This window comes from Elioraea sp. (assembly GCF_051860475.1).
GTDB lineage: Bacteria > Pseudomonadota > Alphaproteobacteria > Acetobacterales > Acetobacteraceae > Elioraea.
Genome location: NZ_JBHYDW010000001.1, coordinates 24365 through 79997 on the forward strand (window position 1 = coordinate 24365; position 55633 = coordinate 79997).

Genomic DNA, 55633 nt, shown 5'->3' on the forward strand with positions numbered 1-55633 from the left:
CCCGCCGAGGCCGTACACGGTCTCGGTCGGAAAGGCGACCAGCCTTCCGGCCCGCAGCAGCCGCGCCGCCTCGGTGATCCCCGCCGCATCCGCGGGAAGTCGCTCGGTCACGCGACGCCCCGGCAGACGAAGTCGGGATTGGCGAAGCCCGGCTTGCCGTAGCCCAGCGGCGCGCCGTCGGCCGTGCGCACCGACCCGCCTGCCGCCTCCACCACGGCCTGAGGTCCGGCCGTGTCCCACTCCATGGTCCGGCCGAACCGCGGATAGAGGTCCGCCATGCCCTCGGCGACGCGGCAGAACTTCACCGCCGAGCCGGCATTGACGATCCGCGCGACCGGCCGCTCGGCCAGGTAGTCCGTCAGCCGGGGATCGTCGGCGAACTGGCGTGAGGCGAACACGGTCAGCCCCTCGGGCGGGACCGCGCGTGCAGCGATCGGCCGACGGCCCGCGCTGTCCTGCTTCCACGCGCCCTGGCCTGGGATGCCAAGGAACAGCTCCCCCGTGGCCGGCAGCGCCACCCCGCCGAGAACGGGGCGCCCGCGCTCAATCAGTCCGATGCAGACCGCGAACTCGTCGCGTCCGGCGGCGAACTCGCGCGTGCCGTCGAGCGGGTCGACCAGCCAGAACCGCTCGCCTGGCCGCTCGATCCGGCCGGCCGCCACCTCCTCCTCGGCGATCACGGGGATCGCCGGCGTGGCTGCGCGCAATCCGGTGACGATCCGTGCCTCCGCCGCGTGATCCGCCTCCGTCACCGGCGTGCGGTCGAGCTTGCGGGTGACCGTGATGCCGCTCTCGCGTACCGCCATGATGGCGTCCGCCGCGGCGAGGGCGAGTCGTGCGACAAGTTCCAGGCATTCTTGATCCGTCATGGATTGGTGTTAGCCCCGACGTCCGGGCATGGCAAAGCATGGCACGCTTGCTACAGTCCGTGGTCACGCACGAACCCCGGGGATCACCGCATGCTCGACATCACCTTCGCCAAGCCCGCCCTGCCGGAGAAGGGCGCGCTCGCGCTGCTGCTTGGCGAGGGTGAGAACCCGACGGGACTGGGCGCCGCAGCCGATGCGGCGACCGCCGGCGCGATCAGCCGCGCCCTCACCGCCGCCTCGTTCAAGGGCAAGAAGAACGAGACGGTGACGATCCTCGCTCCGGGTGCCGGGCTCTCGCGCGTGGTCGTGGTCGGGGTCGGCAAGCGCGAGGAGGCGGACGGGCGCGCCACCGAGGAGGCGGGCGGCACGGCGGCCGCGGCATTGTCGACCGAGGCTGCGGCCGTGCTCGAGGTCGGGCCCGCCGCCCCCGCGCGCGCCGCCGAGGCCGCACTCGGCGCGGTGCTGCGCGCCTGGCGCTTCGACAAGTACCGCACCACCGAGAAGGCCGAGGACAAGCCGAAGCTGGCGCGGCTCGTGGTCGCGCACGATGATGCGACGAAGGCGCGCGCGGCCTGGGTGCCGCTCAAGGGCGTCGCGGAAGGCGTCTTCCTCGCCCGCGAACTGGTCGCCGAGCCGCCGAACGTGCTGAACCCCGTCGAGATGGCCGAGCGCTGCCGCACGCTCGCGAAGCTTGGCCTCGAGGTCGAGATCCTCGGGCCGAAGGAGATGAAGAAGCTCGGCTTCGGCGCGCTGCTTGGCGTGGCCCAGGGCTCGGCGAACGAGCCGCGCATGGTGGTGATGCAGTGGCATGGCGCCTCCGGCGCCGGGGGGCACGGCGCGGGCGGCACGGCGGCCAAGGGCAAGCGCGCGGCCAAGGCCGCGAAGCCGGTCGCATTCATCGGCAAGGGCGTCACCTTCGACACCGGCGGCATCTCGCTCAAGCCGGCCGCCGGCATGGAGGACATGAAGTGGGACATGGCCGGTGCGGGCACGGTGGTCGGGCTGATGGCCGCGCTCGCCGGACGCAAGGCGAAGGTCGATGCGGTGGGGATCGTCGGGCTGGTCGAGAACATGCCCTCGGGCACGGCGCAGCGGCCCGGCGACGTGGTGAAGACCTATTCCGGCCAGACCGTCGAGGTGCTGAACACGGATGCCGAGGGCCGGCTCGTGCTGGCTGACGTGCTCTGGTACTGCCAGGAGCGGTTCGAACCGGCCTTCATGGTCGATCTCGCCACGCTGACCGGGGCGATCGTGATCAGCCTCGGCCACGAGAACGCCGGCCTCTTCGCGAACGACGACGATCTCGCGCAGAAGCTGATCGCCGCGGGTCAAGCGACCGGCGAGGGGGTGTGGCGCATGCCGCTCGGCGAGGCCTACGACAAGATGCTGAAATCCGACATCGCCGACATGAAGAACATCGGCGGACGGCCGGGCGGCGCGGTGACGGCGGCGCAGTTCCTCCAGCGCTTCGTCAACGGCAAGCCCTGGGCGCATCTTGACATCGCCGGCACGGCCTGGAGCAGCAAGGACAAGCCCTGCGTGCCCAAGGGTGCCACCGCGTTCGGGGTTCGGCTGCTCGACCGGCTGGTCGCCGAGCACCACGAGAAGGGCTGAGGCCCGCGGCGCGGCGGCGGCGATGCTGACGGTCCGCTTCCGCCACCGGCTGCGCCACGAGACCGCAGCGCGCGCGCGGCTGCTGACCGAGGCGGGGGCGCATGCCGACATTCTCGCTCCTGCGATCGGCTTTGCCGGCCGCGCGGACGAGGTGGCCACGGGCCGCGATGCCGACGGACGGCTGACCGTGCTCGCCGGCATGGGCAGCGAGGCGACGCCGCGTTCGGTGCGCCGCGCCGGCGGACGGGCGGCGGCCGCAGCGATCGCGTCGAAGCGGCTCGTGCTCGATGCGCGCGACCTCACGCCGGATCTGGCCGCCGAGGCCGCGGTCGGTGCCTGCCTGCGCGCCTGGCGGTTCGAGGCGCTGAAGACGCGCGAGGATGCGGACGAACCCAAGCACCTCGTCCATCTCGATGTGATCGTGCACGACAAGCGCGCGGCAGGGGCGATCTGGGAAACGCTCGCGCCGGGCGTCACCGGAACGCTGTTCGCGCGCAACCTGGTCGCCGAGCCATCCAATCGGCTGACGCCGACCACCTTCGCCGCGCGGCTGCGCGCGCTCGCGGAGGAGGGGTTGAAGGTCGAGATCCGTGATGGCGCCTGGCTGAAGCGGGAGGGCTTCGGCGCGCTGCTCGGCGTCGCCCGCGGCAGCGCCAACCCGCCCTGCCTCGCGGTGCTGCGCTGGAAGGGGACGATCGACGCGCCGCCGGTGGCGTTCATCGGCAAGGGCGTGACCTTCGACACCGGCGGCGTGGACATCAAGCCCGCCGACCGGATGTGGGAGATGCGCGCGGACATGGCCGGTGCCGCCGCCGCGGCGGGGGCGATGCTGGCGCTCGCGCGCCGCCGTTCGCCCGCGCCGGCCGTCGCCGTGCTGGGGCTGGTCGAGAACATGATCGGCGCGGAGGCGCAGCGCCCCTCCGATGTCGTGCGCGCGGTGAACGGCACGACGATCGAGGTGATCGACACGGATGCGGAAGGGCGGCTGGTGCTGGCCGACTGCCTCGCCTGGACGCGGCGCGCGCTCCGGCCGGCGGCGATGATCGACCTTGCAACACTGACGGGCTCGATCGTGGTCGCGTTGGGCAACCACCGCGCCGGACTGTTCGCCTCTGACGGCGCGCTCGCCGCGCAACTCGCGGCTGCGGGCGAGGCGGTGGACGAGAAGCTCTGGCCGATGCCGCTGGAGGAGGCCTATGGCGAGGCGCTGAGGAGCGACATCGCCGACGTGAAGAACTGCGTCGCCGAACGGTTCCAGCCCGATGCCTGCCACGCCGCCGCGTTCCTGCACCGTTTCGTCGGCGATACGCCCTGGGCGCATCTCGACATCGCCGGTGTGGAGCTGCGCCACGAAGCCGACGCGCTGGGGCCGGAGGGGGCGTCCGGCTTCGGTGTGCGCCTGCTCGACCGGCTCGTCTCGCTCCGCTTCGAGGCGGAGGATGGCTGAGATCGGCTTCTACCACCTGACGCGCACGAGCCTCGATGTCGCGCTGCCGAAACTGCTTGGCCGCGTGCTCGCGACCGGCGGGCGGGCGGTCGTGAAGGCAGCGAGCGAGGAGCGCGTGGCCGCGCTGGACACCGCGCTCTGGCTCTGCTCGGACCCCGACTGGCTGCCGCACGGCACGCGCTCGACCGGCGAGGCCGATCGTCAGCCGATCTGGCTCACCACAGACGACGAGGCGCCGAACGGGGCGCGGCACCTGTTCCTCGTCGAAGGGGCGCAGAGTGCGCGGCTCGACGCGTTCGAGCGCGTGTTCGACCTGTTCGACGGCCGCGACGAGGCGGCGGTGGCGGCAGCGCGGCAGCGCTGGGCGGCGGCGAAGGAAGCGGGCCACGCGCTCACCTACTGGCGCCAGACCGAGCGCGGCTGGGAGAAGGGGTAGCGCGCGACTTTGGCTTCGCGCCGTAGCGCTCGCCCCAAGCGCACATCGCGTCACACACCGGTCCGAGCGCCCAGCCACGCTCCGTCAACGCATACTCGACCTTCGGCGGCACGTGATCATGCACGGTGCGGCTGACGACCCCGGCGGCCTCCAGCGCGCGGAGCTGCAGCGTCAGCATCCGCTGGGTGATCTCCGGCACACGCCGGCGCAACTCGTTGAACCGCTTCGGCCCGCTGGTGAGCTGGAACAGGATGACCGCCTTCCACTTGCCGCCGATCACTGCGGCGGTTGCCTCGACGGGGCAGGCGGCGACGGCAAGCGATGCGGCGCGCAACGGTCTCGACATGCGAGGACGGTATAAACACTGTGCGTACTTGTCGATCAGGAACCGTCGGTCCACCTGCGCTCGACCAGAGCCTTGCAGCGGAGAGTGGAATGTACGCGATCATGGGTGCGACAGGTCAGACGGGCGGGGCAGCGATCGCCGCACTGCTGAGCGAGGGGCGGGATGCACGCGCGATCCTGCGCGATCCGGCGAAGGGGCAGCACCTCGCCGCGCGGGGCGCGGCGCTCGCGGTCGCGGCGACGGATGACGTCGCCGCGCTCGCCGCGTCCTTTACCGGCGCAGAGGCCGTGTTCGTGCTGAACCCGCCGCAGCCGCACGCGGCCGACTATCTGGGTGCCGCGCGGGCGGCATCCGAGTCGATCGCCACGGCGGTGCGCCGCTCGGGCGTGGCCCGCGTGGTCGCGCTCTCCTCGCAGGGCGCGCATCTTGCCGAGGGCACGGGCGCGGTGCGGACGCTCTACGACTTCGAGCATGCGCTGCGGCAGACAGGCGCGCAGGTGACCTTCCTCCGCGCGACCTACTTCATGGAGAACTGGGCCGAGGTGCTCGCTCCCGTGCGCGAGGCCGGCGTGCTGCCGAGCATGCTGCTGCCGCTCGACGCGGCGATCGACATGGTCTCGGTGCGCGACATCGGCCGTGTGGCCGCTTCCCTGCTGGTCGACCCCGGCCGGCACGCGCCGATCGTCAACCTGATCGGGCCGCGCGCCTATGCGCCGACGGATGCGGCGGCCGCCTTCGCGGAGCTGCTGGGCCGGCCTGTCGAGGCGGTGCCGGTGCCGCGCGACGCTTGGCACGCGGCCCTCACCGACGCAGGTCTCGGCGAGGACTACGCAGCCGCGATCGTCGCGCTGAACGACGCGATCAACGCCGGCACGATGCCCTATGAGCCGGGCGTGGGCGAGACCCTGCGCGGCACGGTGACACTGCGCGAGGCGCTCGCAGCCCTGCTCGCGGCCGAGGCCGCTACGCCGGCGTCAGCGTCGCCGTGATCGGCATGACGGGCGCGGCGGCGAGCGCCGCGCGCATCGTCGCCTCGTCGGTGAACCCGCCGTGCGGCAGGTGGCGCGCGAGGCAGGCGACCGTGACGCTCGCCTCCCTGAACGGCCACGGATCAACCGTGAGCCGATCCCAGTCGTCGCCGGGAAACGCGAGCGCAAGCCGGGCCATCTCGCCGGCGAGCGGCACGGGCGGCGTCCGGCGCGGGCTGCGTCCCATCGCGCCGCAGATCACCAGCGACATCAGGTCGAGCGCCAGCAGGATCGCGCGCTGATCGGCGATTTCCGCATCGCTCGCCGCGGTCTGCGGACGGAGATGCCCCTGCATCGTCTCCTGCTCCGCGCGGAAGCGTCGCACCGCGGCGAGATCCTCCGGCGTGCGCGTCTCGTCCGGGGTCAGCGCGTAGATCGCGAGCCCGTGCAGGGAGACGAGCAGTGCGACAAGCGGGCCGTAGGAGGCAGCGGCGGTCTCGACGCCGGCGGACCACAGCGCGGTGTGCTGATCGCGTGGCAGCGCAACGAAGTCGTAGGGACGTCCCGTCGTGGGATCACGCGTCGGCACGGCCTCCCACTTCAGCCAGCCGATGTCGTGCTGCTCGGCGGCGAGGATGAACAGCTCCGGCAGGCGATCGACACCCGCCACCGCCCCGCCCCAGGCGCGCGCGAGCTGGCCCGAGATCCAGGCGTGCGCGGGCTGGCTGATCGCGAGCGCCGATCCGTCCGGCAGCGGCCGGAACAGCACGCGCTCACTCCATGCGGATGCCGGTGAGCTGCACGAGCGCCTGCCAGCGCGCGACCTCCTCGCGCTGGAAGGCCGCGAACTCGGCCGGTCCGAGGGGCGCGGCGTTGAACCCCATGCCGCGCAGCCGCTCCTGCATCGGCGCCTCGTTGACGATCGCGACGAACGCCTCGGCGAGCTTGGCCACGATCGGCGCCGGCGTGCCGGCAGGGGCCCAGAAGCCGAACCAGGCATCGACCGAGACGCCCGGCGCGCCCGCCTCGTCGAAGGTCGGCACATCCGGCGCATCGGCGATGCGCGCGGGCGCGCCGATCGCGAGCGCCCGCAGCCGGCCGTCGCGCACGAGCGAAACGACCTGCGGCCAGGTGGAGATGAAGTAGTCCACCACGCCGGCCACCGTGTCGGTCACCGCCGGCGCGCCGCCGCGATAGGGCACATGCGTCGCGTCCATCCTGAACCGGCGCGCCAGGCTCTCGCCGATCACGTGGCTCGCACTGCCGACCGAGGTCGAGGCATAGGTCACGCGACCGCCATTCGTGCCCTTGGCGACCAGCTCCTGCAACGTCTTCGCGCCGTTCGCCGGCACGATCAGCGCATGGTGCACCGACGCCAGCCGCGCGATCGGCGTGAAGCTGTCGATCGCGTGATACGGCAGGGTGCGCGCCATCGCCTGGTTCGAGGCATGCGTCTGGTTGTTGCCGAGCGCCAGCGTGTAGCCGTCCGCGGCGGCCTGGGCGACCGCCTGGGTGCCGATGATCGCCGCGCCGCCCGCGCGGTTCTCCACCACCACCGGCGCGCCGTTCCACATCTCCGAGAGCCGCTGCGCGATCGCGCGGCCGAGCACATCCGTCGAGCCGCCGGGCGGATAGGCGATCACGATGCGGATCGGCCGCGACGGATAGGCGTCCTGTGCGCGGGCGGCGAGTGGCGCGAGCGCGGCGGCGGCAATGAGCGAGCGGCGAGCGAGCATCCTGATCCTCCCTGGGCCCGCTCTTGTCGGAGAGCCGCGGAGGCGGGTCAATAGACCTTGATCGGGTCCTGCTGCCGCGCCCCGACGGAGGGGCTCAGGCGCTCAGCGCCTCCTCGACCAGGGCGGCCTGTTCGGCATTGTGCACCTTGTAGAACCCGGTCGCCGGGCTCGCCGCCTCGCGCCGGCCGATGTAGCGCGGCCGCGCGCGCCGATCCGCCGCCGCCGCGGCCTCCTCGAGCCTGCGGTCGATGAAGGTCCAGGCGCCCATGTTCTGCGGCTCCTCCTGGCACCAGACGATCTCGGCGTTCGGGTAGCGCGCGATCACCTTCGGCAGGCTGACGGAGGGGAACGGATAGAGCTGCTCGACCCGCACCAGTGCCACGGTGTCGATCCTCTCCTCGCGCCGTGCGGCAAGCAGGTCGTAATAGACCTTGCCGGTGCAGAAGACGATGCGCTTGACCGCCTCGTCCTCGGCGATCGGGTCGATCTCGGGGATGACGTGGCGGAACGAGGCGCCGGGGCCGAACTCGTCGAGCGTCGAGACCGCGAGCTTGTGACGCAGCAGCGATTTCGGCGTCATCACGATCAGCGGCTTGCGGTAGTTGCGCTTGAGCTGGCGGCGCAGCGCGTGGAAGTAGTTCGCTGGCGTGGTGAAGTTGCAGACCTGCATGTTGCGCTCGGCGCAGAGCTGGAGGTAGCGCTCGAGCCGCGCCGAGGAATGTTCCGGCCCCTGGCCCTCATAGCCGTGCGGCAGCAGCATCACGAGCCCGCTCATGCGCAGCCACTTCGATTCGCCGGACGCGATGAACTGATCGATGATCACCTGCGCGCCGTTGGCGAAGTCGCCGAACTGCGCCTCCCACAGCACCAGTGTGGAGGGATCGGCGAGCGAGTAGCCGTAGTCGAAGCCGAGCACACCGGCTTCCGACAGCAGCGAGTTGAACGCCTCGAAGCGCGCCTGGCCCTCACGCAGATGATTGAGCGGGGTGTACTCGGCCTGCGTCGTCTGGTCGATCAGCACGGCGTGGCGGTGGCTGAAGGTGCCGCGCTGCACGTCCTCGCCCGAGAGCCGCACATTGTGGCCCTCGAGCATGAGCGTGCCGAAGGCGAGCGCCTCGCCCGTCGCCCAGTCGATCCCCTCGCCGCTGGCAATCGACTCGCGCTTCTGGTCGAGCTGGCGAGCGATCTTCGGGTTGACGTCGAACCCAACCGGCACGCGGCACAGCGCCTCGCCGACCTCGCGAAGCCGCTCCAGCGCCACACCCGTTCCGCAGTCCTTGGCCTCGTCCTCGATCCCGCCCGGCGCGAGCCCGGCCCACTTGCCCTCCAGCCAGTCGGCCTTGTTGGGCTTGTAGGTGCGCGACGCCTCGAACGCCTCGTCGAGGGCGGCGGTGAAGCGTGCCTGGATCGCCACGGCCTCCTCGGCGCTCAGCGCGCCCTCGGCCGCCAGCCGTTCGGCGTATCTGGCGCGCGTGGTCTTCTGCGCGCGGATCGCCTTGTACATCAGCGGCTGCGTGAAGGCCGGCTCGTCGGACTCGTTGTGGCCGTGGCGGCGGTAGCAGACGATGTCGAGCACCGCATCGACGCCGAAGGTCATGCGGAACTCGGTCGCCATGCGCGCGCAGAACACCACCGCCTCCGGGTCGTCGCCGTTCACGTGCAGGATCGGCGCCTGGATCGACTTGGCGATGTCGGTGCAGTAGAGGCCCGAATAGGCGTGCGCCGGCACCGTCGTGAAGCCGATCTGGTTGTTGACAATGAAGTGCACGGTGCCGCCGGTGCGGTAGCCGATCAGCTGGCTCATCGCCAGTGTCTCGGCCACGAGCCCCTGGCCGGCGAAGGCGGCGTCGCCGTGCATCAGGATCGCCATGGCGCGACGGCGCGTCTTGCGGTCCCCCATCATGTCCTGCTTGGCGCGGATCTTGCCGACCACGACCGGATCGACCGCCTCGAGATGCGAGGGGTTGGGCTGGAGCGAGAGATGCACCTGCCGGCCGGCGATCTCGACGTCAGCGCTGGTGCCGAGGTGGTACTTCACGTCGCCCGAGCCCTGCACGTCGTCGGGGCTGGAGAGATTGCCCTGGAACTCGCTGAACACCGCCGAGAACGGCTTCTTCATGATGTTGACCAGCGTGTTCAGCCGGCCGCGATGCGGCATGCCGATCGCGACCTCGACCACGCCGGCCTCGGCCGCAACCTCGATCGCGGTGCGCACGGCGGGGATCACGCTCTCGCCGCCTTCGAGCCCGAAGCGCTTCGTGCCGACGAACTTCTTCTGGCAGAACACCTCGAAGCCCTCGGCCTCGGTCAGCCGCTCGAGTATCTCGCGCCTGGCGTGCGCGTCGAAGGCGGACCGCCAGGGTGCGCCTTCGACCTTCTGCTGGATCCAGGCCTTCTGATCGGGGTCCTGGATGTGCATGAACTCGACGCCGACGGGTCCGCAATAGGTCTCGCGCAGCACCGAGAGGATCTGGCGGAGCGTCGCGCTCTCGTAGCCGAGCACGTGATCGATGAAGATCGGCCGGTCCATGTCGGCCGGACCAAAGCCGTAGGTGGCCGGGTCGAGCTCGGGATGCGCGCTCGGGATCTTCAGGGCCAGCGGGTCGAGCTGCGCCTCCAGATGGCCGCGCACGCGATAGGCGCGGATCAGCATCAGCGCGCGGATCGAGTCGAGGGTGGAGCTGCGCAGCTCCTCGAACGGGATCGCCGCCGCCGGCCGCGGCCGGGCCGCCAGCGCGGCGCCGTTCGCGCCGCCGATCCCGCCATTGGCGAGCGCACCGAACAGCGCCGCCCAGCCAGGCTCGACACTGCCGGGATCGGAGGTCCAGCGGTCATAGAGCCCGGCGACGTAGATCGAGTCGCCAGGCGGGATGCCGTCGAGGAACGCGTCGAGGTTCAGGCTTGCCATCGTCTTCTCCCGGCCCCGGGCCGGGCCGGGTCCCTGGGCCGCGCGCCGGGCGGCAGGCGCGGACACTACACCGCCGGGCGCGGCCTTCCGGCCGAGCCGCAGAGCGATGCCCTCCTACAATACGCAACAGCGCGTGAATGCGGCAGTCCGAACCGGGCTGTCAGGCCATGTGTCCGCGGCATAGCTGCCGCGGACACATGCAGGAGAGGCCGGTCAGGCGGCGCGGCGGCGCAGCGCGGCGAAGCCGAGCAGACCGGCCAGCAGCAGCGCGGCGCTCGCCGGCTCGGGCACGGTGGTCGAGATGCCGTCGGTCAGGGCGACGAAGGTGAGCGCGGGACCGGAGAGGTCGAACTGGAACCCGGCCTGGAGCCCGCCGACCGCGAAGGTGACGCCAGCGGCGACGGTCGGCGCGTTCGGACCGGAGAAGAAGTCGAAGGTCTGGCCGGCGGTGGGCGCGAAGCCGTCGATGAACTCGAACAGCACCGTGCCGCCGGCGATCATCGTCGTGCCGGTGATGTTGAGCACGTCGAACTGGCCCGCGCCGGTGCCGCCGATCTCGATCTTGAGGATGCCGTCGAGCACGGTCAGGTCGCCGACGATGTTCAGCGTGCCGGGCGAGGCGCCTGGGGCGAGGGTGCCGCCGTCGAGGACGACGTTGCCGATGATGGTGCCGCCCGACCCGCCGACCAGGCCGGAGGTGCCGATGCGCACCTCGCCCGCCTGCAGCGTGCCGCCGTTGGAGACGATCACCGTGCCGCCGTCGCTGGTCGAGCCCGCGAGGCTCACCGGCGCGCCGACGACGATGCGATCCGCCGAGACCAGGGAGCCGGCACCGCTGATGGTCAGCGAACCCATGCCGGCGGTGGCATTCGGCAGCAGCGTGCCGCCCGCCTCGATCGGCGCGCCCACCAGGACGCGTGCGAGCGGTCCGGAGAGAATCACCTGGCCGCCGGAGGCCACCTGGAGGCTTCCGGTCGCGCCGGCGAAGCGGCCCAAGAGGAGCGTCGACTCGGTCGTGCCCGAAAGCGTTACGGTCGCGCCGCTGTCCACCAGGATCGATCCGGACGAGCCCGCCTCCCGTCCGGCCTGAAGCACGGCGTTCCGGCCGCCGAGATCGAGCGTCGCGTTGTCGCGAACCGAGAGGTTGCCGTTCGAGCCGTCGAGCCGGCCGACCGTCGCCGTCGCAAGGCCCGATGCGTTGGTGTGGGCGACGCTGACCGAGGCGCCGTCGCGGATCACCATCGAGCCGTTCGAGCCGGCATTGCGGCCGACGATGATGTCAGCGAACTGCGCCGCGCCGATCTGCAGGGACGTCGCCGCGCCCTGCACGGTGATGGATCCGGTTCCGTCGCGCGCCGCCGTCACGAAGGCATCACCCAGGGTCGATTGGACCGACACCGTGGAGTTGCCGAATGTCAGCGTGCCGGTCGAGCCGGCGTCGCGGCCGACCTGAATCCCGGTCGCCCCGGCAGCACCCTGAAGCGACACCGTGGCGCCGGTCGTGACCATCGTGCCGATCGTTCCGGCCTCCCGGCCGACACTCAAGATCGAAAAATTGCTGTCTGATTGGATCGCCAGGGCGGAGTTGGTGATGGTGACGGTCCCGACGCTCGTGCCGGGCGCGGCGGTGACATTCCGGCCGACCACGAAACCCGCATCGCCGCCGCCGACCGTGGCCGCTCGGTCACGCAGCGTGATGGCCGAGCCGTTGGTTGCGGTGAGGACGCCCGTGCCGGCACCCTCGCCGAGGAAGATATAGGCGCCCGATCCGCTGTCGACCGTGAGCGTGCCGTTGTTGAGGCTGAGCGTGCCTGTGCCACCGTTCCGACCGACGAACACCGATTCGCCGGCCGTGGTGTGGGAGCCGGGCGCAGCCGTTGGATCGAGCACCCTGAGCGCGCCGCCGTTCTCGATGGTGATGCTGCCGGTGCCCTCGCGCCCGACCTGTGCCGAGGTGCCATGGTTGTTGCCGTTGAGCTGGATCGCCGAGCCCGCGCCCGAGATCACGGCGCTGCCGACCGCGCCCGGCTGCCGGCCGATCACCATGAACGGGCCGTTGTTCGCGCCCGGGGGTGCGGTGCTGTCGAGCTGGATCACCGCCCCGCCGGTGACGCTGATCGCGCCGGACTGGCCGGGAATGTGGCCCGCCCGCAGATCGTCGCCCGGCGGGCTTGGTGGGGGGCCGCCCGGCGTGCACTGGGCATCGCCCGTGAAGGTGATGTTCGGCGTGCCCGGCGCCGGACAGGCAGCCTGTGCGGATGGCGGCAAGGTGGCCGCGATCGCAAGCGTGGACGCGGCGCACAACCAATGGCGAATGCTCATGTCACCCCCCTTCCTGCGGCACAGCCCCCGCGCCGCTCGCAACACCAAGGATTCTTTGGGCAGTGAAACAGACAGGCGATGGATGATGCGTGGATGATTCATAAATCATACGACATTATTGGAGAAGTTGAGTTTGTCTACCAACGAGGGTGCCCACTGCCTCGTGACTCCGGCCGCCGTTGAGGCACACTCGCCGCATCAACCTGTCGGGGGAGTACGGATGACCATGCGGCTCGCGACCTACAGCACCGGGGGTGCGCCGTGCGTGGGTGTGGTCCTGGATGGCGGCTCGGTGCTCGACGGCGCAGCGGCGCTCCGCGCATCCGGCGGCGATCCGGCTCCGCTCGCCGACATGATCGCGACCATCGAGGCGTGGGACCGCGTCGGGCCGGTGCTGGCGAAGGCTGCGGCGTCTCCGCCCGTCGGCGCGGTCGTGGGGAGCGAGCAGGCACGGCTGCTCGCGCCGATCCCGAGGCCACGGAAGAACGTGTTCTGCGTCGGCCGCAACTACCTGGACCATGTGGCGGAGGGCGACCGCGCCGCCGGGCGCGAGACCTCCGTGCCCGAACACGCGCAGTTCTTCACCAAGCCTGCCAACGTGGTGATCGGCCCCGGCGACTGGGTCCCGAACCACGCGGGCGTCACGAAGGCGCTCGACTACGAGGTCGAGCTCGTGGTGGTGATCGGCACGGGCGGGGCGGACATCCCGCGCGAGCGCGCCTTCGAGCACGTGTTCGGCTACACGATCGGCAATGACATCACCGGCCGCGATCTCCAGCGCCGGCACGGCCAGTGGTTCAAGGGCAAGGGCCTGGACCGGTCCTGCCCGATGGGGCCGTGGATCGTGCCGCGGGGCGATCTGCCCGAACCGCCGGACCTGCGCATCAGCCTCACGGTCAACGGCGAGCCGCGTCAGGACAGCCGCACCAGCCGGATGATCTTCGACATCCCCGCGATCCTGTCGGTGCTCTCGGCCGGGCTGACGCTCGAGCCGGGCGACGTGATCATGACCGGCACGCCGGAGGGGGTGGGCTATGCGATGACGCCGCCGCGCCTCCTCAAGCCCGGCGACCAGATCGCGGCCGCGATCGAGGGGATCGGCGTGCTGGAGAACGAGGTCCGCTAGGAGGGCGTACGTGAAGCAGCGGCTGGATGCGGCTCTGGTGGAGCGGGGCCTGGTCGAGTCGCGCGCCAGGGCCCAGGCGCTGGTGCTCGCGGGCAAGGTGTTCTCGGGCGAGCGGCGGCTGGAGAAGGCGGGGATGCAGGTGGCGCCCGACCTGCCGCTGGAGGTGCGGGGGCAGGACCATCCCTGGGTCAGCCGCGGCGGGGTGAAGTTCGACTTCGCGCTGAACCATTTCGCGCTGTCGCCGCTGGGCCTGGTGTGCCTGGACATCGGCGCCTCCACGGGCGGGTTCACGGATGTGCTGCTGGCGCGCGGCGCCGAGCGGGTGCATGCGGTGGATGTCGGGCATGGGCAGCTCGCATGGAAACTGCGTACCGATCCGCGGGTGGTCGTGCACGAGCGGCTGAATGCGCGGTTCCTGACACGCGCGCACGTGCCGGAGGACATCGGCGCGCTGACTTGCGATGCCTCGTTCATCGGGCTGCGCACGGTGCTGCCGGCAGGGCTCGCGCTGTGCGCGCCGGGGGCCTGGGCGGTAGCGCTGATCAAGCCGCAGTTCGAGGCGGGGCCCGGGAGGGTCGGCAGGGGCGGGGTGGTTCGCGACGGTGCTGTGCATCAGGAGGTGTGCGCGGCGATTGCGGCGTGGTGGGCTGACCGGCCGGGCTGGCGCGTGCTCGGCGTGGCGGAGAGCCCGATCCGCGGGCCTGAGGGGAACCGGGAGTTCCTGATCGCGGCGCGGCACGTGGGCTGATCGCGGGGCTGATCGCGGGGCGGGTCAGCGGAAGGGTCTCGCGTCACCGGCGGAGCCGCGCGCGTGACAGCGCCTCGCCCCCGCCCTTGTTGCTCGGCGCCGCGGGAGGGTAGCATCTCCGCCACGCAATCCAGGGAGAGACGGCAATGACCCTACGACGCACCTTGCTCGCCGCGACGCTGCTCGCGGGCTTCGCGATGCCTGCGGTCGCGCAGAAATCGGCCGATACGCTGCGTGTGGTCGAGCGCAGCACGGTCACGAACGTCGATCCGTACTACAACTCGCTGCGCTCGGGCCTGATCCTGACGCACCAGACCTTCGATGGCCTGATCTATCGCGACCCCGACGGGTTCGTGCTGAAGCCGGCCCTCGCCACCGCTTGGCGCTTCATCGACGACAAGACCATCGAGTTCGACCTGCGCCGCGGCGTGAAGTTCCACAACGGCGACCCGTTCAGCGCCGACGACGTGGTCTACACGCTGAACCTGGTGTCGAACCCGGAGAGCAAGGTCGCCACGCCGGCGAACTACGGCTGGATCGAGCGGGCCGAGAAGATCGACGACTTCACCGTGCGGCTGCACCTCAAGGCCCCGTTCCCCGCCGCGCTGCAGTACCTGGCCTTCGTCACGCCGATCTACCCGAAAGCGTACCGCGAGCGCGTCGGCCCCGAGGGCTTCAGCCGTGCACCGGTCGGCACCGGGCCGTACAGGATCGCGCGCGTGGATCAGGCGCGCCAGGTCGATCTTGAGCGGTTCGAGGACTACTACCAGGGCGCACCCAAGCCGCGCCCGGCGATCGGCAAGATCCAGATCCGCTATGTGCCCGATGCGGCGACCGAAATGACGGAGCTGCTCGCCGGTCGTGCCGACTACATCTGGAACTTCAACCCCGATCAGTTCGAGCGCATCCGCCAGCACCCGCGTCTGACCGCGCAGCAGCAGGAGACGATGCGCGTCGCGTTCCTGATGATCGACGCGGCGGGACGCACCGGCGAAGGCAACCCGCTGACCAAGCAGAAGGTGCGGCAGGCGATCTGGCACGCGGTGAATCGGCAGGAGATCGCCGAGCGCCTCGTGCGCGGCGGCTCGCGCGTGCCCGACGCGCCGTGCTTCCCGACCCAGTTCGGCTGCGATCAGGAGGCTGCGGTGGTCTACAAGTACGACCCCGAGCGGGCGAAGCGACTGCTCGCCGAGGCCGGCTATCCCGATGGTTTCGACACCGAGCTCGTCAGCTACATCCAGCCCGCGCAGTGGACGGCCGCGGTGCAGGGCTACCTCCAGGCGGTCGGGATCCGCGCGCGGGTCAGCCAGCTCCAGGTGCAGGCCGTGATCCAGCGATCCTGGGCCGGCACGACGCCGCTCTACATGGGCAGCTGGGGCAGCTACTCGATCAACGACGTCTCCGCGATCATGCCGAACTTCATGGGCCGCGGGGCGAACGACGACTACTCGCGCGATCCGGACATCCATCGCTGGCTCGAGGAGGGCGGATCGACCAACGACACCGAGAAGCGGCTGGCGGCCTATCGCAACGTGATCCAGCGCGCGACCGAGCAGGCCTACTGGCTGCCGCTGTTCACGTACGTGTCATACTACGCGCACACGCGGGATCTCGAGTTCACCCCGTATCCGGACGAGATGCCGCGCTGGTACCGCGCGAAGTGGAACTGACGTAACGTTCGGGCGCCGCGAGGGCGATTGCCCTCGCGGCGTTCTCATGGCCGTGTCACGCCACGCGTGACCGGGACCAGTGCCCGGGGCGTCCGGACGGCCCCGGATGCGGGCCTGACAGCGGCAGAACGAGCACGGAGCCTGGTCCTGAGGCGCCGGTACAACGCCCCGTTCAGTCCCGGCGGCGCAGCACCCGCGCGGAGTTCAGTACCCTTCCGAAGGCCGATCTGACGGATGCCGTCCGGGTCCGCCGCGAGAGCTCGGCGATCCCGCTCCAAGACGCCGCAACTCCCCACTCCGCGTCACGCTCGGGGCGGCACACCAGGTACCGGTCGATGCGCCTGGAAATCGTGGCCGGGATGCGGTGGAGCAGGACGCGGAGATAGGTCTGCGGGTCCCAGCCGTTCAGCTCCGCGGTGCCGACCAGGGTGTAGATGATCCCGGTCCGCCCCCCGCCCTCGACCGATCCGGCGATCAGGCAGTTCCTCCACCCCAGCGCGAGTGGCGCATCGGCCGCTCGGCGGCGTTGTTGTGCAGGCAGGCGCGGCCGTCGCGCAGCACCGTGGTCAACGCGGTCCACTGCGCCAGCGTGTAGCGGATCACCTTCGCGAGGTCCGACTTGCCGGAGATACGGCGCAGCGTCGCCTCGAGCCAGGCGTGCAGATCAGCCATCAGCGGCGCCGAGCGCGCCTCGGGCGGCTGGCCGCGGATCTCCGCCTCGACGGCGAACAGCGGCCGCATGCGCTCGATCGCCTCGCGCGCGAGTGGGCTGGCGTTCGCCAGCCTCTCGTCATGGAAGTCGCGCCGTACATGCGTCCAGAACGCCGCCTGGGACGAGCAGCGCACGGTCGCCATGGCCGTGGTGCGGCCGTCCATCTCCTCGAACACGGTGGTGACCACGGTCTCGCCGCCGGTCCACTCCTGATCGAGCAGCTCGGTGTGCACGATCCGCTCGGGCGGGACGATCTCGCGGAACGTCCCGCCCATCCCCATGTCGTCCGTCCGGTGGTCGCACCAGTCATGGCGGGAGGCGCGCCCAAGCGGAAGTCGATCTCGCACACGGCCATCAGCCAGTCGACGGGTCCGAAGAGCCGACGCCTGACCAGCAAACGCGTCGTGAACGCCTCGAACACCAGGTGCCGAGGACCGACGCCGCTGCGGATCACGGTGACCTCGGTGTCCGATGGCGTGGTGACGGCGACGCCCTCGCTCACGCGGCACGCATCGTGAGGCGTGACGCAAGACCGAGGATGCCGCGCGGCGCGAAGCCGACGGTGACGATCAGCAGCGCGCCGAACAGCACGAGATCCACGCCCGGCAGCGCGCCGCCGGTGAGCGTGGCGATCCACGTCTTGGTGAACTCGCCGATGCCGTGCAGCACGAAGGCGCCGAGCACCGGGCCGAACACGGTGCCCAGGCCGCCGATGATCGGCGCGAGCAGCGCCTCGACCGAGATCCACGGCCCGTAGGCGATCATCGCGTCGAGATAGAGGAACTTCTGCGCGTAGAGACAGCCGGCCGAGGCGGTGATCGCGCCCGAGAGCGTGATCGCGGCGATCTTCACGCGCAGCACATCGACGCCGAGCGCGCGCGCGGCATCCTCGTTCTCGCGCACCGCGACGAGGCGCGCACCGAACCGGCCACGTTCGAGCGCGCGGATCAGCAGCATCACCGCGCCGAGGAACGCGACCGTCAGCCGGTGGAAGGTCGCGCGGTCGGCGAACTGGAAGTTCAGTGGATCGACGTTCAGCCGGATCAGGATGCCGGCCGCCCCACCGGTCACCGGCAGCACATTGGCGACGATGCGGAACACCTCGGCGAAGGCCAGCGTGACGAGCGCGAAATACGAGCCGCGCAGCCGCGCGCGGAAGGCGAGCGTGCCGATCACCGCGCCGACCAGGGCGCCGAGCCCGATCGCGATCGGCAGCGCCACCCAGGGGTTCAGCCCGAGCCGCTCCTGCAGGATCGCGATCGCGTAGGCGCCGGTGCCGAAGAAACTTGCGTGGCCGAAGCTGAACTGCCCGCCATAGCCGCCGAGCAGGTTCCAGCCCTGGCCGGCGAGCGCCACGATCAGGGTGAAGATCAGGAAGTTCTGCATCGTGCCGGACGTGAACACGGCCGGCAGCACCGCCAGCACGGCGAGCACCGCGAGGATCGCCGCGTAGGGACGGAGCCCGCTCATGCCTTTGCCCCGAACAGTCCCGTCGGGCGGACCAGCAGCACCAGGATGAAGATCAGGAAGATGCCGATCTGGCCCAGGCTCTCGCCCATGAACAGGCCGGACAGGCTCTCGACCACGCCGATGAAGAGGCCGCCGAGGAGCGCGCCGGGGATCGAGCCCATGCCGCCCAGCACGACGATGGTGAACGCGACGAGCACGAAGGCGTTGCCGATGCGTGGGTTCACCAGGAAGGTCGGCATCAGCAGCGACGCCGCGACCGCGAGACACGCTGCGCCGAGCCCGAAGGTGACGGCGTAGATGTGGCCGACATCGATGCCGACCAGGGCCGCGCCGATCTTCTCCTTCGCCACCGCCCGTATCGCCTGGCCGGTGGTGCTGCGCGCAAGGAACAGCCACAGCAGCCCCGCCACCGCCAGCACGACGAACACCGCGACCACGCGCGGCAGGGAGAGGAACAGGGGCCCGAGCTCGATCACCGAGAACCCGTAGGGCACGTCGATCGAGCGGGTGTCGGAGCGGAACGCCATCAGCAGGGCGTTCTCGATGATGATCGCGAGCCCAAGCGTGACCAGCAGGATGTTGCCGTCATCGCCGTGGCTCGCCGGGCCGATCACCAGCCGCTGCACCGCGTAGCCGAGCGCGAACATCCCCGGTACGGTGACGATCATCGCGACATACGGATCGAGCCCGGCCGTGCCGTGCAGCACATAGACCGCGAACATCGCCGCGGTCAGCGTCGCGCCATGGGCGAAGTTGATGATGTGCAGCACGCCATAGACCAGCGTCAGCCCGACCGCGATCAGCGCATAGACCGATCCGGTCATCAGCCCGTTCAGCACGGCGGTGAGCAGGATCTCGGGCGAGTACATCACGCGCCGGGGCAGGGAGACGGAGGGTGGGCGGGGCGTCGGCCCCGCCCGCTGCGCATCGTCAGGCCGCCGGGAAGACCGGCTGCGCGTCGGCGAACTCGCGCGGGAAGATCAGCTTGATGTCGCCGCCCTGCACCTGCGTGTTCACCGGCCGCGCGCCCATGTTCTGGCCGTTCTCGAACTTGGTCGGGCCGTAGGGCATGATGTGGTCGGCGAAGCTGGAGGCGGCGAGCGCCTCGGTGATCCTCGCCCGGTCGGTCGAACCCGCGCGCTCGATCGCGTCCGCGAGCAGCCGGACGCAGGAGTAGTTCAGCGGAATGTTGTAGAGCCAGAACCGTCCCGTGGCCTCGGCGGCGGCGCGCACCTCGGCAGACTTCGGTTTGCGCGGATCGGCCCAATGGTTGCAGTCCATGATGTTGTTCGCCGCGTCCGGGAATTCGCGCACGAAGCGGAAGTTCGACGCCGCGCCGTTCAGCACTGCGTAGACGCCGACCTTCGGGCGGATGCGCTGCTGCTGCATGGTGCGCGCGAGCAGCACGAACTCGCCGTAGTAGGAGGAGGGAATGATGAGGTCGGGGGCGAGCGCGCGGATGCGCAGCGCCACGTTCGACATGTCGCGCGAGGGTGTGGGGTGCGCGATCGTCTCCAGCACGCGGAAGCCACGCTCGGGCAGCTGGGTGTTGAGCAGCCGCGCCATGCCGGAGCCGAACAGCCCGTCCTCGTGCACGATCACGGCGGTCTGCGCGGGCTTGCCGGCCGCCTCGTTGATCGCGACCAGGTTGTCCAGTGCGGTCTTGGTCACCGTGCCGAAGCCGGGGGCGAAGCGGAAGGTGTTCTTCAACCCGCGCGTGACGATCTGGTCGGACACGCCGACATCGACGATGTAGGGAATGTCGTAGCGCGACGCCGCCTGGGTGGTGGCGAGGCAGATCGGCGAGGCGAAGCCGCCGACGATCGCCGCCACCCCCTCACCCTGCATGCGCTCGACCTCGGCGACACCGCCTTCGGGGTTCGAGCGCGCGTCGCCGAACACCATCTGGATCTGCGCGCCGCCGAGCGCCTTGATGCCACCCCCGCGATTGATCTCGTTGATCGCGATCTCGGCACCGAGCCGCCCGTGCTCGCCGTCCTGGGCGAGCGCACCGGTGACCGGCTGGATGATCCCGATCTTCACCGCCGCCGGTTGTGCGCGCACATGCGGCGCCGCGAGCGGCAGCGCGGCGGAGGCGGCGAGCAGGCTGCGCCGGCGGATGCCGGCCATGGTCTTCGTCATGTCTTGGGCCTCTCCCAGATGAGCCATGGACTATTTAGGCCGCGCCGGGCCGGTGGGGAACACCCCTCAGGCCCTCGCCGTGCGGCGGTGCAGGGCGCGGTCGATCTTCAGCAGGATCGCGCTGACGGTGGCGGCGAATACCGCGAGCAGGAAGGCCGCCGCCATGATGGTCGGCACGTCGTTGAGCCCGATCGCGTTGATCAGCACGAAGCCGACGCCGCGCTGCGAGGCGAACATCTCGCCGATCAGCACGCCGAGCAGCGTCAGCGCGAAGCCGACGCGCTGTCCGGAGACGATCTCCGGCAGGGCGGCCGGCAGCCAGACCGTGAAGAAGGCCTGCCAGGGCGTCAGCCGCAGCGTGCGCGCGACCTTGAGATAGACCGGGCGGATCGTGCGCACGGCATTCAGCGTGAAGATGGTGACCGGGATGATCCCGTGGATCGCGCCGAACGCAACCTTCGCGGGAAGTCCCAGCCCGAAGATCAGCAGGATCACCGGATAGAGCGTGATCTTCGGCAGCGCATAGAGGGCCACCAGGATCGGCTCGGCCACCTGGCCCGCGAGCCTTCGCACGCCGAGCCAAGTGCCGAGGCCCAGTCCGCCGAGTGCCGCGAGCAGCAGCGCGTAGCCGAGCGCGGTCAGGCTTTCGGTGATGTGGCCGTGGAAGCGCCGGCTCTCGAGCAGTTCGCCCGCACGCGCGAGCGTCTCGGCCGGGCCGGTGAGCGCTTCCTCGCCTGCCCAGCGGGAGAGCAGCCACCACAGCAGTACAAGCCCCGCCAGCAGGGCGAGGCTATCGCCGTAGCGCTTCCAGGCCGGCGCGCGCTCGGTCATCGCGCAAGGCCCCGGCGGCGCAGCATGCGCTGCTCGATCGTGTGCAGCACCATGTTCACCGCCGTGACGCTGACCAGGATGAACAGCATCAGCGCATACATCTTCGGCGTGTCAAAGTTGTTGTAGGCGTAGGAGATCGCGAAGCCGAGCCCCGCACCGGAGAGGATGAACTCCGAGGCGATCACGCCGATGAAGGAGTAGGCGACCGCGAGCTTTATGCCGGTGAACAGATATGGCGTGGCGGCCGGGAACTTGATCAGCAGCGCGATCGACACGGGGTCCATGCGCGAGAGCCGCGCCACCTTCAGCGCGACACGCGGCACGCGGTCGAGCCCGTTCAGGGTCGCGATGATCATCGCCACCACGCCGAACAGGAAGCCGATCACGATGATCGGCAGGTCGGACATGCCGAAGATCACGATCAGCAGCGGGTAGAATACGAAAAACGGCACCGCGTAGTAGGTCGCGAGCAGCGGATCGAGCGCGCGGCGGAGCCGCGGTGCGGCGTGGATCAGCAGGCCGAGCACAAAGCCGCCGGCGACCGACAGCACGAAGGCGGCGGCAACGTTCGAGAGCGTCTTGACGATGTCGGGCATGATCTCGCCCGAGGCGATCAGACCCCAGAGGGCGCCGGCCATCGCGGTCGGCGGGATGATGGTGTGCCGGCTGACCAGCCCCGCCTGGGTGACGAGTTCCAGTGCCGCGATCGCGCCGAGCACGATTGCGATGCGGATCCAGCCGGCGCGGGTCATCGCACCCCGCCGAGCGCCTTCAGGCTCTCGGCGCGCAGGGATGACCACAGCCGCGCGGTGACCTCGCCGAAGGCAGTGTCGGAGACGATGGTGGAATCACGATCATGCGGCCAGCCCGTGGCGACCATGTCGATGAAACGCCCGGGCCGTGCGCTCATCACGCCGATCCGGTCGGACAGCATCGCCGCCTCGTCCAGCGCATGCGTGATCAGCAGCACCGTCGCGCCGGTGTCGCGCCAGAGCCGCAGCAGCTCGTCGCCCATCAGCAGGCGCGTCTGCTGGTCGAGCGCGCCGAACGGCTCATCGAGCAGGATCAGCCGCGGTTCGAGCACCAGCGTGCGCGCGATGCAGACGCGCTGGCGCATCCCGCCCGAGAGCTGCGCCGGATAGGCGCGCGCGAAGCCCGTCAGCCCCATGAAGCGCAGCGCGTGATCGACGCGGCGCGCGGTCTCGGCGCTGTCCATGCCGGCGCGGCGCAGGCCGAAGGCGACATTGTCCCAGACCGAGAGCCAGGGGAACGACGCGTCCTCCTGGAACACCACGCCCACGCCGTCGGGCGGGCTGGCGCGGACCTCGGTGTCCTCGAAGGTCACCGAGCCCTCGGTCGGCGCCGAGAGCCCGGCGAGAATTTCGAGCAGCGTCGACTTGCCGCAGCCCGAGGGGCCGACGACCGCGAAGAACTCGCCGCGCGCGAGATCGAGGTCGAGCGGGCCGAGCGCATGCACCGGCGCCTGGCCGCGATCAGGTGGCGGAAAGATCCGCGTCACCCCGTGCAGCGTCGCATGCGCGGAGCCGGCCCGGGTGCCCGGGCCGGCCATCGTCGCGACCGTCAACCCGTCGCCTGAAGGTCGGGTGGCAGGAAGCTGCGATCGACCAGCGGTGTCCAATCGATCGGCCCGTCCACCTCGCCGATGATGCGCAGGCCCTCGACCATGTTGTCGAGTGCCTTGGTGTCGATGTTGCCGCGGCTCCAGTAGCCGACATCGACCATGTTCTTCACCGCGCGCACGCCGAGCTCGCGCGGCAGTTCGTAGGCCTCGGCGAAGAGCTTCCCGCCCTCCTCGGGATTGGCGTAGAGGAAGTCGACCCCCTTGCGACGCCCGGCGATGATCGCGCGGAGCTTGTCGGGCTGCTCGCGGATGAACTGCGTCGTCGTGATGCCGACGGTCTGCGTCATCGGCGGCAGCACGTCCTTGACGAAGAACAGCGGCCGCCAGCGCGCATGATCGCGCGCCCAGATCGGGTCCATGATCGGTGCGGCCTGCACGCCGCCCTGGCGCAGCGCGGTGAGCCCGGCGCCGATGCCACCGGTGCTGATGCGCTCGACCTTGTTCAGGTCCACGCCCGAGGCCGTGAGCGACATGATCACCAGCATCTCGGTGACCGATTTCGGGCTGGTGTAGGCGATCCTCTGGCCCTCGAGATCCTTGATCGTGCGGATCGGGCTGTCGGGCGTGGTGACCCAGAGGATGTCGGCGACCGTTGCGGCGCCGGCATTGACGATCTTGATGTCGAGACCCTCGCGCGCCGCGGCGACGGCGGCGGCGAGCGACACCTCGCCATAGGGCAGGCCGCCGGCGAGCACGTTGCGCACGGTGGTGCCGCCGCCCTTGCTGGTCAGGATGCCGGTGATGTTGACGCCGGCTTCGCGGAAGAAGCCCTTCTCCATCGAGACCGCATAGGGCGCGCCGTACATCAGCACGCCCCAGTGGGTGACGGAGATCTCCTCGCCGCGGCCCTGGGCGGCGACGGGCAGGGCAAGGGGTGCGAGGGCCGCGCCGGCGACCAGGCCGCGGCGTCCGATCGTGATGCTCATCAGGTCCTCCCTTCGGCCGTGCGCTGCATGCCGGCCCTGGCCGCTACAGGTAGGGCGGGTCGCACGGCAGGGCAAGCGCGTGGCTCAGTCGGGAAGCCGCACCAGCAGCTTGCCGAAATTCCTTCCTTGCAGCAGGCCGATGAAGGCTGACGGGGCCGCGTCGAGCCCCTCGACCACATCCTCGCGGTACTTGAGCCGCCCGTCGCGCAGCATGGGTGCGGCAAGCGCGCGCCACTCGCCCAGCCGCTGCCACTGGTCGGAGACGATGAAGCCCTGGATGCGCAGGCGCTTGCGCACGACGGGGCCGAGATTGGGTCCCGCCAGCGGATCGGCGTCGTTGTACTGCGCGATCATCCCGCACATCACCATGCGGCCGAAATCGTTCAGGCGCGGGAACACCGCCGCCTGCAAGGCACCGCCGACATTCTCCCAGTAGACGTCGATGCCGTTCGGGCAGGCGCGGTCGAGCGACCCGGCCAGATCGCCGGCACGGTGATCGATGCAGGCATCGAAGCCGAGCGTCTCGGTGACGAAGCGGCACTTCTCGGCGCCGCCCGCGACGCCGACCACGCGGCTTCCGGCGAGCCTGGCGATCTGCCCGGCAACCGCGCCCACCGCGCCGGACGCCGCCGAGATCACCACCGTCTCCCCCGCCTTGGGCTGGCCGATGTCGCTCATCCCGACATGCGCTGTCAGCCCCGGCATGCCGAGCACACCGAGCGCGGTGGAAATCGGCGCCTCGGCCGGATCGAGCTTGAGCAGCTGCTTGCCCGGCATGACCGAATGCGTCTGCCAGCCGAATCCGCCGAGCGCGATGTCGCCGGGCGCGAAACGCGCGTCGCGCGAGGCGAGGACGCGCCCGACCGTGCGGCACTCGACGACGCCGCCGATCGGCACCGGAGCGGCGTAGGACTTCGCCTCCGAGAGCCGGCCGCGCTGATACGGATCGAGCGAGAGGTAGAGATGCTTCAGCACCACCTCGCCCGCGCCCGGTTCGGGCACGGGGACATCCTCGAAGGTGAAGTCGTCCGGCGTCGGCATGCCGACCGGTCGGCGCTTCAGCACGATGCGGCGGTTCGTTTCAGTCATGCGTCCTCCTTCGGATCGACCGGTGCGGTCCGGACTCTGTGCGGCCGGGTGGTTGGCCTCATTGGAACGACGTGTCGTAGAGCAACGCGTCGAGCCCGGCGAGGACCGAGACCACGACACCGATCAACCCCGCCAGCTTCAGCACGACGCCGAGCGCGGTGCCCAACACGCTGTCAGCCGTCCCCTCCCTCCCCGGATGTGGGGTGCCATAGACGATGCCGCCGATCACCCGACCGACGACGTAGGGTGCCATGCCCGTCAGCCGGCTTCCCCAGATCACCATCGCGACCGAGGCGCAGAGGACCACAACAGCGGTGCCCCACCCTTGCGCGCGGATCAACTGGTAGAGGGCGACGAGCAGATGCCAGGACTGCACCACAGCCCACCAGACGCCAAGGATGATCGTCCGGAACACGACCTCGAGGTGGAGCTCCTCGTAGAGCAGCACGAGCACGGTCCAGAACTGGACGAGCAGCCACCAGATGGAGCTGAGAATGGCCAGGATGATGTCGTCCATCGGGCGGCAGTCCCTCCCCTCGTGTCCAGATCCGATCTGCGCCGCGCGCAGCTCAACCAGGCCAGGCTGTCCCGATCGGATCCAGCACCGTGGCCGGTCTCGGTCACGTGCTCGTCGTCATGGCAAGCTCGACCGCGATCAGGTCGAGTGCGGCGAAGCCGACGGACTTGAACACGGTGATGTCGTCAGGGCGGCGCGGCGGCGGGCCGTCGCGCACCAGCTCGGCGAGGTCGGCGACGATGGCCTGCTCGCCGATCAATCCTGCCTTGATCGCCTGCGCGACCTCGCCACCCTTCACCAGGGCCGATGCGCGGTCGTCGGCGAACACCCGCGCGCGCGGCATCAGCGCGGGCTCGGCCTCGGCCATCGCGGGGGTGAAGGCGCCGACCAGCGAAAGATGGGTGCCCGAACGCACCGCATCGGCGGGGATGATCGGCGCGGCCGCGGTGGTGGCGGCGACGATCGTGTCGGCCTCGGCGATCGCCGCGTCGAGATCGGGCGCGGTGGCGGCGTCGATGCCCTCCGCGCGCAGACCCGCGGCCAGAAGCTCGGCCTTCGCGGGCGTGCGGCCCCACACCAGCACGCGCTTCAGGGTCGGCTGGGCGGCGAGATGCGCGCGCGCGAGCGCCGGTGCGAGCGCGCCAGTGCCGATCACCAACAGCGTCGCGCAGTCGGGGCGGGCGAGCAGAGCCGCGCCGAGCGCCGAGGCCGCCGCCGTGCGCCGCACCGTCAGCACCACGCCGTCAAGGATCGCGCGCAGCCGCCCGTCGCGCTGGTCGAACACGGTCACACTCGCATCGAGCGCCGGCCGGCCGGCTTCGGCGTTGCGCGGATAGACGGTGACGAGCTTCACCACCATCAGGCCGCTCTCGCGCCATGCGGGCATCAAGAGCAGCGCATCGCCTTGCCCGGTGGGATCGAGGATGAGCCGCGGCGGCGAGGCAAGCTTCTCGGCGAGGCGATCGCGGAGCGCCGCGATCAGCGCGGGATACGGCGTGAGGCGCTGCAGCGTGGGTCCGTCGATGACGCGCATCGGCGCAGGATGCGCGGCGGCTTCCCGACCGTCCACCCGCGCGGCAGAGTGCCCCCATGAGCGGGCGGTTCGACGTGGTGATCGTGGGTGGGGCGGCCATGGGCGCCTCGGCCGCCTGGCATCTCGCCTGCGATCTCGGCTTCGCCGGCCGCGTGCTGGTGCTCGAGAAGGACCCGTCCTACGCGCGCGCCGCAACCGCGCTGTCCGCCAGTTCGATCCGGCGGCAGTTCTCCACCGCGATCAACGTCCGCGTCTCGGGCTACGGCGTCGCGGTGCTGCGCGAGGCGCCGGCGCGGCTGGGGATCGATGCGTCGTTCCGCGAGGGTGGCTATCTGTTCCTGGCGAGCGAGGCGGGGCGGGAGACGCTGGCGGCGAACCACGCGGTGCAACGCGCGGAGGGCGCCGACGTGGTGTGGCTCGACCCGCCGGCGCTGCGCGCACGGTTCCCCTGGCTGGAGACGGAGGGCCTTGTCGCCGGCACCTGGGGGCGAACCGGGGAAGGTTGGTTCGACGGCTTCGGCGTGATGCAGGCGATGCGCCGGGCCTCGCGCGCGGCGGGGGTGGTGTGGCGCACGGCGGCGGTGACAGCGATCGACGCGCCGGGCGGCCGCGCAACCGGCGTGCGGCTGGCGGACGGCACCACGATCGAGGCCGGCACGGTGATCGTCACCGCGGGTACCGCCACCGCCGACCTGCTGCGGCCCTTCACCGACCTGCCGGTGCGCCGGCGCAAGCGGCTGATCTTCTACATCCGCACGCCCGCCGCGCTGCCCGCGTGTCCGCTGCTGATCGACCCGACGGGCGTCTATATCCGCCCCGAGGGCGAGGGGTTCATCTGCGGCACCGCGCCGCCGCCAGAAGACGACCCGGACGTGGCCGAAGACGATTTCGATGTCACGCCCGAGTTCTTCGAGGCGCGGGTCTGGCCGGTGCTCGCCGCGCGCATTCCGGCGCTGGAACAGCTGCGCATGGAGCGCGCCTGGGCGGGGCACTATGACCTGAACACCGCCGACCACAACGCGCTGGTCGGGCCCGTGCCGGGCGTGACGGGGCTGCTCGCGGCCTGCGGATTCTCGGGCCACGGCATTCAGCAGGCGCCGGCGATCGGGCGCGGGCTGGCGGAACTCGCCGCGCTCGGCCGGTACGTGGCGCTGGACCTCACGCCGCTCGCGCTCGGGCGGCTGGCCGAAGGGCGGCTGGTGCTGGAGCGCAACGTCGTCTGAGGCGGTCTGAAGGTCCGTCTCGGCTCTCATGGGGAACCCGCGGTGCGACGCAGGAGCAGCATGACGCAAGCGGCCTCGCTCGGCCCAGGGCCGTTCGGGCGCCTGCCCGCACCCCTGTCCCATGGACAGGGGTGCGTCAGGTATCGCCTCGCCGCGCCCGCGGTCGCTGGAGCAGGGCAACGAGGCCGAGCAGCAGCAGCGCCGGGACGTACACTATCTCCTTCGGCGGCCGCTCGGCAGACGGCACCAGCACCGCGGTGGCGTGCCAGCCGAACTCGACGCCGAACCGCTCCGCCGGGCTGCCGAACGCGACATCCGTGATGTTCACCTGCTCGCCGACCGCCGCGACCCCGAGCCCGACCCCGCGCAGCCGCTGAGCAGCCGGGCCGGTCTCGCCCAGGCGGAACATCACCACCTTGCTGACGTCGCGCCCGTCCATGTCCACGCCCTCGACGCGCATCCGCAGGAAGCCCTGTGCGGGCACCTCCTCAACCACCTGCAACAGGGCGCGCGCGGGAAGCTCGTCGTATTCGGGCATGATCTGGTCCAGGAAGAAGCCCGGCCGGAACAGCATGAACGCGACCAGCAACAACAGCGCGCTCTCGTGCAGCCGGCTGCGCGCGAGGAAGTAGCCCTGCGTGCCGGCGGCGAACACCAGCATCGCGACGATGGCGCTGAGCACCACTACCAGAAGGTGCCAGATGCTGCCGATGCCGATCAGCAGCAGCTCGTAATTGAACACGAAGATGAACGGTAGCGCGACCGTGCGCAGGCTGTAGTAGAACGCCTGAATGCCGGTCTGGAGAGGATCGCCGCGCGACACCGCCGCCGCGGCGAACGAGGCGAGCCCCACGGGCGGTGTCACGTCGGCCATGATGCCGAAATAGAAGACGAACAGGTGCACCGCGATCAGCGGCACGACCAGCCCCGACTGCGAGCCGAGTTCCACCACCACCGGCGCCATCAGCGTCGCGACAATGATGTAGTTGGCGGTGGTCGGCAGGCCGAGGCCGAGGATCAGGCTGATCAGCGCGGTCAGCACCAGCATCAGCATCAGGTTGCCGCCGGACAGGTACTCGACGAGCTCGGTCATCACCAGGCCGATGCCCGTCAGCGCTACCGTGCCGACAATGATGCCGGCGGCTGCGGTCGCAACCCCGATGCCCACCATGTTGCGCGCGCCGGCGACCAGACCGTCCACCAGCTCGACGAGACCGATCGTCACCGCGCGGCCGTACGCGCCCTGGCCGCGGAACAGCGCCAGGATCGGCCGCTGCGTGATCAGGATGAACACCATGAACGCGACCGCCCAGAACGCCGAGAGCCCGGGCGAGAGCCGCTCGACGATCAGCGTCCAGATCAGCACCACCAGCGGCAGCAGGAAATGCAGGCCGCTCAGCAGAGTCGGGCGCACTGCCGGCAGCTGGCTGAGCGGCGCCTGCGGATCATCCATCGTCAGTTCCGGCACCTGTGCGGCGATCAGCAGCAAGGCGAGATAGGCGGCCAGCACGAACCCAGCGATCATGAGGTTCGCCGCCGGCCCAAACACGTCGCGCGTCCAGCCGATGCCGTAATAGATCGCCCCGGCCAGGATGATCAGGCTGCACACGGTGATGCCGAAGCCGAGCAGGGACTGCACCAGCGTGGTCTGCTCGCGGCGCGGCAGGCCGCTCATGCCCATCTTCAGTGCCTCGAGATGCACGATGTAGAGCAGCGCGATGTACGAGATCACCGCCGGCAGGAAGGCGTGGGTGATCACCTCGACATAGGGAATCCCGACATACTCGACCATCAGGAACGCGGCCGCGCCCATCACAGGCGGCATGATCTGCCCGTTCACCGAGCTCGCCACCTCCACCGCGCCGGCCTTCTCCGCGCTGAAGCCGACCCGTTTCATAAGCGGTATGGTAAAGGTCCCGGTGGTCACAACGTTGGCGATCGAGGAACCGGAGATCAGCCCCGTCAGCCCCGAGGCCACCACCGCGGCCTTCGCGGGCCCGCCGCGCATGTGGCCGAGCAGCGAGAACGCCACCTGGATGAAGTAGTTGCCCGCGCCCGCCTTCTCTAGCATCGCGCCGAACAGCACAAACAGGAACACGAAGCTGGTCGAGACGCCGAGCGCGATGCCGAACACGCCTTCGGCGGTGAGCCATTGCTGCGACATCGTGCGGCTGAACGAGGCGCCGCGATGCGCGATCATGTCGGGCATGTAGGGGCCGGCAAAGGTGTAGATCAGGAACACCACCGCGATCGTGGTCAGCGCCGGGCCAAGCGAGCGCCTGGTCGCCTCGAGCAGCAGCACCATGCCGCATCCCGCCGTGACGAGGTCGAACAGCGTCGGCGCGCCGGGGCGGTGCGAGAGTTCCACGTAGAAGATGAACAGATAGAGCGAGCTGAGCGCGCCGGCGAGTGCCAGCACCCAGTCGATCTGCGGGATGAGCGTGCGCGGCACGGGGCGGAACGCGGCCCAGGCGACCACGAGCAGCGTCGCGCCGACGGCTCCGAAGATCAGCGGATTGTCGGTGCCCGCCATCGCCTGCATCGCCGCCCGGCCGAGCAGCGCCAGGCCGGCGAGCAGGTAGAGCACGGCGAAGACCGGAACCCTACGCGCATGGCCGACCAGACCGGGGAATGACAGGAAGGCGAGGAACAGCGCGAAGGCGAGATGGATCGCACGCGCCTGGGTGTCGTTGAAGATCAGGACGTGGAACCAGAACGGCAGCGGCGAGGCGATCCAGAGCTGGAACAGTGACCAGCACAGCGCCGCGGTGTAGATCACCCGCCGCGGCGTGCCATGAAGCTCGCGCGCGCCGGTGTCGGCCTGTGCCGCCAACTCCTGCGCGGCGGCCTGCGCCGCTGCCTCGTCCCCTCGCGCGCGCTCGTCCATGGGACGCTCGTATCTCTCAGCCGGCCGATGGGCTGGGCTGGGTCCACCGGGGTGGCATGCGTTCGGGCCCGCGCGGCGCGGGCCGGGCCGGGCCGGGCGCGGCCGGATCTTGGCACGGCGCTACCGGAGCAGGCCGGCCTCGCGATAGTACCGCTCGGCACCCTCATGAAGCGGCGCGCTCAGGCCGTCGCGCACCATGGTCTGCCGGTCGAGCACGGCGAAGGCCGGGTGCAGACCCTTGAACGCGTCGAAGTTCGCGAACACGGCCTTCACCACCTGATAGACGGCGTCAGCCGGAGTGCGCGTCGAGGACACCACCGTCGCGCCGACGCCGAAGGTATGGATGTCCTCCTTCTGCGTCGTGTACATGCCGGCGGGCAGCGTCGCCTTGAAGTAGTAGGGGTGGTCGGCGACCAGCTTGTCGATCGCCGGTCCTGTGACCGACACCAGCACCGCGCCGCAGGTGGCCACCGGCTCGGCGATCGATCCCGTGGGATGGCCGACCGTGAACAGGATCGCATCGACCCGGTTGTCGCACAGCGCCTGAGCCTGTTCGCGCGAGGGCAGTTCGGAGGCGAGGGCGAAGTCGCTCATCGTCCAGCCCAGCGCGCGCATCACGACCTCGACGGTGCCGCGCTGTCCTGAGCCCGGATTGCCGACATTCACGCGCTTGCCCTTGAGATCCTGGAACGTGCGGATGCCCGATTCCGGCCGCGCGACCACGGTGAAGGGCTCCGGATGCAGCGAGAACAGCGCGCGCAGCTCCTTGTCAGCGCCCGACTCCTGGAAGCGGTCGCTGCCATGATAGGCGTGGAACTGCCAGTCGGACTGCACCACGCCGATATCGAGCTCGCCCTGGCGGATCGCGTTCAGGTTGAACACGGAGCCGCCGGTGCTCTCGGCCGAGCAGCGGATCCCGTGCTCGCGCCGTCCCTGATTCACCAGGCGGCAGATCGCACCGCCGGCGGGGTAGTACACCCCCGTCACGCCACCCGTGCCGATCGTGACGAAGCGCTGCTGCGCGTCGGCGGGTGCTGGCGTCGCGGCGCTGAGGGCCGCGCCGATTGCGATCGCAGCCGTCATTGTTACGATCTTGCTCATCATAGCCCCTCCCTTTGGCGTTCTGCTGCGCCACCGATCCATGAGGCAGTCCACCGGCTGCCGCCGCTCCCGATCGGGCATGGCCACGTCGGGCCCGGCGTCCGGATCGAGGCGCTACGTCCCAGGACTATGCCGACTGGCCAAAGAGCGCGTCAACGCAACCGTGCCGCTCCGCTGGTGTCCCAGGATGACCCGTCCGACCAGAAGCCGCGCGGCAGGACACCCGCGGGGGCCAAGGGGCCCGCGAAGCTGGCCCTCGGGCCAGCGAAGCCATCGAACCCAGCCCCTTGCCCCCGCACCCCCAATCCCATGACCTCGCACCACGACCCTTGCCGCCCGCCGGACAACCCACCCATATCGAGGCCATGGATGCCGCCACCACCAGCCTGCGCCTCTCCGTCAACGGCGAAGCGCGCGCCTTCCCAAGCCCGCTCACCGTCGCAGGGCTGCTCGCCGCGCTGACCCTCGACCGGCGCAAGGTGGCCGTCGAACGCAACCTTGAGATCGTGCCGAAATCGGCGTTCGAGACCACCGTGCTCGCCGAGGACGACCGGATCGAGATCGTCCACTTCATCGGCGGCGGCGACCTCACGCCGCCGGCCGAGGACGGCTGGACCGTCGCCGGCCTTACCTTCCGCTCGCGCCTGATTGTCGGCACCGGCCGCTACAAGGACCTGCCGGAGACGGCAGCCGCGATCAATGCCTCGGGCGCCGAGATCGTCACCGTCGCCGTGCGCCGCGTGAACCTCTCCGACCCCTCGGCGCCGATGCTGCAGGACCACGTGCCGCCCGACCGCTACACCTATCTGCCGAATACCGCCGGTTGTCACACGGCGGAGGATGCGATCCGCACGCTCCGCCTCGCCCGCGAGGCCGGCGGCTGGAACCTGGTGAAGCTGGAAGTGCTGGGGCCCCCGCCGACCCTCTATCCCGACATGCAGGAGACCCACCGCGCGCTCGACGTGCTGGTGAAGGACGGGTTCCAGGTGATGGTCTATTGCGTCGACGATCCGGTGGCGGCGAAGCGGCTCGAGGAGCAGGGCGCGGTCGCGATCATGCCGCTCGGTGCGCCGATCGGCTCGGGGCTCGGCATCCAGAACAAGGTGACGATCCGGCTGATCGTCGAGCAGGCGAAGGTGCCGGTGCTGGTGGATGCCGGCGTCGGCACCGCCTCGGACGCCACGATCGCGATGGAACTTGGCTGCGACGCGGTGCTGATGAACTCCGCGATCGCGCACGCCAAGGATCCGGTGCGGATGGCGCGCGCGATGAAGGCCGCGATCGAGGCCGGGCGCGAGGCCTATCTCGCCGGGCGGATGGCACGCAAGCTCTACGCTGACCCGTCGAGCCCGCTTGCAGGGCTGATCTGACCTGCCGCGTCAGGGACGGGGCAGGACGATCACGGTCACGACCACCTGGCCGTTGACCGCAGCCCCCTGCCAGACCCCGCGCGTGGCGACGGTGAAGCTGTCCGATCCGGCGAAGCCCGGACGGGGCGTGTAGGCAACGCCGTTGCCAGTCGCCGTCGCCGTGCCGTTCGACGGAGCGCGGGTGAGCTCCGCGGCCTCGTAGGGCACGCGTTGCGGGTCTGTGCGCATCCAGTAGGTGATGCGGCAGGCTTCGCCCGTATTGACGACACGCATCGTTGTGCTCGCCCCGCCCGGCTGCGTCATGCCGCGGAAGGCGGCCACCTCGCAGGGCCGCGCGCCTTGGCCGAAACCCGTTGCCGACGCGACAACGGAAATGAGCGCGGCGGCTGCCGCGCAGACGATACGATTGATGATTATTGAACCCCCAATCGAAGAACGCTCCTGGAAAACAACTCAGACGCACCCCGCAACTCGTGACAATTTGGAGACGGAGCGGGCGGGGAACCGCGCGCGGCAGGACGCGTTCCGTGCCCGGAGGCTCCGGACCCAGCATGCCACGCGCCGCACCCCTCGCACTCGAACCCGCCGGTCCGGCCGTCACCCGCACACTGGTCGGGCTGGCGATCGTGCTCGCCGGGCTGCACGTCGGGCGCGACATCCTGATCCCGCTTGCCCTCGCGCTTCTGCTCTCGGTCGCACTGGTGCCGGTCGCGCGTGCGCTCGAACGCATCGGCATCCCGCGCGTGGTCGCGGCGCTGAGCGTGGTGCTGCTCGCCGCTGTCGCCTCGCTGCTGTTCATTGCGCTGCTGGCCACCGAGGCGGTGGCGCTCGCCGCCTCGCTGCCAGCCTACGAGGCCAACCTGCGCGCCAAGGTGCGCGCGCTGGGCGATGGATCGGCGGTGTTCGGCCCGCTCCTCGAAATGCTGCGCGGGCTGACGGCCGAGCTCGGCGGGCAGGGGCGCTTCACGCCGCTGCCGGTCGCGTCGGAGGCCGCCCCCGCGCCGAGCCCGCAGCGCATCGCCGGCGATGCGCTGCGGCTGATGCTGACCCCGCTCGCCACCGGCGTGATCGTGCTGCTGTTCGCGAGCTACCTGATGCTTCAGCGTAACGACATGCGCGACCGGTTCATCCGCCTCTGGGGCGACGGCGACATCCCGCGCGCGACCGCGGCGCTCGGCGAGGCCGGACGGCGGATCAGCCGCTACCTGCTCGGCCAGTTGGTCGTGAACCTGACCTTCGGCGCGCTGATGGCGGGCGGACTCTGGCTGATCGGCATTCCGAACGCCCTGCTCTGGGGCCTGCTCGGCTTCATGCTGCGGTTCATCCCGTTCGTCGGCGGTCCGCTCGGGGCGTTCTTTCCACTGATCGTCTCGCTCGCGGTCGATCCTGGCTGGACTACGCCGCTGATGGTGATCGGGCTGTTCGTCGTGGTTGAGGTGTTCTGCGCCCATGTTCTGGAGGTGCTGCTGAACGCCGCCGCCACCGGACTCTCCCCGCTCCCGCTGGTGATGATCGCTGCGCTTTCCACCGTGATCTGGGGGCCGATCGGGCTGGTGCTCGCGCCACCTTTTGCCGCGTGCCTGCTGATCGCGGCACGCCATGTGCCGCGGCTCGCCAAGCTCGAGCTCCTGCTCGGCCGGGCGCCGGTGCTGGATCCGGCGCAGCGGTTCTACCAGCGGGTGCTCGCCGGCGACCGCCACGAGGCGGCCGAGCTGGCCGAGCGGCTCGCCGACCAGGACGGCGTGGCAGCGACGGTGCGCGCGGTGCTGCTGCCGGCCGCGCGCACGCTGGCGGCGGATCTGCGGCGCGGCGCGCTCGACCATGCGGATGTGGAGCGCGCCTCGCGCGTGCTGGTCTCAGCGGCCGAGGCGCTCCTCGACGAGCCGGAGGCACCGGCCGCAGTGCTGTGTGTCGGCGCCGGCGCCACGCTGGACCAGGCGGTGGCCACGGCCGTCGCCGCCACGCTGGTCGACGAGGGCGTACCCGCGCGCGTGGCGGCGCGCCCGCTCGAGGCCGGTGCGTGCCGGGCCGCCGCGCTGGTGCTGGCGCGCCATGCCTCGCCCCGGCGGGTGCGGCGCGCGGTCGCGCGCCTCAGGCTGGCAGTCGGCCCGGACGTGCCGGTGCTGGTCGTCGCCGAGGGCGAGGCGGAACTCGCCCGCGTCGCCACGGCGGCAGGCGCGCAACTCACCGAGCCCGAAACGATCGGCCGGGCCGTTGGTTCGCTCGCGTCCGCCTGACTGGCCCGGGTATCTCCGCACCTCTGCCCTGCATCCTGCAGGGACGTTTTTTTCCTTCACCTGCCGGGGGATAGCGCGTATATGCGCTGCAGACGCAGCAACGCACGTGCCTCTGGCCCCTCGGGGTTTACGCAACGACGTCAAGCGCTCTGGCCAGCCCGGGCTTCGGCCCGGGATCGCTGGTGTGTTCGACCGTTCCGTTAACCTGGGGTGCGTCGCCTCGACAGGCCGCCCCGCTGGAGTTGAAGGGGAGGCCCGTGCGATGACCCCCAAGATCGCGCGCTTTCTCGAGGATGTGCGTCCCGCGACGCCCTGCCTCGTTCTGGATGTGGACCGCGTGGAGCAGAACTACCGCGTTCTGTCGGCCGTGCTGCCGCTCGCGCGCATCTACTACGCCGTGAAGGCCAACCCCGCCCGGCCGGTGCTGGAGCGGTTGGCCAGGCTCGGCTCGGCGTTCGATGCCGCGTCGTGGGAGGAGATCGAGATGGTGCTCGCGGCCGGGGCCGCGGCGTCGGCGATCTCCTACGGCAACACGGTGAAGAAGGAGAGCGCGATCGCCCGCGCCTTCGCCGCCGGCGTGCGGATGTACGCCTTCGACTCCGAGGAGGAGCTGGAGAAGCTCGCGCGCGCGGCGCCGGGCGCGAAGGTGTATTGCCGTCTGCTGGTCGAGAATGCCGGTGCCGACTGGCCGCTGAGCCGCAAGTTCGGCTGCTCGGTCGAGATGGCGGCCGAGTTGATGCTGCGCGCAAGGGAGCTCGGGCTCGACCCCTATGGGCTATCGTTCCATGTCGGCAGCCAGCAGCGCGACGCGGTGGCCTATGAGGCGGCGGTCGCCAAGGTGGGGATGCTGTTCACCGATCTCTCCGAGCGCGGGGTGAACCTGCGCATGGTGAATCTCGGCGGCGGCTTTCCGGTGCGCTACACCGACGACGTTCCGGGCATCGACCATTTCGCCCATGCGATCATGGGCGCGATGACGAAGGCGTTCGGCAATGCGATCCCCGAGATGGTGGTCGAGCCAGGCCGGTTCATCGTCGGCGATGCCGGGGTCGTTTCGTCCGAGGTCGTGCTGGTGAGCCGCAAGGCGAAGGATGACCCGGTGCGCTGGGTGTATCTCGACATCGGCCGGTTCGGCGGGTTGGCCGAGACCGAGGGCGAGAGCATCCGCTACCGGATGCAGACCACGCGCGATGGTGGGCGCACCGGTCCGGTGGCGATCGCGGGCCCCACGTGCGACGGCGCGGACATCCTCTACGAGAGGACGCCCTATCGTCTGCCGCTGGCGTTGCGTGCCGGCGACCGGCTCGATCTGCTATCGGCCGGCGCCTACACGACGACCTATGCGGCGCAGTCCTTCAACGGATTCCGGCCGCTGTCGGAGCACTACATCTGAGGGGGGTGTTTGAGGGGGGCCTTGCGGCCCCCCGCAATGTTTCTTCGGCCGGTGATGCCGCGCGCCGCCCTGATCCAGTTCGCGCTCGTGGTCGCGATCTTCGGCGCGGCTGCGCCGGTGATCCAGGTGGGGCTTGTCGACGCGACACCCACCTGGTTCGCGTTCTGGCGTGCGTTGCTCTCCACGGCCACGACCGCAGCGCTGGTCGGGTGGCGTGGCGGGTTGTCGGTACCGGCGCGGGCGGACGTGCCGGTCGTGCTCGCCGTCGGCGTCTGCCAGATCGGCGTGTTCTTCGCGCTGCTCCATCTTGCGCTGACTCTGGTGCCGGCCGGGCGCGCGACCTTGCTTGCGTACACGACGCAGCTCTGGCTGGTGCCGATCTCGGCCTTCGCGCTCGGCGAGCGGCCGGGACCGCGGCGGCTTGTGGCCGTCGTGCTGGGGCTCGTCGGCATCATGGTGCTGGCGGACCCGGCGGCGGCGCCGGTCGCGGGTGTGCTGCTGCTGCTCGCGGCATCGCTCTCCTGGGCGGTGGCGATCGCGGTCTTGCGCGCGACCCGTCCGGCGGCGCCGCTCGTGATGTTGCTGCCCTGGCAGTTCGCGCTTGCCGCCGTCGTGCTGCTGCCGGCCGCTGCCGTGCTGGAGCCGGCGGGCGGGGTGACGCTGACGGCGCATTCACTGACCGCGCTCGCGTTCCTCGGCGTGGTTGGCGGGCCGCTCGCGACCTGGGCGGCGAACAGTGTCAGCCGGGCCTTGCCGGCGCTGGTGACCTCGATCGGGTTCCTCGGCGTGCCGCTGGTGTCGCTGGCGCTGTCGGCGCTGTTCCTCGGCGAGGCAGTGACGCTTCGACTCGTGCTGGGTGCCGGGCTGATCCTGGCGGCGCTGGTCGTGCTGGCGGTGCGACGCGCGTTGCCGGCCGCGCCTGGTTCGGGCATCACCGGGCGATGACGATGGCGACTGTCACGCTGGCCGCAACCGAGCAGGGTGAAGGCCCGCCGGTGGTGATCCTGCACGGGCTGTTCGGCTCGGCGCAGAACTGGGGGACCGTGGCGAAGCGGCTTGCGGCGACGCATCGCATGATCGCGGCCGATCTGCGCAACCATGGATCGAGCCCCCACACCGCGGCGATGGACTACCCGGCGATGGCGGCGGATGTCGCGGCGCTGATCGAGGCGCGCGCCGACGGCCGCGCGGCCGTGATCGGCCACTCCATGGGCGGCAAGGTGGCGATGTGGCTGGCGCTCACCCGGCCGGAGCTGGTCGAGCGGCTGGTGGTCGTTGATGTCGCGCCGGTGTCGTACCGCCCCGCGCTTCAGGCCTACGCCGCGGCGATGCGCGCGCTGCCCCTGCGCGCGGGCATGCGCCGGGCGGAGGCGGATGCGGCGCTGGCGCCGGCGATCGCAGACCCCGGCGAGCGGGCCTTCCTGCTGCAGAACCTGCAGTTCGACGCGGCGGGCGCGCCCGCGTGGCGGCTCAACCTCGCCGCGATCGAGCCGGCGGTGCCGGTGATCTCCGCCTTTCCCGACCCGCCGGCCGGCGCGCGCTACGCCGGCCCCGCGCTGATCGTCTCGGGCGAACGGAGCGGCTATGTACGCGCCGAGCATCACCCGACGGTGCTGGGGCTGTTCCCACGCGCCGCGTTCGTGGTGGTGCCGGGCGCCGGGCACTGGGTGCATGCCGAGGCGCCCGAGCCGTTCCTGCGCGCGGTCGCGCCGTTCCTCGCGATGCCGGGCTGACGGCCTGACCGCGCCGGCAGCCCCGCGGCGCGAAAGCCAAGGCGGAACGCCGTGCAGCGGAGCCACGTCCCCACCCCTGAGCGGACCGCACCGCGCTGCACCCGCATGGATGGCGCCTGACAACGCGCCCGAGGCGCAGACCGAAGATCCGAAACCGGATTCGGGTTTGCGCGCGGACGGTTCCGGACTATCTCCGCCCCATCACGCCGGGCCGCGTCCGGAGAGCGGCCTCGGCATTCACAGGGATGCCAGGAGGGACCCATGACGAAGTCTCATGTGACGCGCCGCGCCATGCTGGCGGCAACGACCGCCGCGTCGGTGCTGCCGCTCTCCGTCCGCGCCCAGGAGGGCCAGGTGCGGATCGGAGCGATCCTCTCCTCCTCGGGCGGGCTCGCGGCGTTCGTGCCGCCGATCCGCGCCGGGATCATGCTCGCACTCGAGGAGGTCAACGCCGCCGGCGGCGTGCTGAACGGCCAGCGGCTGACGCTGATCGAGGCCGACGACCAGACCAACCCGCAGGTCGGCGTGTCGGTCGCGACCCGGCTGGTGCAGGCCGACACCGTGCCGATCGTCATCGGGCCGATGGCCTCGGGCATCACCATCGCGGTGGCGAACGCGGTGACCATCCCGGCCGGGGTGCCGATCATCTCGCCCTCGGCCACCGCCCCGGCGATCAGCGCGCTCGCCGACAACGACACGGTGTTCCGCACCGCCGTGCCCGACGGGCTCCAGGGCGCGGTGCTGGGCCGCATCACCAAGGCGCGCGGGATCGAGCGGGCGGCCGTGATGGCGATCAACAACGACTACGGCCGCGGCCTCGCCGGCGCGTTCCAGGCCGCGTTCGAGCGCCATGGCGGCAGCGTCACGGCGACGCAGAACTTCGAGGAGAACCGCCCGTCCTACCGCGCGGAGCTCCAGACGCTCGCGGGCCGCGGCAATCCGCAGGCGCTTGTGCTGATCGCCTATCCGGGCTCGGGCGGCAACACGATCCTGCGCAACGCGGTGGAGAACGCGTTCTTCAGCCGCTTCGTGCTGACCGACGGCATGCGCGACCAGGCGGTGGTCCAGGCGGTCGGCGCCCAGCCACTCGCCGGCACCTTCGGCACCGCGCCCGGCACGGCCGCCTCGCCTGAGCGCCGCGCCGCCTACGAGGCCGCCTTCCGCCGCGCCAATCCGGCGATGGACCCGGCCGGCGCCTTCGTCGCGCAGTCCTACGACGCCGCCTATGTCGCCGCACTGGCGATCCAGAAGGCCGGGCGTGCCGACCGCGCGGCGATCCGCGCCGCGCTGCGCGAGGTCGCCAACCCGCCGGGCGAGGCGGTCGGGCCCGGCGAGTGGGCGAAGGCGCGCGGGCTGATCGCCCAGGGCGCGGCGGTGAACTACGAGGGCGCGTCCGGCCCGGTGGACTTCAACGAGGCGGGCGACGCGCAGGGCCGGATCGAGGTGTGGGAGGTCCGCGACGGGCGGATTGCCACGGTCGAGAACGTCTCGGCGTGAGCGGAGGCGCGCCGGGCGCCGCGCCACCTGCCCTCGCCGTCCGGGGACTGACGAAGCGCTTCGGCGGCTTCGTCGCCCTAGACGCTGTTTCGCTCGATGTACCGGAGGGCTCGATCACTGGGCTGATCGGGCCGAACGGTGCAGGCAAGACGACGCTGTTCGCGACCGTCGCCGGGTTCCTGCCGCCTGACGAGGGCACCGTGATGTTGCGAGGCCAGGACGTCACCGCGGCCCCACCCTGGCGGCTGCACCGGGCGGGGCTCGCGCGCACCTTCCAGATCCCCCGCCTGTTCGCCCGCATGACGGTGCTCGAGAACCTGATGGTCGCCGCGCCCGACCAGTCCGGCGAGCGTCTGCCCCTGCCCTGGATCGCGCGGGCGCGGATCGCCCGCGAGGAGGCCGCGCTTGCCGAACGTGCGCAGGCGGTGCTCGCGCGGCTCAACCTCGCGGCCCTCGCGGAGGCGCCGGCGACCGCGCTCTCGGGCGGGCAGAAGAAGCTCGTCGAGCTCGGCCGCGCGCTGATGAGCGGGGCGAGCCTGATCCTGCTCGACGAGCCGGCGGCCGGGGTGAACCGCACCCTGCTCCGCGAGATCGCTGCGACGATCGCGCGCCTCAACCGCGAGGACGCGATCACCTTCCTGGTGATCGAGCACGATCTCGACCTGGTCGCCGAGCTCTGCGATCCGGTGCACGTGCTCGCCGAGGGGCGCGTGATCGCCTCCGGAACGATGGCCCAGGTACGGAACGATCCGGTGGTGGCCGAAGCCTATCTCGGCATGGCGATCGCGCCGGCCGACTGAGATGGCGCTGCTCGAGGTGCGCGGGGTGGTCGGCGGCTACGGCGAGGCCGACATCCTGCACGGCGTCGATCTCGCGGCGGCCGCGGGCGAGATCGTGGTGATCGTCGGCGCGAATGGCGCGGGCAAGTCCACGCTGATGAAGGCCGTGGCAGGGCTGGTGCGCGTGCGCGCGGGCGGGATCGTGTTCGGGGGTGAGGCGATCGCGAACGCTCCGTCCGAGACGATGATCCTGCGCGGGCTGGCCTATGTGCCGCAGGAGCGCAACGTCTTCCCCTCGCTCACGGTGGAGGAGAACCTGGCAATGGGCGCCTATGCGCGGCCCGCCGAGACCGAGGCCGGGATCGCGCGCGTGCTGGCGCTGTTCCCCGATCTCGCGGCGAAGCGGCGCGTGGCGGCGGGGCGGCTTTCGGGCGGGCAGCGCCAGATGGTGGCGATCGGCCGGGCGCTGATGCTGGAGCCGCGGCTGATCATGCTGGACGAGCCGACCGCGGGTCTCTCTCCAAGATTCTGCGCGCTGATCTTCGAGCAGGTGGAGGCGATCGCGCGCCAGGGCGTGGGCGTGCTGATGGTGGAGCAGAACGCGCGACCCGCACTTGCGATCGCCGATCGCGGCGTGGTGTTGGCGATGGGCCGCAACCGCGCGACCGCCCCGGGGCCGGCGCTGCTCGCCGATCCCGAGATCGGCCGGCTGTTCCTGGGGGGGTGAGCGCTTCGATGCTCGACCTCGTCAACTTCTACCTCGTCCCCGGCCTGGTGCTCGGCGCGATCTACGCCATGTCGGCGACCGGGCTGAGCCTCGTCTATGGCGTGATGCGCTTCGCCCATTTCGCCCATGGGGACCTGATGGCGTTCGGCGCCTACGCCGCGCTGGCAGCGGTCACGGGCCTCGGGATCAGCCCCTGGGCGGCGATTCCGTTCGCCGCCGCCGCGACCGTGCCGGTCGCACTCGCGGCCGACGCGCTGTTCTACGACCGGCTGCGCCGTAGCCTGCCCGCCGTGCTGCTGATCAGCAGCTTCGGCACCGCGCTGATGATCCGCGCCAGCCTCTACCTGGTGTTCGGTCCGACCCCGACCGGCTACGGCGCGGCTCTGACACCGCCGCTGCTGATCGGCGCGGTCCGCATCCAGCTCCGCCATCTCTGGATCATCGCCGGCACCGTGCTCGCGGCACTCGCGCTCCATCTGCTGCTGTCGCGCACCCGCGCCGGACGGGCGATGCGTGCGATGGCCGACGATCCCGATCTCGCGCGCATCACCGGCGTCAACGTCGCGCAGGTGATCCGGCTCACCTGGACGGTCTCGGCGGTGCTGGTCGCGATCGCCGGGGTGTTCCTCGGCATCGACACGCAGCTCACGCCGGGGATGGGGTTCAACGTGCTGCTCGCCTCCTTCGCCGCGGCGATCCTGGGCGGGATCGGCCGGCCCTGGGGTGCGGCGTTGGGCGGGGTGCTGCTCGGGCTCGCGGAAGAACTCTCGTCGTTCCCGCTGCTCGACGGCGCACCGCTGCTCTCCCCCGCCTACAAGACCGGTGTCGCCTTCGCGGTGCTGGTGCTGACGCTGATTCTGCGCCCGCAGGGGCTGTTCAGGGGGATGGGCTGATGGACGCGCTGCTCTATGCCGCGACCCTGCTGACGCTGGCCGCGATCTACGCGGCGTTGAGCCTCGGGCTCAATCTGCAATGGGGGCTCACGGGGCTGATGAACTTCGGCGGCCTCGCCTTCGTCGCCGCCGGCGCCTACACCGCGGCCCTGCTGACCGCGGCGCCGAGTGCCACGCATCTCGGCGGGTTCGGCGTGCCATGGTGGCTCGCCTGGCCCGCGGGCGCGCTCGCCGCGGCGCTGCTGGCACTGCCGGTGGGCGCGGTGTCGCTGCGGGTCCGCACCGACTATCTCGCGATCGCGACCATCGGCATCGCCGAGATCGTGCGCCTGGTCGTGCGCAACGAGGACTGGCTGACCGGCGGGCCGCTCGGCGTCAGCACCATTCCGCGCCCGTTCGAGTCGTTCGGCCAGCCCTGGGCGCCGGTGGCGTTCCTCGCACTCGCCTGCGCCGCCGTCGCCGGCCTCTACGCGCTCGCCGAGGCGACGGCGAACAGCCCGTTCGGCCGCAGCCTGCGCGCCGTGCGCGACGACGAGGAGGCGGCCAAGGCGGTGGGCAAGAACCCCGCCCGGCTGCGCGTGCAGGCATTCGTGCTGGGTGCCGCCTTCATGGGGCTCGGCGGCGCGATGATGGCGGCGTTCTTCAAGTTCATGAGCCCCGAGGCGCTCGAGCCCGTGACCGTCACCTTCGTCGTCTGGGTGATGCTGATCGCCGGCGGCTCGGGCAGCAACACGGGTGCGGTGATCGGCGCGGTCGCGGTCTGGGGCGTGTGGGCCGCCACCGACTGGCTGGCGGCGCAGCTGCCGGGCGAACTCGCCACGCGCGCGGCCTATGTGCGGCTGTTCCTGATCGGGTTGGCACTCCAGGTGATCCTGATCGCGCGGCCGCAGGGGCTGATCGGCGAGCGGATCGGCGCTCAGCGATAGAGCGCGTCGCGCAAGCTGAGCGTCAGCTCCGGCACGTAGGTGATCACGCCGAGGCAGACGATCACCGCGAGGATGAACACCGGCAGGTAGCGCATCATCTTGTCGATGCCGGTGTCCGCGACCTGCGCAGCGGCGAACAGGTTCACCCCGAAGGGCGGCGTGACCATGCCGAGGGCCAGGTTCACCACCATGATGGTGCCGAAATGCACCGGATCGATGCCGAACTGCGCCGCCGCGGGCTGCAGGATCGGGCCGAGCACGATGATCGAGGCCGAGGTTTCGATGAACATTCCGACCACGAACAGGAACAGGTTCACCCCGAGCAGGAACCAGGCGGGCGAGCCGAAGGTCGCGACGAGCCAGCCCGCCATCTGATCGGGGATGCCTTGGCGGTTCAGGAGCCACGAGAACACACCGGCCGTGGCGATGATGAACATGATCACCGAGGACGTGATCGCCGACTTGCGGAACACCGGGTAGAGGTCGCGCGGACGGAGCTCGCGATAGATCACCAGCCCGACCAGCAGCGCGTAGCAGACCGCGATCACCGACGCCTCGGTCGGCGTGGTGATGCCGCCATAGATCCCGCCCAGCACGATCACGGGCATCAGCAGCGCGAACAGCGCGTTGCGCGTGGCGGGCAGCAGCCCGAGCCGCCCTTCGCCGTCCTGCTTGCCCCAGCCGTTCACGCGGCACCACACCAGCACCACCGTGGACAGCACGGTCGCGATCAGCACACCCGGACCGATGCCGGCGATGAACAGCTCCGGGATCGAGGTCTGGGTCGCGACGCCGTAGAGAATCATCGGGATCGAGGGCGGGATGACGACGCCGAGCTCGGCGGAGGCGGCCTGAAGCGAGCCTGCGAAGGCGGCCGGATAGCCGAGGCGCTTGAGCGCAGGGACCATGATCGCGCCGATCGCGAATGTGGTCGCGACCGAGGAGCCCGAGATCGCGGCGAAGATCATGCAGGTGAGCACGCAGGTCATCGCCAGCCCGCCCTGCACGCCCCCGACGATCGCTCGCGCGAACTCGACCAGGCGGCGGCTGATCCCGCCCACCTCCATCAGGTTGCCGGCGAGGATGAAGAACGGGATCGCCGCAAGCGGAAAGCGATCGAGCGCGACATAGACCTGCTGTGCGGCGACGATCAGCGGGAAGCGGGTGAAAAGCTCGATGCCGGCGATCGCCGCGAGCCCGATCGCCACCGCCACGGGCACGGAGAGCGCGAACAGCACCAGCATGATCGCGAGCATCGTACCGGCCATGGCGCGCTCCTCAGACCTGGCCGGGGACGTCCGGCCGGCGTGGATCGAGCACCGCGGCGACCGCAGCGAGGATCGCGAACACGGCACCCACCGGGATCGCCGCGTAGCCCCAGGCGATCGACACTTCGAGCCCGGCGATGGTCTGGAACCGCACCCGCTCGGCCATCGACCAGCCGAACCAGAACAGCGCGCCGAACAGCACGCAGATGGAAACGACGGTAACCAGCTCGATCGCGAGCCGCACCCGCCCGCGTGCGGCCTGGCGCGCGACATCGATCGCCACCAGCGCGCCGTGGCGGATCGCGCCGGCAACGCCGAGCAGCACCATCCACACCAGCGCCTGGCGCACCAGCGCCTCGGACCACGGGGAGGGTTGGGCGAGCACGAAACGGGTGAACACCTGCCACGCCCCCGCGCCGACCGCGAGCGCGAGCGCGAAACAGGCGGCCGCGAGGGCCGCCTGGGTCGCGATGCGCTCGGCCGCGAGAACGGCGCGGACGAGCGGTCTCATCAGCTGCCGGGCTTCCAGTCGCTGATCCGCTGGAGCAGCGCGGCGTCGAACTGGCGCCGGTACTGCTCGAAGGCCGGCGCGAGCGCGGCCTGGAACGCGGCCGTGTCGACCGTCTCGCGCACCGTCATGCCGCGCGAGCGCAGAAGCGCCACGCCGTCGCGCTCATCGGCCGAGACCTTGTCGCGGTTGGCCTGCACCGCCGCCTTCGCCGCCTCCTGGAACGCTGGCTTGTCGGCCGCGTTCAGCCGGTTCCAGAACGCCGGGTTGCCGATCAGCACCGCCGGCGAATAGACGTGACGCGTCAGCGAGAGGTAGCGCTGCACCTGGTTGAGGTTGTTGGCCACGATCACCGGGATCGGGTTCTCCTGCCCGTCCACCGTGCCCTGCTGGAGGGCGGGGACGAGCTCGCTGAACGCCATCGGCGTCGGCAGCGCGCCGAGCGTCTGGAAGGCGCGCATGTGCACCGGGTTCTCCATGGTGCGGATCTTCAGCCCCTGCACGTCGGCCGGCGTGTTCACCTCGCGCCGCGAGTTGGTGACGTTGCGGAAGCCGTTCTCCATCCAGGCGACACCGATCAGCCCGCGCGGAGTGAACTTCGCCAGCAGATCCTGGCCGATCGCGCTGTCAAGCACGCCGCGCGCGTGGTCGTAGTCGCGGAACAGGAACGGGATGTCGAGCACCAGCGTGTCGGGCACGAAGTTGCCGACGGGGCCCGTGGATGTGATCGTGAACTCCTGCGTCCCGATCTGGGTCGCCTCGATCGCCTCGCGCTCGTTGTCGTTGCGCTGGATGGTAACGCGATAGCGCCCATTGGTCAGCCGCTCGACCGTCTCCTTGAAGGCGATCGCGGCCACGCCGTAGTGGCTGTTGGCTGCAAGCGCGTGGGTCAGGGTCACATTGGTCTGGGCGGCGGCGGGTGCCGCGAGCACGCCAGCGGCGAGGCCGGCCATCAGAATTCGGCGCGTGAGGCGCATCGGACAATCCTCCCTGGATCGTGGATCGGACGGGTTTCCCCGCGGACGGGCGGAACATAGGGGCCGGCGCGCGGATCGGCAACGCGAGTGCCCTGCGCGGAGCGGAGGGGCCGGGGGTTTTGCCCTCCGGCCTTCGGTCACGTCATCGTCGGACGTCGGCTGCTCCGGAGATGCGCGCGGCGCCGCCTCAGGTCGGCCAGGCGCTGGTGATTTCGTGGGGCTTCTTATTCAGCCAGCCGCGCTGATGCAGGCCGCGGCTGACTGCCTGGATGCTGTGCGTGTCCGTCGTGTTGCCCACGAACCCGCCCTGGTCGAGCAGGAAGAAATGCCCGAGATGCCTGCCGAAGTTGCCGACAAAGTCATTCTTGACGGTCAACGAGATGCCATAGGTCAGCCCGGAGCTGTTCGAGCGGAGCGAGCGGACCATTTGCCGGGGCTTGAGGATGTTGAAGGCCGACATCTTGAGATGCGACGTCATGCCCGGGCCGTTGAGTGAGACAAACGGCACCTCGGTCCAGTTGCCGACCACCTGCGCCAGCCCGCCGCCGAGCGAATGCCCGACGATCGAGATCCGCTTGTTGGGATTGTGCTGCTGCGCCCACCGGACCATCGCGAAGGCGGCTCCCGCCATGTTCGGGATCACGTTAACGCCGATCCGCGCATTCGCGGTGTTCTGCGAGACCGGCGCGGTGGTCGGGCCGCCCTTGGTGCCCGAGAAGGCAACGATCACATCCGGGCCGGACTGGTCTGCGAAGATGCCGCCCTGGAAGCCGTTTCCGTGCCAGGTGGCCCACTCCCATTGCTGCCGCGTCCAGCCGCCCGCGTTCGGCTTCCCGTTCGCCTTCTGCGAATAGACGAGGTCGGCGAAGTACAGGTAGTCGTCGAGTGTTGCCATGACCGCTCCTCCTTGCTTGCGCCGCGCACTGCGGGACGGCGCTGTCGTGGAGGATGGGCGAAGCCGGGGCCCGGGGTCCCGAAGCCGCCCCGATAGAGAGACGAAATTGCCCTGAAATCGGAGCGGCAGCCGGACGCCGCTCACCCCAGCGCGGACGGCGCGAGGAGCCCATCGAGCCGGTCATGAGCCTGGCTCCAGCCCTCGACCATGGGGGTCTTGAGTACGCCGTCGCACACTGCCTGGAAGCTGTAGCGCACGACCACGGTGGTCGCGGTGCGGAACGGCGTGGCGACGGCGACGTCCTCGCTCACGGGCTCCCGCCCTGGCCTGCCTGGATCTCCGCCGGCAGCCCGTCGAGCCGGCGGGCGTTCGCCTCCCAGACCCGGCCGTAGCGCTCGATCGAGGCCTCGGCCTCGGCCAACGGGCGCGGCGCGATCCGGCAGGGCCGGCGCTGGCCGGCGCGCCCGCGCGCGAGCCGGATTGCGTAGGCATCCGGGTGCGCGTGGCCATCGACGATGCAGGGGATCGCGCGGCGGCGTTCGAGATCGATCACGCGCGTGCCGGGCCCGGCGAGGTCTCGCATCGCCGCGGTCGATCCGCGTGCGACGATCCGCCCGCCATGCACCGCAAGCGCCTCGACCTCCGTTCCGGCCGCATCCATTGTCGCGATGCGGCCGTTCAGCACGACGACGTCGGGTGCGATCATGCCGCTAGCCGATCGAGCCGATCGCGCGCGCGGTAGTACGCGCCGACGATCGGCAGGAACCAGGGTCTGCCGGCATAGAGCGGAAGGGTCGGGAACGGCATGTCGTCGAACGCGGTCCCGCTGTTCGCGGCACCCGCGATCTTCAGCACGATCCGGTGCCCGAGCCAAGTCTGCATCGCAACCCCGGAGCCCTGGCAGCCGACCGCGTAGTGCATCCCCTCGTGCACGCCGAGATGCGGCAGGAAGCCGAAGGTGAAGGCGACATTGCCGGTCCAGGCATGCGTGATGCGCACGTCGCGGAGTTCGGGAAACACCGTCGTCATGAAGCCGTGCAGCACCGGTGCGGCCCGCTCGAGTGCGGCCGGGCCAACGCTCGCGCGCCCACCCCAGAGCACGCGGGTGAAGGCGGGATCGGGTCGGACGTAGTTCAGCACGCGCCGGGAGTCGCTGATCATGCGCCTGGTCGGGAACAGCCGCGCCATGGTCTCGGGCGGCAGCTCCTCGGTTGCGATGATGTAGCTGCCGACCGGGATCAGTCGCCGCGCGAGCCAGGGCGTCGCCTCGGTCGTGTAGCCGTTGGTCGCGGCCAGCACCGCGCGCGCGGCGAGCGCGCCGCGGTCGGTGGTCAGCCGGAACATATTCCCCTGCCGCGCGATCGCCGTGACGCGCGTGCGGTCGATCAGCACCGCGCCGGCGCAGGCGGCCGCGCGCGCGCGAGTCCCTGCACGTAGAGCGCGGGATGCAACGATCCGGCGGCCTCGACCACCATGCCGCCGCGGTAGTGGTCGCTGCCGAGGTCCTCGCGCGTCCGCGCGGGCGGCACCATGCGCACCTCGCCGCCAGTGACGCCGGCGAGCCAGTCGGCGCGGGCCGCCATTGTGTTCCAGTGCCTGCGCGTCCAGGCGGCGACGAAACGCCCCGAGCGCCGGTAGTGACACTCGATTCCCTCGCGCGCGATCGTCTCCTCGATGAAACCCAGGCTGCAAGCGACCTCGCGGATCAGCCTGTCGGCCCGCTCCTGCCCGGCCCGCGCGACGATGTCGCCCTTCGCGAGCTTCAGCGCGCCCGAAACCATGCCGCCGTTGCGCGACGGGGCGCCGTAGCCGATCGGCTCCATGTCCAGCACCACCGGGCGGTGGCCGAGGCGGGCGAGCGTCAGCGCCGCCGAGAGCCCGGTGTAGCCGCCGCCGATGATCGCCACCTCGGCCTCGCCCGGCAGCGCGACGGGCGCGCCGGCGACCGGCTCCGCCGCCTCCCACCACCAGGGCTTGGCCCTAATCCGGGTGCGAACAGCGGTGCGCTCACCACCCTCTCCTTTCCGTGCAGAACCGGCGTATGATCCGGCCCGGGAACGCCGTCACGCAAGAGGGAGACCGGCTCCATGAGCGGCGAAGCGCAGAGCTTCCACCAGGACTGCATTGTGCTGGCGAACGAGTTGTGGCGGCGCGGCCGCGTCGATCGCCGGACATTTCTCGCGGGCATGGCGGCGCTCGGCGTCGTGCCTGTCGCGGCCCGCGACGCGCGCGGCCAGGCGGCGCGCGAGATCACCATGGTGAACTGGGGCGGCATCGCCAACCAGGCCTTCGGCCGGTTCTACGGCGAGCCCTTCATGGCCGAGAACCCCGGCTGGCGGGTGGTGCAGGACAGCTCCGGCCCGTCGCTCGGGCGCATCCGCAGCCAGGTCGAGTCCGGGCGCGTCACCTGGGATCTGTGCGACAGCTCGGGCAGTTCCTCGATCCAGCTCGGCGGGCTCAATCTGGTCAACAAGATCGACTACTCGATCGTGCCGAAGGACGTGGTGATCGACCCGGCCTTCGCGCTGGAGTTCGGCGCGGCGCCGTACTCGTTCAGCTCGGTGCTGGTGTACGACACGACAAAGGTTCCCGAAGCGCCGAAGGGCTGGGCGGATTTCTGGGACCTGCGGAAGTTCCCTGGCCGCCGGCTGCTGCGCCGCGACGCGCTGACCAGCCTCGACGCAGCGCTGATGTCGATGGGCAAGGCCAAGGACGAGCTCTACCCGATCGACGTGCGCGCCGCACTCGCGCGCATCCGCGAGATCCGGCGCGAGCTGCTGTTCTGGACCTCGGGCTCGGAGAGCGAGAACATCATGCGCACCGGCGAGGCGGTCATGGGTCTGCTCTGGCACACCCGCGCGAAGGTGCTGCACGAGGAGACGCAGGGCCGCCTGACCTGGACCTGGGACCAGGGCATCCTGCAGCAGGGCATCTTCGTGATCCCGCGCGGCAACCCCGCGGGCGCGATGGCGCAGCGCTGTCTCGCCTCGATGCTGTCGAAGCCCGATCCGCAGGTGGGTCTCCTGCAGTTCCTCGGCAATGGGCCGACGCACAAGGAGGCGGCGGCGCGCGTGCCAGAGAACTTCAGGATCTTCAACCCGACCGATCCGGCGAACGCGGCGAAGCAGGTCGTGATCGGCACGTCGTGGTGGGGCGACAACTACATCCGGACGAACCAGGAGTATCTCGACGAGATCAGCACCTGAGGTCCGCCGGTTGCCCTGACCCCGCGTCGCCACGGCATCTGCTCTCCCGCGTGCGCGAGAGGGGCAGGGTAACGGCCAAGGCGGTTGCGTTCGGCGCCCGTCCGCGCTTCTACTCCGGCGCCTGAAGCCAGTCGGGGATTGCGCATGTCGGTCGAAATCAAGGTGCCTGCGCTGGGCGAGAGCGTGACCAGCGCCACGATCGCGCGCTGGATGAAGCAGGCCGGCGACGCGGTCGCGGCCGACGAGCCCCTGGTCGAGCTAGAGACCGACAAGGTGACGGTCGAGGTTCCTGCGCCGGTCGCCGGCGTGCTGGAGGCGATCGTCGCCGCGGACGGCACCGAGGTCGAGGTCGGCGCGCTGCTCGGTACGATCGCCGAGACTGCGGCGGCTGCGACGACGGTCTCGGCCGAGGCCAAGGCCGCTGTGGGTGACCCCGCCGCGTCCGCCGCGGCGGCCCTCGAACGTGCCTCCGCCCGTCCGCCACTGCCGGCCGCTGCGAAGCTGATGGCGGACGCCGGGCTGAAGCCCGAGGCGGTGACGGGGACCGGCAAGGGAGGGCAGATCACCAAGGGAGACGTGTTGAAGGTGATCGAGGGAGGAGGCGCCGCGCCTGCCAAGCCCGCCGCGGCGCCGGCGCCGAAGCCTGCGCCCGCCGCGAAGGCACCCGCGCCGGGCGAGCGGCGCGTCGAGCGGGTGAAGATGACGCGGCTGCGCGCGACGATCGCGCGGCGGCTGAAGGAGGCGCAGACCACCGCCGCGATCCTCACGACCTTCAACGAGATCGACATGTCGGCGGTGATGGCCCTGCGCGCGAAGTACCGCGACGCTTTCGAGAAGCGCCACGGCGTCCGTCTTGGCTTCATGGGCTTCTTTGTCAAGGCGTGCGTGGCCGCATTGAAGGAGTTCCCGAACGTGAACGCCTTCGTCGAGGGTGAGGAGATCATCCAGCACCACTACATGGACATCGGCATCGCCGTGTCGGGCCCGACGGGACTGGTCGTGCCGGTGCTGCGCAACGCCGAGACGCTGAGCATGGCGGAGATTGAGGCAGCGATCGCCGCGTTCGGCAGGAAGGCACGCGACGGCCAACTCACGCTCGAGGAGATGTCGGGCGGAACGTTCTCGATCACTAACGGGGGCGTGTTCGGCTCGCTGCTCTCCACGCCGATCCTGAACCCCCCGCAATCCGCCATTCTCGGCATGCACAAGATCGAGGAGCGTCCGGTGGCGATCGGCGGCAAGGTGGAGGTGCGGCCGATGATGTATGTGGCACTCTCCTACGACCACCGCATCATCGACGGCCGCGAGGCGGTGGGCACGCTGGTGCGCGTCAAGGAGACCGTCGAGGACCCCGAGCGGCTGCTGCTCGAGGTGTGAGGCGGCGGGCTTTTCGTCTTGCGGTTTGGCTGCTGGCTGTTGTGCTGCTGCTGCCTGCCGCGGTCGTGATGGCGTATCGCTTCGTTCCGCCGCCGGCCACGCCGCTGATGGCGATCCGTGCGCTCGACGACCACGGTTGGTCGCGCGCGTGGGTGTCGCTCGATCGGATCTCGCCTGATCTTGTGCGCGCGGTGATCGCGGCCGAGGATCAGCGCTTCTGCGCCCATTGGGGCTTCGATATGGTCGAGATGCGCCGCGCGGTCGATGACTGGCGCGACGGCGCGCGGCTGCGCGGCGCCAGCACGATCACGCAGCAGACGGCGAAGAACCTGTTCCTGTGGCCGCGCGGGGACGTGTTGCGCAAGGCGCTGGAGGTCTATCCGACGCTGCTGATCGAGGCGCTGTGGCCGAAGCGGCGGATCGTCGAGGTGTATCTCAACGTCGTCGAGTTCGGGCCCGGCCTGTACGGTGCCGAGGCAGCGTCGCGTGCGCTGTTCGGCCGCAGTGCGGCGGGGCTGACGCCCGTGCAGGCCTCGCTGCTCGCCGCTGTGCTGCCCAATCCCCTGGGGCGCAACGCCGCGCGGCCCGATGGGTTCCTGAACGCGCGCGCAGCGCGCATCCGCGGCTTCATGAGAGGAGTCGACACGGCCTGCGTCTGACGGGTGCAGGTCCATGGGATAGGGGGGTTTGGGGGAAAGGGCCTTGCGGCGCCCCCCCCCCCCCCAAGGGTTTACTCCGTGGGCGGGAAGGGCCATTGGCCCTTCCCTCCAAACCACCCATCCCCTGACCTACACGCCGAGACCTTCTGCCGTCAGGGGCAGACGACGGACGCGGCGGCCGGTGGCGGCGAAGATCGCATTCGCCACCGCCGGGGCGAGCGGCGGCACACCAGGCTCGCCGACACCCCCCCAGCCCTGACCGGACCGGATCACATGCGTCTCGACCGTCGGCGCGCGATCGATCCGCAGGATCTGATAGGTGTCGAAGTTGCGCTGCTCGGCCGCGCCGTTCTTGAGCGTGATCGCCTCGCCGAGCATCGCCGACAGACCCTGCGCCACGCCGCCCATCAGCTGCGCCTCGACACCGTCGGGATTGACGATGTCGCCGCAGTCCAGCGCCACGACCACACGGTGCACGCGCACCCCGTCCTGACCCACCGACACCTCGGCGACCTCGGCGCAGAGCGAGCCGTAGCTCTCCATGTAGGCGATGCCGCGCGCACGCCCCTCCGGCAACGGCGTGCCCCAGCCGGCCCTCTCCGCCACCAGGTCCAGCACCTTCAACGCACGCTCGTCATGCGCCAGCAACTCGCGCCGGAACCGATACGGATCCTTGCCGGCCGCATGGGCCACCTCGTCGAGGAAGGCTTCGAGGAAGAAGCCGTTCTGGCTCGCCCCGACCGAACGCCAGATCCAGTTGCGCGGCGGACCATCCACGCGCACCCAGTCGGCGCGGAACGCACCGAAGCGGTAGCGGCTGTCGGCGACCGAAGCGACATGCTGCGGGTCGAGCCCGTTCTCCCGGATCACGGTCGGACGGAACTCCGCAAGCGTGGACGGACCAGCGGCACGGAACCAGAAACCCACCAGCTTGCCATCTGCATCCAGCCCCGCCTTCATGCGCGCGACCTGCGCCGGGCGGTAGTAGCCCTGCGCCAGCTCGTCCTCGCGCCGCCAGAACAGCTTCACCGGGCGATTGACAGCGCGCGCGACCGTCACCGCCTGGCCGACCACCTCGTAGGCATAGCGACGCCCGAAGCCGCCGCCGAGCAGCGTGGTGTGGATCGTCACCTTGGCGGGATCCACGCCGGCGGCGCGCGCGGCCTCGGCGAGCGCCCAGTCCTGGTGCTGCGTCGGCGCCCAGACCGTCACGCCGCCATTGGTAACCTGCGCGGTGGCGTTGTCGGTCTCCATGCAGGCATGGGCGAGATACGGCACCTCGTAGATGGCCTCGACGGTCCTGGCCGCGCCCTTCAGCACCGCCTCGACATCGCCCTCGTTCTTCGCGACCGCGCGCGTCTCGTCATCCAGCGCCGCGATCATGCGCTGCGAGAACGCGGCACTGTCGAGGCTGTCGTGCGGGGTTGACTTGAAGCGGATCGCGATCGCCTCGGCGCCCTTGATCGCTGCCCAGGCATTCTCGGCAACGACCGCCACACCGCGCGGCAGAGGCACGACATCGACGATGCCCTTGATGCCGTCGATCGAGGACTTGTCGAAGCTGTCGAGCTCGGCGCGATACACCGGCGCGAGCCGCGCGCAGGCGTACAGCATGCCCGGCACCTTGAAGTCCATGCCGAACACCGCCCGGCCCGTCACCTTGGCCGGGATGTCGATGCGCGGCTGCGACCGGCCGACGAGCCTCAGCTCGGCGGTCGGACGCAGCGTCGGCTTCTCGGGCAGCGGCAGGGCGGCGGCCTCGCGCACCAGCGAGCCGATCGGGATCGAGCGGTTGGAGGCGGCGTGGACGATCGCGCCGTCCTCGGCCTTCAGTTCTACCACCGGCACGTTCATGCGGCGCGCGGCGGCCTCGGTCAGCACCTCGCGCGCCTGTGCGGCGGCGGTGCGCAGACGGACCACCCAGGCGCGCGTGCCGGTCGATCCGCCGGTCGACTGTTCGCCCGGCGGGCGGCGCATCGGCTCCGACGGCTGGCCGACGCGCACGGTCTTCACAGCAGACATCGGTACACCGAGTTCGTCGGCGATCAGCATCACATGCGCGGTGTGGGTGCCCTGGCCCATCTCCGTGACGGGCGTGATCAGGGTGATGCTGCCGTCCTGTGCGATGCGCAGATACGCGGTGAGCGCGTCGCCGTTGCGTGCGGCCTGGCCGCGCGCAGGCAGGGCGACGGGAATGCTCAGCGCGACGGCGGCTGCGGCGGAGGCGCGGAACAGGCCGCGCCGGTTCAGCGTGATGGCGTTCATCTCGGCCTCCCTCAGGCGAGCTCGGCGGCGCGATGGATCGCCGCGCGGATGCGCTCATAGGTGCCGCAGCGGCAGATGTTGTTCGCCATCGCCGCGTCGATGTCGGCATCGCTGGGCTTCGGCGTGTCCTTCAGCAGCGCGGCGGCCTGCATGATCTGGCCGCACTGGCAGTAGCCGCATTGCGGGACCTGCGCCTCCACCCAGGCGCGCTGCACCGGATGCTGGCCGTTCGGATCGAGCCCCTCGATCGTCACGACGGTCTTGCCTTCGACCACGGACAGCGGGGTGACACAGGCGCGTGTTGCGACGCCGTCGACATGAACCGTGCAGGCGCCGCAGACTGCGATGCCGCAGCCGTACTTGGTGCCCGTGAGGTCAAGCAGGTCGCGCAATGCCCAGAGCAGCGGCATATTCGGGTCGGCGTCAAGCTGACGCACGCTCCCGTTCACGGTGAGTGCGATCACTGTGGTACCTCCCCTCCTTTGTTGACAGTCGGCAAGCTATGGCGAGTACGCTTGACGGTCAATTCACACTCCGATGGGGCACGATTGTTCCGTTTCGCGCTGCGGCATGGTTTGCTGGAGTCATGGACATGCCCCCGGTCGAAGCCCTGGAGCGGTCGGCGCTCAACGCGGTGCCCGCGCCGCGGCAGGCTTTGTGCGGCGCAGCCGTGGTGCGCGCAGGCCATGGCGGCGCGGGACGGGTGAACAGCGCGACCTGGCTCGATCCGCGGGACGGGGACGACCTGGCGGCGCGCGTGCAGCGGATCGAGGGGTGGTACGCGCGGCTCGGGCTCGCGGCGAGATTCCGGCTCACACCGCTGTCGCCGCCGGCGCTCGAGCCGCTCCTGATGGCGCGCGGCTATGCGCGGATCGGCGAGACGATCGTGATGGTTGGCGCGCTGGACGGTCTGCCCTTGCCGGACGGCCCGGCGGAGATCGCGGAGGCGCCGGACGAGGCGTGGTTCGATGCGTCGGAGGGCGGGGCAGCGCGCGCGGCGGAGCGGATGACGGAGCTGCGCGCGTTCCCATCGCTCTTGCTGGTGCCGGCGGCCTGGGTGTCGGTGCTCGTGGAGGGGCGCGTCGCGTCGGTCGCGTATGTGGCCGCGGACGGGCCAGTGTCGGTGCTGTCGGGCGTGGCGACGCTGCCGGTGCGGCGCG

53 protein-coding genes and 1 pseudogene (1 of these 54 only partly in view) are annotated in these 55633 nt (G+C 70.7%); 22 read left to right on the forward strand and 32 right to left on the reverse strand.

What is annotated here, in order from left to right:
• Together ACTIFU_RS00110 and cysQ are read right to left on the reverse strand one after the other, a co-directional pair.
• Positions 1 to 111 (reverse strand): annotated as a pseudogene (locus ACTIFU_RS00110) (L-threonylcarbamoyladenylate synthase); the annotation flags it as partial.
• Positions 108 to 869, reverse strand: a complete 762-nt coding sequence (cysQ, locus tag ACTIFU_RS00115; RefSeq protein ID WP_439576235.1) for a 3'(2'),5'-bisphosphate nucleotidase CysQ — start codon at positions 867 to 869, stop codon at positions 108 to 110. The pseudogene ACTIFU_RS00110 and the gene cysQ, both read right to left, overlap by 4 nt.
• Before the next feature lie 90 nt (positions 870 to 959).
• On the opposite strand from cysQ, the gene ACTIFU_RS00120 reads away from it, so the two are divergent.
• The 3 genes from ACTIFU_RS00120 to ACTIFU_RS00130 are packed head-to-tail and all read left to right on the forward strand — an operon-like array spanning position 960 to position 4366.
• Positions 960 to 2483: a leucyl aminopeptidase gene (locus ACTIFU_RS00120; RefSeq protein WP_439576236.1), complete on the forward strand. Its 1524-nt coding sequence runs from the start codon at positions 960 to 962 to the stop codon at positions 2481 to 2483.
• Positions 2484 to 2505: 22 nt separating this feature from the next.
• A complete protein-coding gene (locus ACTIFU_RS00125) occupies positions 2506 to 3930 on the forward strand; it encodes a leucyl aminopeptidase (protein ID WP_439576237.1) in 1425 nt (474 codons plus the stop codon).
• On the forward strand, positions 3923 to 4366 hold the full coding sequence (locus ACTIFU_RS00130; RefSeq protein WP_439576238.1) for a DNA polymerase III subunit chi: 444 nt from the start codon (positions 3923 to 3925) through the stop codon (positions 4364 to 4366). Before ACTIFU_RS00125 ends, ACTIFU_RS00130 begins: the two co-directional genes overlap by 8 nt.
• Here the strand turns inward: ACTIFU_RS00130 and ACTIFU_RS00135 are convergent.
• A complete protein-coding gene (locus tag ACTIFU_RS00135; protein ID WP_439576239.1) occupies positions 4323 to 4766 on the reverse strand; it encodes a winged helix-turn-helix transcriptional regulator in 444 nt (147 codons plus the stop codon). The two genes, ACTIFU_RS00130 and ACTIFU_RS00135, sit on opposite strands and share 44 nt — an antisense overlap.
• 35 nt (positions 4767 to 4801) lie before the next feature.
• Here ACTIFU_RS00135 and ACTIFU_RS00140 point away from each other — a divergent pair, with 35 nt between their 5' ends.
• Positions 4802 to 5701, forward strand: coding sequence for an NmrA family NAD(P)-binding protein (locus ACTIFU_RS00140; RefSeq protein WP_439576240.1), 900 nt, complete (start codon positions 4802 to 4804; stop codon positions 5699 to 5701).
• On the opposite strand, the gene ACTIFU_RS00145 is transcribed toward ACTIFU_RS00140, so the two are convergent.
• From ACTIFU_RS00145 to ACTIFU_RS00160, 4 genes are all read right to left on the reverse strand, one after another.
• Positions 5676 to 6449: a DUF3891 family protein gene (locus ACTIFU_RS00145; RefSeq protein WP_439576241.1), complete on the reverse strand. Its 774-nt coding sequence runs from the start codon at positions 6447 to 6449 to the stop codon at positions 5676 to 5678. The genes ACTIFU_RS00140 and ACTIFU_RS00145 overlap by 26 nt on opposite strands.
• Positions 6450 to 6453: 4 nt before the next feature.
• Entirely contained in the window at positions 6454 to 7416 is a 963-nt protein-coding gene (locus ACTIFU_RS00150; protein WP_439576242.1) for a Bug family tripartite tricarboxylate transporter substrate binding protein, read from the reverse strand.
• A gap of 94 nt (positions 7417 to 7510) precedes the next feature.
• On the reverse strand, positions 7511 to 10324 hold the full coding sequence (locus ACTIFU_RS00155; RefSeq protein ID WP_439576243.1) for a 2-oxoglutarate dehydrogenase E1 component: 2814 nt from the start codon (positions 10322 to 10324) through the stop codon (positions 7511 to 7513).
• A gap of 213 nt (positions 10325 to 10537) precedes the next feature.
• On the reverse strand, positions 10538 to 12646 hold the full coding sequence (locus ACTIFU_RS00160; RefSeq protein ID WP_439576244.1) for a PEP-CTERM sorting domain-containing protein: 2109 nt from the start codon (positions 12644 to 12646) through the stop codon (positions 10538 to 10540).
• Positions 12647 to 12866: 220 nt separating this feature from the next.
• Between ACTIFU_RS00160 and ACTIFU_RS00165 the strand changes: the two genes are divergently transcribed.
• The 3 genes from ACTIFU_RS00165 to ACTIFU_RS00175 all read left to right on the forward strand — a co-directional run bounded on the left by ACTIFU_RS00165 (position 12867) and on the right by ACTIFU_RS00175 (position 16190).
• Complete coding sequence (locus tag ACTIFU_RS00165) at positions 12867 to 13772, forward strand: fumarylacetoacetate hydrolase family protein (protein WP_439576245.1); 906 nt, start codon at positions 12867 to 12869, stop codon at positions 13770 to 13772.
• A gap of 10 nt (positions 13773 to 13782) precedes the next feature.
• Complete coding sequence (locus tag ACTIFU_RS00170; RefSeq protein ID WP_439576246.1) at positions 13783 to 14520, forward strand: TlyA family RNA methyltransferase; 738 nt, start codon at positions 13783 to 13785, stop codon at positions 14518 to 14520.
• A 146-nt stretch (positions 14521 to 14666) separates the two neighbouring features.
• Complete coding sequence (locus tag ACTIFU_RS00175) at positions 14667 to 16190, forward strand: ABC transporter substrate-binding protein (RefSeq protein WP_439576247.1); 1524 nt, start codon at positions 14667 to 14669, stop codon at positions 16188 to 16190.
• 172 nt (positions 16191 to 16362) lie between these two features.
• Here the strand turns inward: ACTIFU_RS00175 and ACTIFU_RS00180 are convergent, their stop codons facing one another.
• The 12 genes from ACTIFU_RS00180 to ACTIFU_RS00235 all read right to left on the reverse strand — a co-directional run bounded on the left by ACTIFU_RS00180 (position 16363) and on the right by ACTIFU_RS00235 (position 26552).
• Complete coding sequence (locus ACTIFU_RS00180; protein WP_439576248.1) at positions 16363 to 16770, reverse strand: transposase domain-containing protein; 408 nt, start codon at positions 16768 to 16770, stop codon at positions 16363 to 16365.
• Positions 16665 to 17411, reverse strand: a complete 747-nt coding sequence (locus ACTIFU_RS00185; protein ID WP_439576249.1) for an IS66 family transposase — start codon at positions 17409 to 17411, stop codon at positions 16665 to 16667. The genes ACTIFU_RS00180 and ACTIFU_RS00185 overlap by 106 nt, the downstream gene beginning before the upstream one ends.
• A complete protein-coding gene (locus tag ACTIFU_RS00190; protein ID WP_439576250.1) occupies positions 17401 to 18372 on the reverse strand; it encodes a branched-chain amino acid ABC transporter permease in 972 nt (323 codons plus the stop codon). Before ACTIFU_RS00190 ends, ACTIFU_RS00185 begins: the two co-directional genes overlap by 11 nt.
• Positions 18369 to 19241, reverse strand: a complete 873-nt coding sequence (locus ACTIFU_RS00195; protein WP_439576251.1) for a branched-chain amino acid ABC transporter permease — start codon at positions 19239 to 19241, stop codon at positions 18369 to 18371. Before ACTIFU_RS00195 ends, ACTIFU_RS00190 begins: the two co-directional genes overlap by 4 nt.
• 61 nt (positions 19242 to 19302) lie before the next feature.
• A complete protein-coding gene (locus ACTIFU_RS00200; protein ID WP_439576252.1) occupies positions 19303 to 20514 on the reverse strand; it encodes an ABC transporter substrate-binding protein in 1212 nt (403 codons plus the stop codon).
• Between the two features lie 66 nt (positions 20515 to 20580).
• Positions 20581 to 21345 carry an ABC transporter permease gene (locus tag ACTIFU_RS00205; RefSeq protein ID WP_439576253.1) on the reverse strand — a complete coding sequence of 255 codons (765 nt, stop codon included), beginning with the start codon at positions 21343 to 21345 and terminating at the stop codon, positions 20581 to 20583.
• Entirely contained in the window at positions 21342 to 22097 is a 756-nt protein-coding gene (locus ACTIFU_RS00210) for an ABC transporter permease (protein WP_439576254.1), read from the reverse strand. The genes ACTIFU_RS00205 and ACTIFU_RS00210 overlap by 4 nt, the downstream gene beginning before the upstream one ends.
• Complete coding sequence (locus ACTIFU_RS00215) at positions 22094 to 22915, reverse strand: ABC transporter ATP-binding protein (RefSeq protein ID WP_439576255.1); 822 nt, start codon at positions 22913 to 22915, stop codon at positions 22094 to 22096. Before ACTIFU_RS00215 ends, ACTIFU_RS00210 begins: the two co-directional genes overlap by 4 nt.
• 11 nt (positions 22916 to 22926) lie before the next feature.
• Positions 22927 to 23913, reverse strand: coding sequence for an ABC transporter substrate-binding protein (locus tag ACTIFU_RS00220; protein WP_439576256.1), 987 nt, complete (start codon positions 23911 to 23913; stop codon positions 22927 to 22929).
• A gap of 84 nt (positions 23914 to 23997) precedes the next feature.
• The gene (locus ACTIFU_RS00225) at positions 23998 to 25002 is read right to left on the reverse strand and encodes an NADP-dependent oxidoreductase (RefSeq protein WP_439576257.1); all 1005 of its coding nucleotides are present in this window, start codon (positions 25000 to 25002) and stop codon (positions 23998 to 24000) included.
• A 58-nt stretch (positions 25003 to 25060) separates the two neighbouring features.
• Positions 25061 to 25519 carry a hypothetical protein gene (locus tag ACTIFU_RS00230; RefSeq protein WP_439576258.1) on the reverse strand — a complete coding sequence of 153 codons (459 nt, stop codon included), beginning with the start codon at positions 25517 to 25519 and terminating at the stop codon, positions 25061 to 25063.
• 103 nt (positions 25520 to 25622) lie between these two features.
• Positions 25623 to 26552 (reverse strand): ornithine cyclodeaminase family protein, encoded by a 930-nt coding sequence (locus ACTIFU_RS00235; RefSeq protein WP_439576259.1) that lies wholly within the window; start codon positions 26550 to 26552, stop codon positions 25623 to 25625.
• A gap of 56 nt (positions 26553 to 26608) precedes the next feature.
• On the opposite strand from ACTIFU_RS00235, the gene ACTIFU_RS00240 reads away from it, so the two are divergent.
• On the forward strand, positions 26609 to 27775 hold the full coding sequence (locus ACTIFU_RS00240) for an NAD(P)/FAD-dependent oxidoreductase (protein ID WP_439576260.1): 1167 nt from the start codon (positions 26609 to 26611) through the stop codon (positions 27773 to 27775).
• A gap of 136 nt (positions 27776 to 27911) precedes the next feature.
• Here the strand turns inward: ACTIFU_RS00240 and ACTIFU_RS00245 are convergent, their stop codons facing one another.
• Together ACTIFU_RS00245 and ACTIFU_RS00250 are read right to left on the reverse strand one after the other, a co-directional pair.
• Positions 27912 to 30662 carry a TRAP transporter permease gene (locus tag ACTIFU_RS00245; RefSeq protein ID WP_439576261.1) on the reverse strand — a complete coding sequence of 917 codons (2751 nt, stop codon included), beginning with the start codon at positions 30660 to 30662 and terminating at the stop codon, positions 27912 to 27914.
• Between the two features lie 120 nt (positions 30663 to 30782).
• Positions 30783 to 31763: a TAXI family TRAP transporter solute-binding subunit gene (locus tag ACTIFU_RS00250; protein ID WP_439576262.1), complete on the reverse strand. Its 981-nt coding sequence runs from the start codon at positions 31761 to 31763 to the stop codon at positions 30783 to 30785.
• A gap of 365 nt (positions 31764 to 32128) precedes the next feature.
• Between ACTIFU_RS00250 and thiS the strand changes: the two genes are divergently transcribed.
• Entirely contained in the window at positions 32129 to 33133 is a 1005-nt protein-coding gene (gene thiS, locus ACTIFU_RS00255) for a sulfur carrier protein ThiS (protein ID WP_439576263.1), read from the forward strand.
• A gap of 9 nt (positions 33134 to 33142) precedes the next feature.
• Here thiS and ACTIFU_RS00260 read toward each other — a convergent pair whose 3' ends face one another.
• Entirely contained in the window at positions 33143 to 33406 is a 264-nt protein-coding gene (locus tag ACTIFU_RS00260; RefSeq protein WP_439576264.1) for an Ig-like domain-containing protein, read from the reverse strand.
• A gap of 278 nt (positions 33407 to 33684) precedes the next feature.
• Between ACTIFU_RS00260 and ACTIFU_RS00265 the strand changes: the two genes are divergently transcribed.
• From ACTIFU_RS00265 to ACTIFU_RS00305, 9 genes are all read left to right on the forward strand, one after another.
• Positions 33685 to 35370: an AI-2E family transporter gene (locus tag ACTIFU_RS00265; protein ID WP_439576265.1), complete on the forward strand. Its 1686-nt coding sequence runs from the start codon at positions 33685 to 33687 to the stop codon at positions 35368 to 35370.
• Positions 35371 to 35632: 262 nt separating this feature from the next.
• Positions 35633 to 36763 (forward strand): type III PLP-dependent enzyme, encoded by a 1131-nt coding sequence (locus ACTIFU_RS00270; RefSeq protein ID WP_439576266.1) that lies wholly within the window; start codon positions 35633 to 35635, stop codon positions 36761 to 36763.
• 54 nt (positions 36764 to 36817) lie between these two features.
• Entirely contained in the window at positions 36818 to 37708 is an 891-nt protein-coding gene (locus ACTIFU_RS00275; protein ID WP_439576267.1) for a DMT family transporter, read from the forward strand.
• A 2-nt stretch (positions 37709 to 37710) separates the two neighbouring features.
• Positions 37711 to 38496, forward strand: coding sequence for an alpha/beta fold hydrolase (locus tag ACTIFU_RS00280; protein WP_439576268.1), 786 nt, complete (start codon positions 37711 to 37713; stop codon positions 38494 to 38496).
• 261 nt (positions 38497 to 38757) lie between these two features.
• Positions 38758 to 39993 carry an ABC transporter substrate-binding protein gene (locus ACTIFU_RS00285; RefSeq protein WP_439576269.1) on the forward strand — a complete coding sequence of 412 codons (1236 nt, stop codon included), beginning with the start codon at positions 38758 to 38760 and terminating at the stop codon, positions 39991 to 39993.
• On the forward strand, positions 39990 to 40793 hold the full coding sequence (locus tag ACTIFU_RS00290) for an ABC transporter ATP-binding protein (RefSeq protein WP_439576270.1): 804 nt from the start codon (positions 39990 to 39992) through the stop codon (positions 40791 to 40793). The genes ACTIFU_RS00285 and ACTIFU_RS00290 overlap by 4 nt, the downstream gene beginning before the upstream one ends.
• Position 40794: 1 nt before the next feature.
• On the forward strand, positions 40795 to 41499 hold the full coding sequence (locus ACTIFU_RS00295) for an ABC transporter ATP-binding protein (RefSeq protein WP_439576271.1): 705 nt from the start codon (positions 40795 to 40797) through the stop codon (positions 41497 to 41499).
• An 8-nt stretch (positions 41500 to 41507) separates the two neighbouring features.
• On the forward strand, positions 41508 to 42392 hold the full coding sequence (locus ACTIFU_RS00300) for a branched-chain amino acid ABC transporter permease (protein WP_439576272.1): 885 nt from the start codon (positions 41508 to 41510) through the stop codon (positions 42390 to 42392).
• Positions 42392 to 43318, forward strand: coding sequence for a branched-chain amino acid ABC transporter permease (locus tag ACTIFU_RS00305; protein ID WP_439576273.1), 927 nt, complete (start codon positions 42392 to 42394; stop codon positions 43316 to 43318). The genes ACTIFU_RS00300 and ACTIFU_RS00305 overlap by 1 nt, the downstream gene beginning before the upstream one ends.
• On the opposite strand, the gene ACTIFU_RS00310 is transcribed toward ACTIFU_RS00305, so the two are convergent.
• The 8 genes from ACTIFU_RS00310 to ACTIFU_RS00345 all read right to left on the reverse strand — a co-directional run bounded on the left by ACTIFU_RS00310 (position 43309) and on the right by ACTIFU_RS00345 (position 48873).
• The gene (locus ACTIFU_RS00310; protein WP_439576274.1) at positions 43309 to 44586 is read right to left on the reverse strand and encodes a TRAP transporter large permease; all 1278 of its coding nucleotides are present in this window, start codon (positions 44584 to 44586) and stop codon (positions 43309 to 43311) included. The two genes, ACTIFU_RS00305 and ACTIFU_RS00310, sit on opposite strands and share 10 nt — an antisense overlap.
• Positions 44587 to 44596: 10 nt before the next feature.
• Positions 44597 to 45097 carry a TRAP transporter small permease gene (locus ACTIFU_RS00315; RefSeq protein ID WP_439576275.1) on the reverse strand — a complete coding sequence of 167 codons (501 nt, stop codon included), beginning with the start codon at positions 45095 to 45097 and terminating at the stop codon, positions 44597 to 44599.
• Positions 45097 to 46071, reverse strand: a complete 975-nt coding sequence (locus ACTIFU_RS00320; protein WP_439576276.1) for a TRAP transporter substrate-binding protein — start codon at positions 46069 to 46071, stop codon at positions 45097 to 45099. The genes ACTIFU_RS00315 and ACTIFU_RS00320 overlap by 1 nt, the downstream gene beginning before the upstream one ends.
• 187 nt (positions 46072 to 46258) lie before the next feature.
• A complete protein-coding gene (locus ACTIFU_RS00325) occupies positions 46259 to 46966 on the reverse strand; it encodes a hypothetical protein (protein ID WP_439576277.1) in 708 nt (235 codons plus the stop codon).
• 140 nt (positions 46967 to 47106) lie between these two features.
• Positions 47107 to 47277 (reverse strand): hypothetical protein, encoded by a 171-nt coding sequence (locus tag ACTIFU_RS00330; RefSeq protein WP_439576278.1) that lies wholly within the window; start codon positions 47275 to 47277, stop codon positions 47107 to 47109.
• Positions 47274 to 47672, reverse strand: a complete 399-nt coding sequence (locus tag ACTIFU_RS00335) for a hypothetical protein (protein WP_439576279.1) — start codon at positions 47670 to 47672, stop codon at positions 47274 to 47276. Before ACTIFU_RS00335 ends, ACTIFU_RS00330 begins: the two co-directional genes overlap by 4 nt.
• Positions 47669 to 48358, reverse strand: coding sequence for an NAD(P)/FAD-dependent oxidoreductase (locus ACTIFU_RS00340; RefSeq protein WP_439576280.1), 690 nt, complete (start codon positions 48356 to 48358; stop codon positions 47669 to 47671). Before ACTIFU_RS00340 ends, ACTIFU_RS00335 begins: the two co-directional genes overlap by 4 nt.
• Positions 48352 to 48873: an NAD(P)/FAD-dependent oxidoreductase gene (locus ACTIFU_RS00345; RefSeq protein WP_439576281.1), complete on the reverse strand. Its 522-nt coding sequence runs from the start codon at positions 48871 to 48873 to the stop codon at positions 48352 to 48354. Before ACTIFU_RS00345 ends, ACTIFU_RS00340 begins: the two co-directional genes overlap by 7 nt.
• Before the next feature lie 180 nt (positions 48874 to 49053).
• Here ACTIFU_RS00345 and ACTIFU_RS00350 point away from each other — a divergent pair, with 180 nt between their 5' ends.
• The 3 genes from ACTIFU_RS00350 (at position 49054) to mtgA (ending at position 52208) form a co-directional block, all read left to right on the forward strand.
• Positions 49054 to 50172, forward strand: a complete 1119-nt coding sequence (locus ACTIFU_RS00350) for an extracellular solute-binding protein (protein WP_439576282.1) — start codon at positions 49054 to 49056, stop codon at positions 50170 to 50172.
• Between the two features lie 144 nt (positions 50173 to 50316).
• Positions 50317 to 51549 carry a 2-oxoglutarate dehydrogenase complex dihydrolipoyllysine-residue succinyltransferase gene (gene odhB, locus ACTIFU_RS00355; RefSeq protein ID WP_439576283.1) on the forward strand — a complete coding sequence of 411 codons (1233 nt, stop codon included), beginning with the start codon at positions 50317 to 50319 and terminating at the stop codon, positions 51547 to 51549.
• A 41-nt stretch (positions 51550 to 51590) separates the two neighbouring features.
• Positions 51591 to 52208, forward strand: coding sequence for a monofunctional biosynthetic peptidoglycan transglycosylase (mtgA, locus tag ACTIFU_RS00360; RefSeq protein WP_439576284.1), 618 nt, complete (start codon positions 51591 to 51593; stop codon positions 52206 to 52208).
• A gap of 129 nt (positions 52209 to 52337) precedes the next feature.
• Here the strand turns inward: mtgA and ACTIFU_RS00365 are convergent, their stop codons facing one another.
• On the reverse strand, positions 52338 to 54473 hold the full coding sequence (locus ACTIFU_RS00365) for a molybdopterin cofactor-binding domain-containing protein (protein ID WP_439576285.1): 2136 nt from the start codon (positions 54471 to 54473) through the stop codon (positions 52338 to 52340).
• A gap of 11 nt (positions 54474 to 54484) precedes the next feature.
• Positions 54485 to 54937 (reverse strand): (2Fe-2S)-binding protein, encoded by a 453-nt coding sequence (locus ACTIFU_RS00370; RefSeq protein ID WP_439576286.1) that lies wholly within the window; start codon positions 54935 to 54937, stop codon positions 54485 to 54487.
• Positions 54938 to 55065: 128 nt separating this feature from the next.
• Here ACTIFU_RS00370 and ACTIFU_RS00375 point away from each other — a divergent pair, with 128 nt between their 5' ends.
• Positions 55066 to 55633 carry the 5' portion of a GNAT family N-acetyltransferase gene (locus ACTIFU_RS00375; RefSeq protein WP_439576287.1) on the forward strand. Its footprint extends 170 nt past the window's final position, so 568 of the gene's 738 nt are visible here — the first part of the coding sequence; it begins with the start codon at positions 55066 to 55068; its stop codon lies beyond the right edge, outside the window.

Coding starts and splice junctions, on each gene's coding strand:
- cysQ (WP_439576235.1), bottom strand. CDS start 869: ATGACGGATCAAGAATGCCTGGAACTTGTCGCACGACTCGCCCTCGCC.
- ACTIFU_RS00120 (WP_439576236.1), top strand. CDS start 960: ATGCTCGACATCACCTTCGCCAAGCCCGCCCTGCCGGAGAAGGGCGCG.
- ACTIFU_RS00125 (WP_439576237.1), top strand. CDS start 2,506: ATGCTGACGGTCCGCTTCCGCCACCGGCTGCGCCACGAGACCGCAGCG.
- ACTIFU_RS00130 (WP_439576238.1), top strand. CDS start 3,923: ATGGCTGAGATCGGCTTCTACCACCTGACGCGCACGAGCCTCGATGTC.
- ACTIFU_RS00140 (WP_439576240.1), top strand. CDS start 4,802: ATGTACGCGATCATGGGTGCGACAGGTCAGACGGGCGGGGCAGCGATC.
- ACTIFU_RS00150 (WP_439576242.1), bottom strand. CDS start 7,416: ATGCTCGCTCGCCGCTCGCTCATTGCCGCCGCCGCGCTCGCGCCACTC.
- ACTIFU_RS00155 (WP_439576243.1), bottom strand. CDS start 10,324: ATGGCAAGCCTGAACCTCGACGCGTTCCTCGACGGCATCCCGCCTGGC.
- ACTIFU_RS00160 (WP_439576244.1), bottom strand. CDS start 12,646: ATGAGCATTCGCCATTGGTTGTGCGCCGCGTCCACGCTTGCGATCGCG.
- ACTIFU_RS00165 (WP_439576245.1), top strand. CDS start 12,867: ATGACCATGCGGCTCGCGACCTACAGCACCGGGGGTGCGCCGTGCGTG.
- ACTIFU_RS00175 (WP_439576247.1), top strand. CDS start 14,667: ATGACCCTACGACGCACCTTGCTCGCCGCGACGCTGCTCGCGGGCTTC.
- ACTIFU_RS00190 (WP_439576250.1), bottom strand. CDS start 18,372: ATGAGCGGGCTCCGTCCCTACGCGGCGATCCTCGCGGTGCTCGCCGTG.
- ACTIFU_RS00195 (WP_439576251.1), bottom strand. CDS start 19,241: ATGTACTCGCCCGAGATCCTGCTCACCGCCGTGCTGAACGGGCTGATG.
- ACTIFU_RS00200 (WP_439576252.1), bottom strand. CDS start 20,514: ATGACGAAGACCATGGCCGGCATCCGCCGGCGCAGCCTGCTCGCCGCC.
- ACTIFU_RS00205 (WP_439576253.1), bottom strand. CDS start 21,345: ATGACCGAGCGCGCGCCGGCCTGGAAGCGCTACGGCGATAGCCTCGCC.
- ACTIFU_RS00210 (WP_439576254.1), bottom strand. CDS start 22,097: ATGACCCGCGCCGGCTGGATCCGCATCGCAATCGTGCTCGGCGCGATC.
- ACTIFU_RS00215 (WP_439576255.1), bottom strand. CDS start 22,915: ATGGCCGGCCCGGGCACCCGGGCCGGCTCCGCGCATGCGACGCTGCAC.
- ACTIFU_RS00220 (WP_439576256.1), bottom strand. CDS start 23,913: ATGAGCATCACGATCGGACGCCGCGGCCTGGTCGCCGGCGCGGCCCTC.
- ACTIFU_RS00225 (WP_439576257.1), bottom strand. CDS start 25,002: ATGACTGAAACGAACCGCCGCATCGTGCTGAAGCGCCGACCGGTCGGC.
- ACTIFU_RS00230 (WP_439576258.1), bottom strand. CDS start 25,519: ATGGACGACATCATCCTGGCCATTCTCAGCTCCATCTGGTGGCTGCTC.
- ACTIFU_RS00235 (WP_439576259.1), bottom strand. CDS start 26,552: ATGCGCGTCATCGACGGACCCACGCTGCAGCGCCTCACGCCGTATCCC.
- ACTIFU_RS00240 (WP_439576260.1), top strand. CDS start 26,609: ATGAGCGGGCGGTTCGACGTGGTGATCGTGGGTGGGGCGGCCATGGGC.
- ACTIFU_RS00245 (WP_439576261.1), bottom strand. CDS start 30,662: ATGGACGAGCGCGCGCGAGGGGACGAGGCAGCGGCGCAGGCCGCCGCG.
- ACTIFU_RS00250 (WP_439576262.1), bottom strand. CDS start 31,763: ATGAGCAAGATCGTAACAATGACGGCTGCGATCGCAATCGGCGCGGCC.
- thiS (WP_439576263.1), top strand. CDS start 32,129: ATGGATGCCGCCACCACCAGCCTGCGCCTCTCCGTCAACGGCGAAGCG.
- ACTIFU_RS00260 (WP_439576264.1), bottom strand. CDS start 33,406: ATGCGTGTCGTCAATACGGGCGAAGCCTGCCGCATCACCTACTGGATG.
- ACTIFU_RS00265 (WP_439576265.1), top strand. CDS start 33,685: ATGCCACGCGCCGCACCCCTCGCACTCGAACCCGCCGGTCCGGCCGTC.
- ACTIFU_RS00270 (WP_439576266.1), top strand. CDS start 35,633: ATGACCCCCAAGATCGCGCGCTTTCTCGAGGATGTGCGTCCCGCGACG.
- ACTIFU_RS00275 (WP_439576267.1), top strand. CDS start 36,818: ATGCCGCGCGCCGCCCTGATCCAGTTCGCGCTCGTGGTCGCGATCTTC.
- ACTIFU_RS00280 (WP_439576268.1), top strand. CDS start 37,711: ATGGCGACTGTCACGCTGGCCGCAACCGAGCAGGGTGAAGGCCCGCCG.
- ACTIFU_RS00285 (WP_439576269.1), top strand. CDS start 38,758: ATGACGAAGTCTCATGTGACGCGCCGCGCCATGCTGGCGGCAACGACC.
- ACTIFU_RS00295 (WP_439576271.1), top strand. CDS start 40,795: ATGGCGCTGCTCGAGGTGCGCGGGGTGGTCGGCGGCTACGGCGAGGCC.
- ACTIFU_RS00300 (WP_439576272.1), top strand. CDS start 41,508: ATGCTCGACCTCGTCAACTTCTACCTCGTCCCCGGCCTGGTGCTCGGC.
- ACTIFU_RS00305 (WP_439576273.1), top strand. CDS start 42,392: ATGGACGCGCTGCTCTATGCCGCGACCCTGCTGACGCTGGCCGCGATC.
- ACTIFU_RS00310 (WP_439576274.1), bottom strand. CDS start 44,586: ATGGCCGGTACGATGCTCGCGATCATGCTGGTGCTGTTCGCGCTCTCC.
- ACTIFU_RS00315 (WP_439576275.1), bottom strand. CDS start 45,097: ATGAGACCGCTCGTCCGCGCCGTTCTCGCGGCCGAGCGCATCGCGACC.
- ACTIFU_RS00320 (WP_439576276.1), bottom strand. CDS start 46,071: ATGCGCCTCACGCGCCGAATTCTGATGGCCGGCCTCGCCGCTGGCGTG.
- ACTIFU_RS00325 (WP_439576277.1), bottom strand. CDS start 46,966: ATGGCAACACTCGACGACTACCTGTACTTCGCCGACCTCGTCTATTCG.
- ACTIFU_RS00335 (WP_439576279.1), bottom strand. CDS start 47,672: ATGATCGCACCCGACGTCGTCGTGCTGAACGGCCGCATCGCGACAATG.
- ACTIFU_RS00350 (WP_439576282.1), top strand. CDS start 49,054: ATGAGCGGCGAAGCGCAGAGCTTCCACCAGGACTGCATTGTGCTGGCG.
- odhB (WP_439576283.1), top strand. CDS start 50,317: ATGTCGGTCGAAATCAAGGTGCCTGCGCTGGGCGAGAGCGTGACCAGC.
- ACTIFU_RS00365 (WP_439576285.1), bottom strand. CDS start 54,473: ATGAACGCCATCACGCTGAACCGGCGCGGCCTGTTCCGCGCCTCCGCC.